Annotated in this window: 53 protein-coding genes, 2 tRNA genes and 1 pseudogene (1 of these 56 cut by a window edge); 24 read left to right on the top strand and 32 right to left on the bottom strand. The window is 65.4% G+C overall.

Translation table 11 applies throughout. The features are described from left to right. Positions 1 to 338, top strand: partial view of a DUF6264 family protein gene (locus tag ZAL01S_RS00280; protein ID WP_066078068.1) — the 3' portion only. Its footprint begins 157 nt before the window's first position; only the last 338 of its 495 coding nucleotides appear in the window; its start codon lies off the left edge, out of view; it ends in the stop codon at positions 336 to 338. A 145-nt stretch (positions 339 to 483) separates the two neighbouring features. Here the strand turns inward: ZAL01S_RS00280 and ZAL01S_RS00275 are convergent, their stop codons facing one another. Both ZAL01S_RS00275 and ZAL01S_RS00270 read right to left on the bottom strand, forming a co-directional pair. Then, on the bottom strand, positions 484 to 1791 hold the full coding sequence (locus ZAL01S_RS00275; protein ID WP_066078066.1) for a GNAT family N-acetyltransferase: 1308 nt from the start codon (positions 1789 to 1791) through the stop codon (positions 484 to 486). A gap of 122 nt (positions 1792 to 1913) precedes the next feature. Then, complete coding sequence (locus ZAL01S_RS00270; RefSeq protein ID WP_066079232.1) at positions 1914 to 2966, bottom strand: 4-hydroxy-3-methylbut-2-enyl diphosphate reductase; 1053 nt, start codon at positions 2964 to 2966, stop codon at positions 1914 to 1916. Between the two features lie 77 nt (positions 2967 to 3043). On the opposite strand from ZAL01S_RS00270, the gene xseA reads away from it, so the two are divergent. From xseA to ZAL01S_RS00250, 4 genes are all read left to right on the top strand, one after another. Continuing rightward, positions 3044 to 4315 (top strand): exodeoxyribonuclease VII large subunit, encoded by a 1272-nt coding sequence (gene xseA / locus ZAL01S_RS00265; protein WP_066078064.1) that lies wholly within the window; start codon positions 3044 to 3046, stop codon positions 4313 to 4315. Between the two features lie 54 nt (positions 4316 to 4369). Continuing rightward, positions 4370 to 4606, top strand: coding sequence for an exodeoxyribonuclease VII small subunit (locus tag ZAL01S_RS00260; RefSeq protein WP_370664261.1), 237 nt, complete (start codon positions 4370 to 4372; stop codon positions 4604 to 4606). Next, a complete protein-coding gene (locus ZAL01S_RS00255) occupies positions 4603 to 5274 on the top strand; it encodes a DUF4245 domain-containing protein (protein WP_066078061.1) in 672 nt (223 codons plus the stop codon). Before ZAL01S_RS00260 ends, ZAL01S_RS00255 begins: the two co-directional genes overlap by 4 nt. A 114-nt stretch (positions 5275 to 5388) precedes the next feature. Continuing rightward, positions 5389 to 6804 (top strand): class II fumarate hydratase, encoded by a 1416-nt coding sequence (locus ZAL01S_RS00250; RefSeq protein WP_066078059.1) that lies wholly within the window; start codon positions 5389 to 5391, stop codon positions 6802 to 6804. A 94-nt stretch (positions 6805 to 6898) separates the two neighbouring features. Here the strand turns inward: ZAL01S_RS00250 and ZAL01S_RS00245 are convergent, their stop codons facing one another. Further along, a complete protein-coding gene (locus ZAL01S_RS00245) occupies positions 6899 to 7441 on the bottom strand; it encodes a prepilin peptidase (RefSeq protein WP_066078056.1) in 543 nt (180 codons plus the stop codon). Positions 7442 to 7548: 107 nt separating this feature from the next. Between ZAL01S_RS00245 and ZAL01S_RS00240 the strand changes: the two genes are divergently transcribed. Then, a complete protein-coding gene (locus tag ZAL01S_RS00240; protein WP_066078052.1) occupies positions 7549 to 8301 on the top strand; it encodes a metallophosphoesterase family protein in 753 nt (250 codons plus the stop codon). A 111-nt stretch (positions 8302 to 8412) separates the two neighbouring features. On the opposite strand, the gene ZAL01S_RS00235 is transcribed toward ZAL01S_RS00240, so the two are convergent. Both ZAL01S_RS00235 and ZAL01S_RS00230 read right to left on the bottom strand, forming a co-directional pair. After that, positions 8413 to 9738, bottom strand: coding sequence for a PhoH family protein (locus ZAL01S_RS00235; protein ID WP_066079228.1), 1326 nt, complete (start codon positions 9736 to 9738; stop codon positions 8413 to 8415). A 491-nt stretch (positions 9739 to 10229) separates the two neighbouring features. After that, on the bottom strand, positions 10230 to 10979 hold the full coding sequence (locus ZAL01S_RS00230; protein WP_066079225.1) for an isoprenyl transferase: 750 nt from the start codon (positions 10977 to 10979) through the stop codon (positions 10230 to 10232). Between the two features lie 110 nt (positions 10980 to 11089). Between ZAL01S_RS00230 and trhA the strand changes: the two genes are divergently transcribed. Then, the gene (trhA, locus tag ZAL01S_RS00225; RefSeq protein ID WP_083522921.1) at positions 11090 to 11842 is read left to right on the top strand and encodes a PAQR family membrane homeostasis protein TrhA; all 753 of its coding nucleotides are present in this window, start codon (positions 11090 to 11092) and stop codon (positions 11840 to 11842) included. A 99-nt stretch (positions 11843 to 11941) separates the two neighbouring features. On the opposite strand, the gene ZAL01S_RS00220 is transcribed toward trhA, so the two are convergent. Continuing rightward, positions 11942 to 12283, bottom strand: coding sequence for a hypothetical protein (locus ZAL01S_RS00220; protein WP_066078049.1), 342 nt, complete (start codon positions 12281 to 12283; stop codon positions 11942 to 11944). Next, entirely contained in the window at positions 12280 to 13242 is a 963-nt protein-coding gene (gene mca, locus ZAL01S_RS00215) for a mycothiol conjugate amidase Mca (RefSeq protein ID WP_083522920.1), read from the bottom strand. Before mca ends, ZAL01S_RS00220 begins: the two co-directional genes overlap by 4 nt. Positions 13243 to 13371: 129 nt before the next feature. Here mca and ZAL01S_RS00210 point away from each other — a divergent pair, with 129 nt between their 5' ends. Then, a complete protein-coding gene (locus ZAL01S_RS00210; protein ID WP_066078047.1) occupies positions 13372 to 13803 on the top strand; it encodes a DUF4307 domain-containing protein in 432 nt (143 codons plus the stop codon). Between the two features lie 195 nt (positions 13804 to 13998). Further along, entirely contained in the window at positions 13999 to 14484 is a 486-nt protein-coding gene (gene greA, locus ZAL01S_RS00205; RefSeq protein WP_066078044.1) for a transcription elongation factor GreA, read from the top strand. 144 nt (positions 14485 to 14628) lie between these two features. Here the strand turns inward: greA and ilvA are convergent, their stop codons facing one another. The 10 genes from ilvA to hisS all read right to left on the bottom strand — a co-directional run bounded on the left by ilvA (position 14629) and on the right by hisS (position 24110). Beyond that, a complete protein-coding gene (ilvA, locus tag ZAL01S_RS00200) occupies positions 14629 to 15885 on the bottom strand; it encodes a threonine ammonia-lyase (RefSeq protein WP_066078042.1) in 1257 nt (418 codons plus the stop codon). Beyond that, positions 15882 to 17225 carry an AI-2E family transporter gene (locus ZAL01S_RS00195; protein ID WP_066078039.1) on the bottom strand — a complete coding sequence of 448 codons (1344 nt, stop codon included), beginning with the start codon at positions 17223 to 17225 and terminating at the stop codon, positions 15882 to 15884. The genes ilvA and ZAL01S_RS00195 overlap by 4 nt, the downstream gene beginning before the upstream one ends. Positions 17226 to 17327: 102 nt before the next feature. Continuing rightward, positions 17328 to 17897, bottom strand: coding sequence for a LemA family protein (locus ZAL01S_RS00190; RefSeq protein WP_066078037.1), 570 nt, complete (start codon positions 17895 to 17897; stop codon positions 17328 to 17330). 64 nt (positions 17898 to 17961) lie between these two features. After that, positions 17962 to 18035: transfer RNA gene (locus ZAL01S_RS00185), tRNA-Leu, on the bottom strand. A 106-nt stretch (positions 18036 to 18141) separates the two neighbouring features. Continuing rightward, positions 18142 to 19479 (bottom strand): NAD(P)/FAD-dependent oxidoreductase, encoded by a 1338-nt coding sequence (locus ZAL01S_RS00180; protein WP_066078032.1) that lies wholly within the window; start codon positions 19477 to 19479, stop codon positions 18142 to 18144. A gap of 65 nt (positions 19480 to 19544) precedes the next feature. Beyond that, entirely contained in the window at positions 19545 to 20072 is a 528-nt protein-coding gene (locus ZAL01S_RS00175; protein WP_244875277.1) for a DUF501 domain-containing protein, read from the bottom strand. A gap of 70 nt (positions 20073 to 20142) precedes the next feature. After that, a complete protein-coding gene (locus ZAL01S_RS00170; protein WP_159421518.1) occupies positions 20143 to 20667 on the bottom strand; it encodes an FtsB family cell division protein in 525 nt (174 codons plus the stop codon). Between the two features lie 101 nt (positions 20668 to 20768). After that, on the bottom strand, positions 20769 to 22052 hold the full coding sequence (gene eno / locus ZAL01S_RS00165) for a phosphopyruvate hydratase (protein WP_066078023.1): 1284 nt from the start codon (positions 22050 to 22052) through the stop codon (positions 20769 to 20771). 112 nt (positions 22053 to 22164) lie between these two features. Continuing rightward, positions 22165 to 22758 (bottom strand): sugar O-acetyltransferase, encoded by a 594-nt coding sequence (locus tag ZAL01S_RS00160; protein WP_066078015.1) that lies wholly within the window; start codon positions 22756 to 22758, stop codon positions 22165 to 22167. A gap of 11 nt (positions 22759 to 22769) precedes the next feature. Continuing rightward, complete coding sequence (gene hisS, locus ZAL01S_RS00155; RefSeq protein WP_066078010.1) at positions 22770 to 24110, bottom strand: histidine--tRNA ligase; 1341 nt, start codon at positions 24108 to 24110, stop codon at positions 22770 to 22772. 136 nt (positions 24111 to 24246) lie between these two features. On the opposite strand from hisS, the gene ZAL01S_RS00150 reads away from it, so the two are divergent. Next, complete coding sequence (locus tag ZAL01S_RS00150; protein ID WP_066078008.1) at positions 24247 to 25071, top strand: lysoplasmalogenase family protein; 825 nt, start codon at positions 24247 to 24249, stop codon at positions 25069 to 25071. Here ZAL01S_RS00150 and ZAL01S_RS00145 read toward each other — a convergent pair. After that, a complete protein-coding gene (locus tag ZAL01S_RS00145) occupies positions 25068 to 25736 on the bottom strand; it encodes a MazG nucleotide pyrophosphohydrolase domain-containing protein (RefSeq protein ID WP_066078004.1) in 669 nt (222 codons plus the stop codon). The two genes, ZAL01S_RS00150 and ZAL01S_RS00145, sit on opposite strands and share 4 nt — an antisense overlap. 277 nt (positions 25737 to 26013) lie before the next feature. Here ZAL01S_RS00145 and ZAL01S_RS00140 point away from each other — a divergent pair, with 277 nt between their 5' ends. Next, positions 26014 to 27090: a 2,3-butanediol dehydrogenase gene (locus ZAL01S_RS00140; RefSeq protein WP_066078001.1), complete on the top strand. Its 1077-nt coding sequence runs from the start codon at positions 26014 to 26016 to the stop codon at positions 27088 to 27090. 138 nt (positions 27091 to 27228) lie between these two features. Continuing rightward, positions 27229 to 27849, top strand: a complete 621-nt coding sequence (locus ZAL01S_RS00135; protein ID WP_066077998.1) for a hypothetical protein — start codon at positions 27229 to 27231, stop codon at positions 27847 to 27849. Between the two features lie 101 nt (positions 27850 to 27950). On the opposite strand, the gene mfd is transcribed toward ZAL01S_RS00135, so the two are convergent. From mfd to ZAL01S_RS00115, 4 genes are all read right to left on the bottom strand, one after another. Next, positions 27951 to 31520 (bottom strand): transcription-repair coupling factor, encoded by a 3570-nt coding sequence (gene mfd, locus ZAL01S_RS00130; RefSeq protein WP_066077993.1) that lies wholly within the window; start codon positions 31518 to 31520, stop codon positions 27951 to 27953. Positions 31521 to 31628: 108 nt separating this feature from the next. Continuing rightward, the gene (gene dtd, locus ZAL01S_RS00125) at positions 31629 to 32066 is read right to left on the bottom strand and encodes a D-aminoacyl-tRNA deacylase (RefSeq protein WP_066077990.1); all 438 of its coding nucleotides are present in this window, start codon (positions 32064 to 32066) and stop codon (positions 31629 to 31631) included. Positions 32067 to 32105: 39 nt separating this feature from the next. Continuing rightward, positions 32106 to 32696: an aminoacyl-tRNA hydrolase gene (gene pth, locus ZAL01S_RS00120; protein ID WP_370664260.1), complete on the bottom strand. Its 591-nt coding sequence runs from the start codon at positions 32694 to 32696 to the stop codon at positions 32106 to 32108. 112 nt (positions 32697 to 32808) lie between these two features. Next, positions 32809 to 33441 (bottom strand): 50S ribosomal protein L25/general stress protein Ctc, encoded by a 633-nt coding sequence (locus ZAL01S_RS00115; protein ID WP_066077985.1) that lies wholly within the window; start codon positions 33439 to 33441, stop codon positions 32809 to 32811. Between the two features lie 206 nt (positions 33442 to 33647). Here ZAL01S_RS00115 and ZAL01S_RS00110 point away from each other — a divergent pair, with 206 nt between their 5' ends. The 5 genes from ZAL01S_RS00110 (at position 33648) to ZAL01S_RS00090 (ending at position 39527) form a co-directional block, all read left to right on the top strand. Next, a complete protein-coding gene (locus ZAL01S_RS00110) occupies positions 33648 to 34241 on the top strand; it encodes a type II toxin-antitoxin system PemK/MazF family toxin (protein WP_083522919.1) in 594 nt (197 codons plus the stop codon). A gap of 169 nt (positions 34242 to 34410) precedes the next feature. Then, positions 34411 to 35832, top strand: coding sequence for an APC family permease (locus ZAL01S_RS00105; protein WP_280464601.1), 1422 nt, complete (start codon positions 34411 to 34413; stop codon positions 35830 to 35832). Positions 35833 to 35834: 2 nt separating this feature from the next. Beyond that, positions 35835 to 37157, top strand: a complete 1323-nt coding sequence (locus tag ZAL01S_RS00100) for a glutamine synthetase family protein (protein WP_066077979.1) — start codon at positions 35835 to 35837, stop codon at positions 37155 to 37157. Continuing rightward, positions 37147 to 38319, top strand: coding sequence for an amidohydrolase family protein (locus tag ZAL01S_RS00095; RefSeq protein ID WP_066077976.1), 1173 nt, complete (start codon positions 37147 to 37149; stop codon positions 38317 to 38319). Before ZAL01S_RS00100 ends, ZAL01S_RS00095 begins: the two co-directional genes overlap by 11 nt. A 5-nt stretch (positions 38320 to 38324) precedes the next feature. Further along, positions 38325 to 39527 carry a M20 metallopeptidase family protein gene (locus tag ZAL01S_RS00090; RefSeq protein ID WP_244875275.1) on the top strand — a complete coding sequence of 401 codons (1203 nt, stop codon included), beginning with the start codon at positions 38325 to 38327 and terminating at the stop codon, positions 39525 to 39527. A gap of 7 nt (positions 39528 to 39534) precedes the next feature. On the opposite strand, the gene ZAL01S_RS00085 is transcribed toward ZAL01S_RS00090, so the two are convergent. Then, positions 39535 to 40410 (bottom strand): MurR/RpiR family transcriptional regulator, encoded by an 876-nt coding sequence (locus ZAL01S_RS00085; protein WP_066077969.1) that lies wholly within the window; start codon positions 40408 to 40410, stop codon positions 39535 to 39537. A 164-nt stretch (positions 40411 to 40574) separates the two neighbouring features. On the opposite strand from ZAL01S_RS00085, the gene ZAL01S_RS00080 reads away from it, so the two are divergent. Then, positions 40575 to 42815: an Orn/Lys/Arg family decarboxylase gene (locus tag ZAL01S_RS00080; protein WP_066077966.1), complete on the top strand. Its 2241-nt coding sequence runs from the start codon at positions 40575 to 40577 to the stop codon at positions 42813 to 42815. Positions 42816 to 42938: 123 nt separating this feature from the next. Here the strand turns inward: ZAL01S_RS00080 and ZAL01S_RS00075 are convergent, their stop codons facing one another. Then, complete coding sequence (locus ZAL01S_RS00075) at positions 42939 to 43793, bottom strand: ABC-2 family transporter permease (RefSeq protein ID WP_066077963.1); 855 nt, start codon at positions 43791 to 43793, stop codon at positions 42939 to 42941. Between the two features lie 200 nt (positions 43794 to 43993). On the opposite strand from ZAL01S_RS00075, the gene gndA reads away from it, so the two are divergent. Continuing rightward, positions 43994 to 45541, top strand: a complete 1548-nt coding sequence (gene gndA, locus ZAL01S_RS00070; protein ID WP_083522918.1) for an NADP-dependent phosphogluconate dehydrogenase — start codon at positions 43994 to 43996, stop codon at positions 45539 to 45541. Positions 45542 to 45647: 106 nt separating this feature from the next. On the opposite strand, the gene ZAL01S_RS10170 is transcribed toward gndA, so the two are convergent. From ZAL01S_RS10170 to ZAL01S_RS00050, 4 genes are all read right to left on the bottom strand, one after another. Next, complete coding sequence (locus tag ZAL01S_RS10170; RefSeq protein WP_159421517.1) at positions 45648 to 46577, bottom strand: PDDEXK family nuclease; 930 nt, start codon at positions 46575 to 46577, stop codon at positions 45648 to 45650. Positions 46578 to 46722: 145 nt separating this feature from the next. Beyond that, entirely contained in the window at positions 46723 to 47700 is a 978-nt protein-coding gene (locus tag ZAL01S_RS00060; RefSeq protein ID WP_066077957.1) for a ribose-phosphate diphosphokinase, read from the bottom strand. Then, positions 47697 to 49154: a bifunctional UDP-N-acetylglucosamine diphosphorylase/glucosamine-1-phosphate N-acetyltransferase GlmU gene (glmU, locus tag ZAL01S_RS00055; RefSeq protein ID WP_066077954.1), complete on the bottom strand. Its 1458-nt coding sequence runs from the start codon at positions 49152 to 49154 to the stop codon at positions 47697 to 47699. The genes ZAL01S_RS00060 and glmU overlap by 4 nt, the downstream gene beginning before the upstream one ends. A 55-nt stretch (positions 49155 to 49209) precedes the next feature. Further along, positions 49210 to 49281 (bottom strand) — tRNA-Gln (locus ZAL01S_RS00050). Between the two features lie 69 nt (positions 49282 to 49350). On the opposite strand from ZAL01S_RS00050, the gene ZAL01S_RS00045 reads away from it, so the two are divergent. The 3 genes from ZAL01S_RS00045 to ZAL01S_RS00035 all read left to right on the top strand — a co-directional run bounded on the left by ZAL01S_RS00045 (position 49351) and on the right by ZAL01S_RS00035 (position 52141). Continuing rightward, a complete protein-coding gene (locus tag ZAL01S_RS00045) occupies positions 49351 to 49878 on the top strand; it encodes a MarR family winged helix-turn-helix transcriptional regulator (protein ID WP_066077951.1) in 528 nt (175 codons plus the stop codon). After that, positions 49875 to 50264: an RNA-binding S4 domain-containing protein gene (locus tag ZAL01S_RS00040; RefSeq protein ID WP_066077948.1), complete on the top strand. Its 390-nt coding sequence runs from the start codon at positions 49875 to 49877 to the stop codon at positions 50262 to 50264. Before ZAL01S_RS00045 ends, ZAL01S_RS00040 begins: the two co-directional genes overlap by 4 nt. Positions 50265 to 50335: 71 nt before the next feature. After that, complete coding sequence (locus tag ZAL01S_RS00035) at positions 50336 to 52141, top strand: ABC-F family ATP-binding cassette domain-containing protein (protein WP_066077945.1); 1806 nt, start codon at positions 50336 to 50338, stop codon at positions 52139 to 52141. Here the strand turns inward: ZAL01S_RS00035 and ZAL01S_RS10540 are convergent. Further along, positions 52138 to 52554, bottom strand: coding sequence for a thioredoxin family protein (locus ZAL01S_RS10540; protein ID WP_066077942.1), 417 nt, complete (start codon positions 52552 to 52554; stop codon positions 52138 to 52140). The genes ZAL01S_RS00035 and ZAL01S_RS10540 overlap by 4 nt on opposite strands. A 92-nt stretch (positions 52555 to 52646) precedes the next feature. Then, entirely contained in the window at positions 52647 to 53180 is a 534-nt protein-coding gene (locus ZAL01S_RS00025; protein ID WP_066077938.1) for an RNA polymerase sigma factor, read from the bottom strand. Positions 53181 to 53388: 208 nt separating this feature from the next. On the opposite strand from ZAL01S_RS00025, the gene ZAL01S_RS00020 reads away from it, so the two are divergent. Beyond that, positions 53389 to 53808, top strand: coding sequence for a hypothetical protein (locus ZAL01S_RS00020; protein WP_066077935.1), 420 nt, complete (start codon positions 53389 to 53391; stop codon positions 53806 to 53808). A gap of 230 nt (positions 53809 to 54038) precedes the next feature. Further along, the gene (locus ZAL01S_RS00015; protein WP_066077932.1) at positions 54039 to 54716 is read left to right on the top strand and encodes a hypothetical protein; all 678 of its coding nucleotides are present in this window, start codon (positions 54039 to 54041) and stop codon (positions 54714 to 54716) included. 103 nt (positions 54717 to 54819) lie between these two features. Here the strand turns inward: ZAL01S_RS00015 and ZAL01S_RS00010 are convergent, their stop codons facing one another. After that, on the bottom strand, positions 54820 to 56256 hold the full coding sequence (locus ZAL01S_RS00010; protein ID WP_066077929.1) for a dynamin family protein: 1437 nt from the start codon (positions 56254 to 56256) through the stop codon (positions 54820 to 54822). A gap of 32 nt (positions 56257 to 56288) precedes the next feature. After that, positions 56289 to 56659, bottom strand: a pseudogene (locus tag ZAL01S_RS00005) (hypothetical protein); the annotation flags it as partial.

Here is a 56659-nt window from a genome sequence, read left to right as displayed (position 1 = left end):
CCATCACGAGCATGACGAGTTTCACCGAGAACGCGCTTGCGATGCAGTACTCGCAGCTGTTCGCGCAATACGGCATCAGCCCCTACGTGCGCCCGGCTGCCCTCCCGGCCCTCTCGATGGTCGGCATCATCGCGCACCCCGCGCTCTACGCCATCACGCTCTACCTCGTGCTCCTGCGTTGGAAGCGCAAGAAGCGTGCCATGTGGCTCATCGTCATCGGCGCGATCCTCGGGATGGGTCTCACGTTCCTCCTCGTGACGATCGGCATCAGCCTCCACCCCGAACTCGTCGCCGCCGCGCAAAGCGGCATGCTCCCGGGCGCACCGGCCACGCCGTAACCGGCAGCGCACGCAGCATCCAAGCCGCTGGGCCGAACGCCAGAGGCGCTGCGCCGTTCAAAAATGCACGCTCAGCGAGCTATCCCCTCGCATACAGAGGGATACGCCGCTGAGCGTGCATTTTTGTCACGCAGCACGCCGCGTCCTAGAACCAGGTGCTCAAGAATGGCTCTCGCCCTGTCTGAAACAGACTCCCTGCACACCGGACCGAAGCGTCGTCACCTTCAAGCTGCGCAGCAGCGCCCAGCGACTCAGCGCTGAAGCAGCCAAACACGAGTGATGCGAGCGTCGACACGTCCAGCTTGATATGAGCCACCCCCGGCGTTGCCCCGTCACAGCGGGTCACGACGGGCTGCTGATCGCGCGTGTCAAGGAGATACATGCCCTCGGCGAAACCGAGGTCATCCTCAATTTCGAGCACCAGCCGGTCTGGCGCCGAGTACGCGCACGCCTCAAGTACGCGAACAACGTCCAGCACCCGAGTCCAATGGTGGTCAGTCCGACGCTCCTGCACACCGCGCCAATCGCCAATCCACCACCGGATTGGGTCATCCGGTGCAACGAGTTGCTCGGTCTTCACCGACCGCACGAGTGGCTGTGACAGCACGTACCTCCACAGCGCCGCACGCCCGTCAATATCCGGCGCCACCAACACATCGACAATAAGACGGTGCTTCGTGAAGTCATCATCATCAAAACCGTCGAGGCGATAGCCAACAATGCCCAGCTCATCACCTGCAGGGGACGTCGCAAGGACAAAGCGACGGCTGCGAACCGTCGCGTCGTTCGGTGTCTCCACGCCGGTAACCAGTCGCCAAAACGTGGCTTCGCGCACGACATCGCAGCGTGTGGCGCGTGCCTGCTTCGAGTGCAGTCGCTGGAGCACTTCGACGGCTTCAGCCACCGTGATGAAGTCGAGTTCGACGTCTGGCGTGGGTCCGCACCAGTTCACGCGAGTCGTATCGAAACGCAGGATCGAACTCTGGGCTGAGATCCCGAATCCGTACCTGCCATACAGCGTCGACTCACTCACAGTGAGACCGGCAATTGCGTATCCCTCCGCCGCAGCACTACGAAGCTCCCCTTCGAGCATCGCTCGGGCGATGCCCTTCCCGCTGTGGGTCGGTGCGACCGTCACCCCAGAAATCCCCCACATCGAGAGTGAACGTCCAGGGGCGATCGTCAGCTCCATCGGCCACGAGCACACCGTCGCGATGGGTTCCCCCTCTTGGCTGGCTTTCCACGCGCCGAGTACGCGTTGAGCTCGGGCCCGCTCGCGGCGAATCTCTCGGCGGCTGTCCTCGGCTTCGGGTGCGACATCGTGAAACCCGCGTGCACACGCAGCACACCAGGCATCAATGGCAGCGTCGTCATCAGTCACCAAGCGATAGTCAAGGCCGAGCGCCTCGAGGCGGGATCGGCTGACTTCGTCAACACGTCGTTGTGTGGTCATGGAGCTAGCGTAATGAGTACAGATTGCGCGCTGTGGGGAAGTGGATACCTCAGGAGCATCCATTTCCCCACAGCGCGCAATTCACGACACCAGCACCGGCACCGGCACCGGCACGCGCAGGCCTAGTCCTTGCCACGAACACCCGAACCGCGGCCGCCGCGGGCCGCACCGCCCGTGTCGCACTCGCCAAGGTCGCGGCGAAGCTCCTTCGGGAGCGAGAACATGAGGTCCTCAACCGCCGTCTCAACCTCTTCCACATCGCGGTAGCCGGCCGTCGCGAGCGCCTCCAGCACCTGCTGCACGAGCACCTCCGGCACCGAAGCACCCGAGGTGACACCAACCGTGCGAACACCGTCCAGCCACTCCTGCTGGATCTCGTCGGCGTAGTCGACGCGGTACGCAGCCTTTGCGCCGTGTTCGAGCGCCACCTCAACGAGACGCACCGAGTTCGACGAGTTTGCCGACCCAACAACGATCACGAGGTCTGAACCCTGCGCGACCTTCTTGATCGCGATCTGACGGTTCTGTGTTGCGTAGCAAATGTCGTCCGAGGGCGGGTCCTGCAGGTTCGGGAAGCGTTCGCGCAGGCGGTTCACGATCGACATCGTCTCGTCCACCGAGAGCGTGGTCTGCGAGAGCCAGACGACGTTATTCGGGTCTTTCACCTCAACGGTCTCGGCCTCGGCGGGGTTGTTCACGATCGTCACGCGACCGACCGCGTGGCCGGCCGTACCTTCGACCTCTTCGTGGCCGTCGTGGCCGATGAGGAGGATCTCCTTCTCCTGCTTCGCGAAGCGCGTCGCCTCACGGTGCACCTTCGTCACGAGCGGGCAGGTCGCGTCAATCGCGTGGAGGTTCCGCTCGGCGGCACCCTGCACGACCGCGGGCGAGACACCATGCGCCGAGAAGACGACGTGCGCACCCTCCGGCACCTCGTCGACCTCTTCCACGAAGATCGCGCCCTGTTCCTCGAGCACCGACACGACGTGGCGGTTGTGGACAATCTGCTTGCGCACGTACACGGGGGCGCCGTACGTCTCGAGCGCCTTTTCCACAGCCACGACGGCACGGTCAACGCCCGCACAGTATCCTCGAGGGGCAGCCAGAAGCACGCGCTTCTCGCCCTCGACCGGGCGGTCCTCAAACGTCGGAACCGGGCGCTGCGCGCGCGGCATCGGCAGGGAAATCACTGTCTCGGTCACGCCCACGAGTCTACGTTCGATACCCGGATCCGTCAGGAAGGGAAGCAACGATGAGCCCCACGATGACGCCCTCCGGTCCCGCCACCGCAGAGCAGCCGTGGCCGGTCGCGGCCGTGTCTGAGCAGCTGGCGGGCTGGATCGGCAAGCTCGGCTCCGTGTGGATCGAGGGCGAACTCACGAGCTGGAATGTTCGCGGAGGGCACGCCTACGCGAAGCTCAAAGACCTCGAAGCGGATGCGACGCTCTCGGTCACGGTGTGGCGCAGCGTCCTCTCGCGCCTCGGCGAAGACTTCAAGCAGGGCGACCGCGTCATCGTCTGCGCGAAGCCCGACTTTTGGGTGAAGGGCGGCACGCTCTCAATGCAGGCGAGCGACGTCCGGCACGTCGGCCTCGGTGCCCTGCTCGAGCAGCTCGAGCGTCTGAAGCGCCAGCTGGCAAGCGAAGGCCTCTTCGATTTCGACCGCAAGCAGCAGCTGCCGTTCCTCCCGAACTGCATCGGCCTCATCACCGGTAAGGACTCCGACGCCGAGAAGGACGTGCGCCGGAACGCTGAGCTTCGCTGGCCCTCGGTGCGTTTCCGCACGATTCACACGCGTGTGCAGGGTGTGGGCACGGTCGAGGAAGTGCGCGCCGCGATCGAGACGCTGGATGCTGACCCCGAGGTGGACGTCATCATCATCGCCCGCGGTGGTGGCGACTTCCAGCACCTCCTCCCCTTCTCCGACGAGACGCTTGTGCGCACGGCAGCCGCCGCCGCAACTCCGATCGTCTCGGCGATCGGTCACGAGAATGACCGCCCGATCCTCGACGAGGTGGCAGACCTTCGCGCATCCACCCCGACCGACGCGGCGAAACGAGTCGTCCCGGATGTTGCTGAAGAGCTCGCAGGCGTGCGGGATGCCCGGGCCCGCATCTTCCAGTGGCTCGCGACCCGCATCCGCCACGAGTCCCAGCAGATCGAGTCGCTCCGCAGCCGCCCCGTCCTCGCCCACCCCGAGGTCATCATCGACCGAGAAGCCGACGACCTCGGCCGCTACGCGATGCGCGGGCAAGAGCTTGTCGAGCGGATGCTCGACCGCGGGGCCGACCGCATCGTAGCCCTCTCCACGCAACTGCGCGCGCTTTCCCCGCAGCGCACCCTCGACCGCGGCTACGCGCTCGTGGAACGCGTCCCAAGCGATGCGGACCCGGCCTCCACGCCCGCATCCGAGCGCACGCTCGTGCGCACCGCCGACGATGCGCCTGCTGGCTCGACGCTCCGCATCCGACTCGCCAACGGCAAGATCGCTGCCACGAGCAACGGCGCCGTCGACGACGAGTAGCCGAGCAATACCCACCAACTCCGCCCCTGCACCACCGCCTGAGAGAATGGACCCATGATGAACGAGGCTGAACTCCCCGAGGTGTCAACGATGAGCTACGAGGCCGCTCGCGACGAGCTCATCGCCGTCGTGAACCGGCTCGAGCAGGGATCCCTGACCCTCGACGAATCCATCTCGGTGTGGGAGCGCGGCGAAGCCCTCGCAGCCCGCTGCGAGGAGTGGCTCGTGGGCGCACGCGAGCGCCTCGAGAAGGCGAAGCGTGGCGCGGATGCCGCTGAGGCTACAGAGTGAGCCCCGCTGCGGGGAAGCCTTCCGGTCGCATCGTCGCCGAACTTGGCCGCCCCGAAACCCCTGAAGAGACGGCCGCACGCGAGGCAGAGCGCAGTCGCACCTACCGTGCGGCGAAGACCTTCCCGAACCTGGTCTGGGCGCTCATCTTCTCGCTCATCGCGATGCTCGCGATCGTGCTCGTCGTCCCGCGCAGCAACCAGCCGATCGAGCGCAATGTGAACGTCGCCGAGCTTGCACAGCAGTCGCAGGTCATCACCGACGTGCCGCTCATCGCGCCGAGCGTCCCCGCCGAGTGGAAGGCGAACGCCGCCGAAGCCCGTCAGGGTGCGGACGGCGTGCTCGAGTGGTCCGCGGGCTACATCGTGCCCGGCCCGAACGGTGAGGCGGCAGAGTTCGTCGGCTTCAGCGAGGGCATCCAAGCCAACCCCACCTGGACGCTCGAACGCACCGGCCAGCGTCAGCCGACCGGCGAGATCGACCACGCGGGCCTGCACTGGCAGGAGTACGACTACACGGGCCTGCCCGAGAAGGAAGCTGGCAACAGCCGCTACGCCCTCTCCACAGAACGCGACGGGACGACCTTCGTCGTCTACGGCAGCCACTCCCCCGAACGTGTGAAGGAGCTTGCGAGCGCCGTCGCCGATGCTCTGAAAGCCCCCGCCAAGTAACCCCACAAGCCTTGATTTCCCCCTCGAGCAGTCCCACCGAGTGTTCGAGTTCCGCCGATACCCTGGAGTCACTCACCTGAGGTGACACCGCCCCACTGATCGAAAGGTTCCACCGTGGCCAACGAGACCGAGTACCGCATCGAGCACGACACGATGGGCGAGGTTCGCGTTCCGAAGAACGCCCTCTACGCTGCACAGACGCAGCGCGCCGTCGAGAACTTCCCCATCTCCGGTTCGACCCTTGAGCCGGGCCAGATCATCGCCCTCGCCCGCATCAAGCGCGCCGCCGCGATCGTCAACTCCAAGCTCGGCATCCTCGACGAGAAGCGCTCGCAGGCGATCGTTGCCGCTGCCGAGGAGATCATCGAGGGCCAGCACCTCGGTGAGTTCCCGATCGACGTCTACCAGACCGGTTCGGGCACGTCGTCGAACATGAACATGAACGAGGTCCTCTCGACCCTCGCATCGCGCAAGCTCGAGGCGGACGGCGCTGAGGAGCGCGTCCACCCGAACGACCACGTGAACGCTTCGCAGTCGTCGAACGACGTCTTCCCGACCTCGGTGCACGTTGCCGTCACCGACGCGCTCATCAACGACCTCGTCCCGGGTCTTGACCACCTCGCCAAGGCACTCGAGGCGAAGGCTGAGCTGTGGAAGTCGACCGTGAAGGCCGGCCGCACGCACCTCATGGACGCCACCCCGGTCACCCTCGGCCAGGAGTTCGCTGGCTACGCTCGCCAGATCCGCCTCGGCCAGGAGCGCGTCGAGACCTCGATCCCGCGCGTTGCTGAGGTTCCGCTCGGCGGCACCGCGACCGGTACCGGTATCAACACCCCGAAGGGCTTCTCGGAGCAGGTCATCGCCGAGCTCGCCTCGAACGCATCGCTCCCCCTCACCGAGGCGAAGGACCACTTCGAGGCGCAGGGTGCCCGCGACGGCCTCGTTGAGGCGTCGGGTGTGCTCAAGACGATCGCCGTCTCGCTCATCAAGATCAACAACGACCTCCGCCTCATGGGTTCGGGCCCGAACACGGGTCTTGGCGAGCTCCACATCCCCGACCTCCAGCCGGGCTCGTCGATCATGCCGGGCAAGGTGAACCCGGTCATCCCCGAGGCCGTGCTCATGGTGTGCTCGCGCATCATCGGTAACGACGCCGCCATCACGTCCGCTGGTGCTTCGGGCCTGTTCGAGCTCAACGTCCAGATCCCGGTCATGGGTACGGCGCTCCTCGAGTCGATCCGCCTCCTCGCGAACTCGGCACGCGTCCTCGCCGACAAGACGATCGAGGGCCTTCAGGCCAACGAAGAGCGTGCCCGCCAGCTCGCTGAGTCGTCGCCGTCGATCGTGACGCCGCTCAACCGCGTCATCGGCTACGAGGCTGCTGCGAAGATCGCGAAGCACGCGGTTGCCAACAAGGTTACGGTCCGTCAGGCCGTCATCGACCTCGGCTACGTCGAGCGCGGTGAAGTCACCGAGGCTCAGCTCGACGAAAAGCTCGACGTCCTCTCGATGACCTCGCCGAACCTCTAAATCGGTTCAGCACGCGCGGTGGCGGTGGATCCCTTGGGGGATTCGCCGCCACTGTCGTTTGTTGAGTTTGTTCCACCGAGCACGAACGCAATCCCTACCCAAGGACCCCTGCAACGATCCACAGGAGGACGCACAGCCAGTGGCCGAGCAGCATGGCGGGGCCGAAAGGAATGTTGCTCCCGTGAGTGTGCTTGCCGATACCGTCATCCTCACCTTGTGCAGGCGTCCGCGTCATGCGCCGGATGCTGCGAAGAACGATCCATCCGAGCGCCCATACCCCGCCGAGGAGGAACGCCAGCAGGAAGCTCGCGATGGCCGTACTCACTGAGACAAGCGCGGCGCCACCCGCCAGAACGGCCGAGAGCTTCACATCCCCCATCCCCATGCCGCCCGCGATCGACAGCACCAGGTAGAAGAGGCCCGCGCCCACAGCAGCAAGGAGCGCCGCCGTCGGGATGCGGCCTGTCAGAACCCACTCGGCGAGGAGCGCCGCGCCCAGTCCTGCTGCCGCAATGCCAACAAGCCTATTCGGGAGGCGGTGTTCGCGAAGGTCCGCGCGGATGAGCGCGGGCGTGACAACGGCGAGCGCTGCCGCGGCCACGAGGGCCGACAGGAGATCGAGTACGCGCGCATCCACGGGGCGAACGGTAGCGGATGCCAGCGTCCGACCCGTGCACTTATCCACAACAGGCTGGCCGCAATCAAATGGTCTCTCTCGACGTCGAACAGCAGTAACGTGAGTTCGTGAATATTGATCAGCTTGCCCCGCAGCGCCTCGCCATCGCTGGCGACTGGCACGGGCGTTTGGAGTTCGCCGCGGACGCGGTTCGTCACGCCAAGCAGGCTGGCGCGGACGCGATCATCCACCTCGGCGATTTCGGCTACCAGTTCGAGTTTTCGTATCTCTACACGCTCGGCCTCGTACTCGGCGACACCCCGCTGTTCTTCATCGACGGCAACCACGAGAATTTCGACGTGCTACTGCAGCATCCGCTCGCTGCGGACGGCACGCGCCCACTCACCTCGCACATCACGCACCTGCCGCGCGGCTTCAGCTGGCAGTGGCACGGCCACCGCTGGCTCGCGCTCGGTGGCGCGCACAGCGTCGACCGGGAACAGCGTCAGACGGGCGTGAGCTGGTGGCCCGAGGAGCGGATCACGCGCGAGGACATCGAGCGAGCGTCTTCGGTGGGCGCGGTGGAAGTCATGCTAAGCCACGACTCCCCCGCTGGGGTCGACACCCCGTCCAGCTACCCGCCCGGCACCTTCCCCGCCGAGGATGAGGCGATCGCGGCAGAGCACCGCACGCGCGTGCGCGAGGTGGTGGATGCCGTCAAGCCCAGCATCCTGTTCCACGGCCACTTCCACACCCGCTACGAAGCGCTCCTTAACGGGGCGCGGGTGATCGGGCTCGCGCATGACCGCTCGACGTTCACAGAGAACCTCATCCTGCTGGATGCCGTCACCCTCGAGACTGCGGAGCTGCCGGAGCACTGACTCCGCCCCGAACAGAGCTGTCGCGTTTCGGCAATATCTTGGCTCTCCACTCTCCAGAGCGGAATGCGCCGGATAGAACCGAAACGCGACAGGTGGCGGCGGCGGCGTCCCCTACTGGATCTCGTAGTCCTCGAGCAGCTCCGTGACGAGCGCCGCGATGTCCGAGCGCTCCGAACGCTGCAGCGTCATGTGTGCGAAGAGCTTGTGGCCCTTGAGTGTCTCGATGACCGAGGCGATACCGTCGTGGCGGCCTACGCGCAGGTTGTCGCGCTGAGCGACGTCATGGGTGAGCACCACGCGCGAGTTCTGGCCGATGCGCGAGAGCATCGTGAGAAGGACATTGCGCTCGAGCGACTGCGCTTCGTCCACGATCACGAAGGCGTCGTGGAGCGAGCGGCCACGGATGTGCGTGAGTGGGAGAATCTCGAGGAGGTCGCGCGCGATCACTTCCTCGATGACGTTGTCCGAGACGATCGCCGAGAGCGTGTCGTAGACCGCCTGACCCCAGGGGCCCATCTTCTCGTCCTGGTCGCCCGGCAGGTAGCCCAGCTCTTGGCCTCCAACGGCGTAGAGCGGGCGGAAGACCATGATCTTGCGCTGCAGGCCGCGTTCAAGGACGGCTTCGAGACCAGCCGCGAGCGCGAGGGCGCTCTTACCGGTACCGGCGCGGCCTCCGAGCGAGACGATGCCGACGCTCGGGTCAAGGAGCAGGTCGATCGCGAGGCGCTGCTCGGCGGAGCGTCCGTTCACACCGAACACGTCACGGTCGCCGCGGACAAGTCGCACTTCGTGCTTGCCGACGACGCGGCCGAGGGCCGATCCGCGCTCGGAGCTGATGACGAGGCTCGTGTTGATCGGCAGCTCACTCACAAGCTCCGTCTCGAGTCGCTCATCCTCGTAGAGGTCACACATTTCTTCGCCCGAGAGGCCGAGCTCAGCCATGCCGGTGTATCCGGTGTCGCGGGCGAGTTCGGCGCGGTATTCCTCGGCGCCGAGACCGATCGATGCGGCCTTCACGCGCATCGGGAGGTCCTTCGAGATGACGGTCACGTCAAGGTCGTCCCCGGCGAGGTTCTGAGCGACCGCGAGGATGCGGGAGTCATTGTCGCCGAGTTGCAGGCCGGACGGCAGCACCGCCATGTTGGAGTGGTTGAGCTCAACGCGGAGCGTGCCGCCTTCGTCGCCGATCGGGATCGGGAAGTCGAGGCGTTCGTGCTGCACGCGGAGGTTGTCGAGGTAGCGCAGCGCCTGGCGTGCGAAGTAACCGATTTCGGGGTCGTGGCGCTTCTTCTCGAGCTCGGAGATGACGATCACGGGGATGACAACCGCGTGTTCGGCAAAGCGGAACAGAGCTCGCGGGTCGCTGAGCAGCACGGACGTGTCGAGGACGTAGGTGCGCGTGCGCTGTGCGAACCGCCCCTCCCCTCCGTCGTGCATCTCGAAGTTTGTCGTGGTCGTCGGGGTGCTATTCGCGGTCGTCACGGATTCCGCTCCTCCGCCCGCCGGGGTTGGCCCAGCAGGCTCGTCACTGGACGCTGCGGCCACTTCGTTCGGCGCGTGCCGACGGGGTCGGAGGTGTCGAGTCGAACTTATGTGGCCGCCTCGATCAGGTGGTTGACCTGATGCCTCCACGGTAGGCCGCCAGGTGTCGCGCTCCCTGGATTGGGAGGCTGAAAATCCCCGGTGGAGACGCCGAACGGGCAATGGTTTACCGAGGGTTCATTTCTGGCTGTGGCGAGATGGGCGTGACGTGCACGCATGTGACGGATGTGACAAATGTGACACACCCTGTTTACCTGCTTCACAGGATCAGCGACACGCGGGGCGCGTCGCGAGCGTGTGATTTCGATACGCGCTGCGCGCTACTCGATCAGCTCAATGAGATACCGAAGGCGGTGCGGTTGAGGTGATCGACGACCGGCAAGCCCCTAGTGGCCGAAACGGCGCTGACGGCCCGCGAAGTCGCGGAGCGCGCGCAGAAAGTCGACCTCACGCAGGTCCGGCCCAAGCGCCTCCACGAAGTAGAACTCTGAGTGGGCTGACTGCCACAGCATGAAGTCCGAGAGGCGCTGCTCGCCCGAGGTGCGGATGACAAGGTCAGGGTCAGGCTGACCACCCGTGTACAGGTGCTCGCCGATGAGTTCCGGCGTGATGCGTGCCGCGAGCGCCTCGAGGCTCTCTCCGTCCTCTGCATGCTTGTTCACGATGCGGCGGATGGCGTCAACGATTTCGTTTCGTCCGCCATAGCCGACCGCGAGGTTGACGTGGAGTCCCTGCCCCGAGCCGCATTCACGGCCTGCGGTCGCCGCCTCAACCTCGGTCAAGGTCGCCGCAAGCTGCTCTGGCAGAGGTTCCTTCTGGCCGACTTGCTGCACGCGCCAGCGAGTGTTCGCGGCAATGCGTCGTGCGAGATCGGCGATGATCTCGACGAGGTCCGAGAGCTCCTCGCTCGAGCGGCCGGTGAGGTTGTCGATCGAGAGCAGGTAGAGGGTGACGCGTTCGACGCCTGCGCGATCGCACCAGCCAAGAAACTCCATCATCTTGTCGGCGCCAGCGCGATGCCCGAAGGCGGCTGACTCGAGGCCGAGCTGCTTTGCCCATCGACGGTTGCCGTCAATGATCATGGCCACGTGCTGAGGGGTGGGGCGTCCTTCCAGGCCCGCACGCAGTCGCCGCATGTACACGCGGTAGAGGGCGTTCTTCACCCTGGACTTTCCCTTGAGTCGCACGCACTCACCGTACCGGACACGATCCCGAGAACGCGCGACATTCGCTGCAGGGTCATGTCATGGCTTCAGGTCGTCCGACGCCCGCGAGCGATAACGTGTCACGCGTGAACATCACGACCGATGCGCATCTGCCAACGATTGAGGCCAACGACCCGGCCCACTCGCCGCACGAGCCCAAGCCGAGCTGGCGTGGGTGGATTCACGCGGGTGCGCTGCCGGTCGTGATCGTTGCGACGCTGCTGCTGCTTGTGTTCACCCCCGGCCTCATGCCGCGGCTCGTGTGTGCGCTCTACGGTTTGAGCTCGATCCTGCTGTTTGGCATTTCGGCGCTCTACCACCGCTTCAACTGGTCACCCAGGGTGCGTCTCGCGCTGAAACGATTTGACCACGCGAACATCTTCTTGCTCATCGCTAGCACCTACTCGCCGATTTCGCTGCTGGGCCTTCGCGAGCCGGAGTCACTCATCCTGTTTTTCTCGGTGTGGTCGGTCGCGATCCTCGGCATTTTCTTCCGCATTTTCTGGACGAGCGCACCCCGCTGGCTCTATGTCGCGCTCTACCTTGCGCTCGGTTGGTCGGCGGTCATGTTCCTGCCCGCGCTGCTGCAGGCGAACTGGGTCATGATGCTGCTCGTCGCCATCGGCGGCATCCTCTACACGATTGGTGCGGTCGCGTACGGCATGAAGAAGCCGAATCCGTGGCCTGGCCACTTCGGCTTCCACGAGCTGTTCCATGCGTGCACGGTGCTCGCCTACCTCTGCCATTGGACGGCAGTGCTCATCATTGCGCTGAATCCGGTCAGCCTCGGCTAAATCGAGTCAGCGCCGCTGAGCCCACCACGGTAGGCGTCAAGCGGCCGCGCTCCTCCCCCATGCAGGTGAGGAGCGCGAGAGTCGAATGACGGTGACGCGCTAGCGTTCCGGCGTTTCAGCGCCAGGCTCGCCGTCGCGAGGAGCATCATCCTGGCGGAAAATGCCTTCCGCGTCAGGGTCATTCGCGTCAAGGTCGCGACCTTCCGCACGTGCCTTCTCGAGGGCGAGCTCTGCCCGAACCTGGCTGCGGTGCGACATCCGCGAGACGCGCATGATGAGGTTCCAGACGAGGAGCGCGCAGATCACGAAGAAGATCGCGATGACGCTGAAGCCCAGCACGCCCGGGGTGACCTTGTTCGGGTCAAAGGTGGGCGTCGGCGACGGTGTCGGGTTGTTCGCGGTCCATGCGATCGCCGCGTCCATCATCCAGTGTTCGATCATGCGGATGCCTCTTCCAGACCAATGCTGAGCTCTGCCGTTCCGTCGAATGCCGCGTGGTCAACGTAGTCGCCAGCTGTGCGGAGCTCATCCTGCGTGGTTGCTTCATCAATACCAGCGAACAGGTCGGTTTCGGGAATCGACACCGGCACGCGGCTCGCGACGAGCTCATAGCCCTCGTAGGGGTAGCTCGTGCGCTCGAGCTCGCGCGGCACCGAGAAGAAAAACTCGTCATCGGGTGCGACCTGGCTCGCATGCGCACGGAGGGCGTCATCGCGGCGGGCGAAGTAGCTGCCGACCTCGAGGCGGGTCGTGACCGTGGACGGCTTCTCCTTCATCCAACCGAGCACCTTTTCGAGCGTCCCACGAAGGGTCGGTTCGGCGTCCGCCTCGGCGAGGCGGTCCACAATCGACTGGGCGCGCTCGGCGTTCATCGTGCGGTCGTAGTAGAGCTTCGAGATGAGCCACGGCTCACCAAGCTCCGGGTACGCGTTCGTTCCCGCGCTCTGCCACGCCTCCAGCGACATGAGGTGGGTCCGGATGTGGTCGGGATGCGGGTAACCACCGTTCTCGTCGTACGTGACGAGCACATGCGGGCGGAAGCTGCGGATGAGGCGGATGAGCGGACGAACCGAGATCTCCACCGGGATCGAGGCGAAGGTGCCCCAGTCGAGCGATCCGTCTTCGCGGGCCATGCCGGAGTCCACGTAGCCGAGCCAGCGGTGTTCGACACCGAGGATGTCCTGCGCTGCGCGCATCTCGAGGCGGCGAAGGCCCGGCAGGTCGCGCTCAGCGTGACGGCGCGATTCGAGGCCCTGGTTGAGGACGTCCCCCGCTTCGCCACCGGTACAGCTCACGACCATGACCTCCGCACCGCGTTCCACGTAGGACGCGTAGGTGGCGGCTCCCTTCGACGACTCGTCGTCGGGGTGTGCGTGCACGGCAAGCAGGCGCAGGGTCACGAATTGGCTCCTGGGGGATGTTTGGACGCGGCCACGTTCTCACGTGCGGGCGCGCTGGGCGATAGCCTTGAACGAGCCTAAACCCCTCGCGCGGGCCAACCGCCCGGCGCACACCCAGGAGATGCCAACGTGACGAATCTTGACGAACGTTACGGACGCACGCGGCCTTCCCTCGTCACGCGGGTATCGAAGTGGGTATCCGGGCTCAGTCAGACGCTCATCATCGGCATCGTGGCCGCGGTGCTTGCGGTGGGTGTATTCGGTTTCTGGCTGCTGTCGACGCTGAGTGGCAGCGCGGCAAGTGAATCGATCCGTGCGGACACGCTCCGCTTTGTGGTGGACGACGACCAGCAGGGCATCACGATCGACGCACAGATCAACGCACCCGCAGGCAAGCCGCTCGCCTGCGCGATCGAAGCCCGCAATGAACGCCACGCGATTGTGGGGTGGGATGTCGTTGAGCTGCCGCCGAACGAGCAGCATCTCCAGCACCTGAGCTACCACCTCAACACGGTCGGCGTCCCGACGACGGTGCTCGTTGCGGAGTGCTGGATTCCATAACCGGATGCTGCATCGATTCAGCAGCATGGGCCACACCGAATGAGTGGTTCTGACGCTGCTCAGGCGCGTCCTGTCTGCGTTCTCAGGCTGAAATCCCGTAGAATGGTCCGCGAGCCCTGACACTCGGTCGGGGCTTCGGTTGTATCCGGGCCCTTCCCTGGATACCGCCGCTGCCACAGCAAGGAGCCGTTCCACATGTCTGAAACCTCCGTCACCTGGCTCACCCAGGAGACCTTCGACCGCCTCAAGGCGGAACTCGATGAGCTCTCGACGACTGGTCGTGAAGAGATCGCTGCTCGCATCCAGGAGGCTCGCGAGGACGGCGACCTCAAGGAGAACGCTGGCTACCACGCGGCGAAGGACGAGCAGGGCAAGATTGAGGCTCGTATCCGTCAGCTCGAGATCATGCTTCAGAGCGCGCAGGTTGGCGATGCACCTGAGGCTTCGGGTGTCGTCGAGACCGGCACGGTCGTGACCGCGAAGATCGCTGGCCGCGAGTCGAAGTTCCTCCTTGGTTCGCGCGAGATGGCCGACCAGACCGAACTTCGCGTCTACTCGGGCGAGAGCGCCATGGGTGCTGCGATCCTCGGTCTCAAGGTTGGCGAGAAGGCCTCGTACGAGGCGCCGAACGGGAAGACCGTCGAGGTTGAGATCGTCAACGTCGAGACGTTCACCCCGTAATCCACTCCCTTCGCAATGCCCCGCCCGGCCCACGCCCGGCGGGGCGATGCGCGTTTCGGCCCCTCCCCGCTCAGGTCGCAGTTTCGACCTCAGGTTTCGCAACCTGAGGTCGAAACTGCGACCTGAGCACCGGGAGTCGACGCGTTACGAGGTTTCGTCGTTGAGGTCGACGCGGGGGTTGTAGCCGGCGGCGCGGAGCGCATCCACGACCCTGCGCATGTGCTCGGTGCCGCGCGTCTCGACCGACACCTCGAGCTCGACCTCGCTCACCTGCAGCCCCTTGTTGTGCCGGGTGTGGAGCACCTCAATGACGTTCGCCTGCTCTTCGAAGAGGATGCGCGAAATCGTCGCGAGCTGGCCAGGCGTATCCGAGATGCCGAAGGTCATCTTCACGTAGCGGTCGGATGCCGTGAGGCCTCGCGAAATCACCTTCTCGAGCATCATCGGGTCGATATTGCCGCCCGAGAGGATCGCGACCGTGTTCCCTTCAGCGCGGATCTTCCCGGCGAGGATCGCAGCGACCGCCGTCGCACCGGCAGGCTCAACCACGAGCTTCGCGCGTTCAACAAGCAGCAGGATGGCGCGCGAGATGTCATCCTCGCTTACCGTCACGACCTCATCGACGTAGCGCTGCACGATCGGGAAGGTGAGGTTGCCCGGCCGCGACACAGCGATCCCGTCTGCGATCGTCGGCGTGGCCTGAATCGTCACCGGCTCCCCCGCCTCGAGCGAGGCCGCAAACGCCGCCGAGTTCTGCGCCTGGACACCGATGATTCGCACTTTGCGGTGCTGCTGCTCCGCAAGCTGCACGAGGGCCGCCGTCACACCGGAGATGAGGCCACCACCACCAATCGGCACAATGACCGTCTCGACATCCGGCAGCTGGTCGACAATGTCCATGCCGAGCGTCGCCTGGCCGACGATCACATCGTGGTGGTCGTAGGGCGCAATGAACTCGGCGCCCGTCGCCTCGGCGCGCGCCTGTGCCGCAGCGAGCGTTTCCTGGAAGCTTTGGCCAACGAGCTCGATCTTCGCGCCGTAGCCGCGGGTGGCTGCAAGCTTCGGCAGCGGCACTCCGAGCGGCATGAAGATCGTCGCTTCGACCCCAAGCTCGCGCGCGGCAAAGGCGACCCCCTGGGCGTGGTTGCCAGCGGATGCAGCGATGACGCCGCGGCTGCGCTGCTCTTCGGTGAGGTGCGCGAGACGGTTCGTGGCGCCACGAATCTTGTACGACCCCGTGCGCTGCATGTTCTCGCACTTGATCCACACCGGGGTGTCCAGGATCTCGCTGAGGAAGCGGGCGGAGTCAAGCGGCGTGGGCGTCGCCACCTCGTTCACGACATCCCTCGCGGCGACGATTTCTTCGAGGCTGGGCAGGAGTTCGTGCGTCACAGGGTTCACGCTTCTTTCTTCTCGGAATCGACGTCGCCGCTGACGTCGGAGTGGGTCATGTGGGGATTCGCCTCGGTCGCCGGCTCAGCCGCGTCGGAAGCCGTCGCACCGTGGGGTTCGTCCGCCGAGGCGTTGTCATCCCCGAAGTGCGCGAAACGTTCCCGCACGGCGCGTGCCGCGCCGAGGACGGCGGGCTCTTCAGGCTCGTCGGGCTGCGCCTCCGGGTACCGCGTCGGGTCAGGCAGGCCCCGCCATTGCTCGCTGGCGATGTAGTTGATCGCGACGTTGAGCCCCGCCACGATCGGCACCGCAAACACAGCGCCTGCGATGCCGCCAAAGATCGATCCGGCACTCACCGAGACGAGCACCGCGAGCGGGTGCACCTTGACGGCGTTCCCCATGATGAGTGGCTGCAGCACGTGGGCCTCGATCTGCATGACGGCCACGACCACGACGAGCATGAGGAGCGCATTGATCGGGTCGTTATAGAGCAGCGCCACAAGGACGGCGAGCGAACCCGACACGATCGCACCAATGAACGGCACGAAGGCGGCGAGGAACACGATGATGCCGATCGGGATGGCGAAGGGCACGTGGAGTAGGAGTGCGCCGACGGCAATACCGAGTGCGTCGATGAGCGCGACCACAACCTGCACACGCACGTAGCTGCCGACACTCACCCAGCTGCGCTGTGCGGCACCGTCAATCGCGGCACGCGCAGGACGAGGGAAGAGCGAGACGATGAACAGCCAAATCCGGCGGCCATCGAGCAGGTAGAAGATGAGCGCAAAGAGCGTGACGAGGCATCCGGTGAGGAACGACACCGCGGTCGAGCCAGCCGAGAGCGCTTGCGAAAGGATCGACGAGACGTTTTGCTGCAGCCAGCTCGTGGCGTTCTCAAACACCTGGGTGAGCTGCTGCTCGGTCACGTGCAGCGGCGAGTTCCGCAGCCACTCCATCGCCCGCTGGTACTGCACCGTGAGACGTTCCATGTCGAGGTCGAGACCGCCAGCAAGCTGCGTCACCACGAGCGTCAAGAGTGCCCCGACTGCTGCGATGAGCACGAGGAGCGTCGTCAGGAGCGCGAGCGCCTTCGGCCACCGCCAGTTGAGCAGGCGCACATAGAGCGGGCGAAGCAGCGCCGCGAGGAGCGCACCAACGAGGAGCGGGATGACGACAATCGATGCCTGCGCGACCACCCATCCAATCGGGATAAGCGCGAGCACGATCGCGACAATGCGCCACGCCCAGGCTCCAGCGATCCGCATCGCCCGCGGCACGAAGGCAGCTTCTGGAACCGGAACGGCACGCTCATCGATGGGCTTGACGTCACTGGGTCCGCTGCTCATCCCTCAAGTCTATGAAAGGCGAGCTTGACGATTCTGGCGGAGAGCCTGACACAGCCTCCCCCGAGCGACAGAAATTCGCGCAGGATGTCTGAGAGGGGAGGCCTAGAACTGGATGCGCGGAGGCTCCGCGATCGCAGCACGATCTGCCGCGTCAAAGAATTCGCGCTCCTGCTCGCCCTTCGTCATGAGCGAGCTCGGGAAGGTCTTCGTCTTGGCGTTGAACTCACGAACCGAACCGTTGTAGAAGCGGCGGGAGGCCTGCACCTTGTTTTCGCTCTCGGACAGCTCCGAGCGAAGCTCCAAGAACTCGCGATCGGTCTGCAGCCCCGGGTACCCCTCGGCAACGTGGAATGCCTTGCGCAGTGCCGCCTGGAGGCGGTTCTCGGCCCTCGAGAGGGTACTCGGCTTCTCGGCGGCGAGGGCTTCACCACGGGCGGCTTCGAGTTCCATGAGCGCACCCGACTCGTGGCCGGCACGGCCACGGAGCACACCCTCAACCTGGGCGACCAGTTCGCCTCGACGCTGCACGTGCCCGCGGATCTCATCCCACGCCTCATCGACACGTGCACGAGCCTTCGTCACGCTGCGCTTCGCCGTCCACAGCATGATCGCGAAGATCACGACAAGCAGCACGGCGACCGCCACGAGCACAATCCAGAGCCACTCGAACATGGGTGGATGCTATCGCCCGAGTCCGGGCGTCAGCCGAGCACTCGCCACACGGCGCGCCAACTCGTACCCCGACCGGGGCTCGAACCCGGACTGTTGCGATTTTAAGTCGCCTGCCTCTGCCAATTGGGCTATCGGGGCGTGCCCGCGTGCGGGCTGAAACGAGCATGCCACAACTGCACCGAGACGCCGAAGCGGCCCCGCCCAATCGGACAAGGCCGCTTCGTGCGAAGGAGTGAACTCCTCGCTACTTCTTCGAGGCGTCAGCCTTCGGACGGGCTGCGTAGCGACGGAAAAAGGCGTGCGAGTCGCTGCGAGCAGTGAGCGAGATGAGGTCACGACCGAGGAGGTGACCACCGATCCAGTCCATGAGGACGCGGATCTTGCGCTCAACCGTCGGCATGGCGTAGCCGTGGTAGCCACGGTGGAGGAGCCAGGCGAGGAAGCCGGTGATCGCGTAGTCGCCGCTGCGGAAGGCACCGACGCCCGGGCCGAGGCCCGCAACCGCACCAAGATTCTCGTGGTAGTAGTCCTTCGGCTCGCCACCACGGATGGTGGCTGCGACGTTCTTCGCGAGGAGCTTGCCCTGGCGAACAGCGTGCTGTGCGTTCGGCACGCAGTAGCCGCCAACGCCGCCGCCCGAGAGGTCGGGCACAGCAGCAACGTCACCGGCGGCCCAGGCGTGCTCGAGGATGCCCTGCTCGCCTTCGACGCGGAAGTCGGCGCGGGCGAGGATGCGGCCACGCTCGTCGACCGGGAGGTCGGAGTTCGACTTTACGAACGGTGCAGCCATGACGCCGGCCGTCCAGACGATGACGTCGCTGGCGAACGTGTCGCCGTTCGAGGTCTCGACAACGCCGTCAACCGCCGAGACACACTGCGTGTTGAGGTGGACAGTGGCGCCGCGCTCGGCAAGGTTCTTGATAACCCAGTTGGCGGTCTCTTCCGAAACCTCCGGCATGATGCGCGGTGCGGCCTCGATGAGGTGGAACTGGACGTCGTCGAACTGGATCGCGGGGTGCTCTTCGAGAAGTGCGGTCGCAAGCGAGCGCATCTCGGCGAAGGTTTCGATACCTGCGAAGCCACCGCCGATGACAACGAAGGTGAGGAGGCGGTCGCGCTCCGGGCCGGGGGCCATGTTCGCGGCCTTCGAGAAGTTGTCGACGACCGTGTCACGCACCCAGATGGCCTCTTCGATGGCCTTCATGCCGATGGCGTTCTCGGCGATGCCGGGGATCGGGAAGGTGCGCGAAACAGCACCTGCAGTGACGATGACCTCGTCGTACTCGATGTCGAAGGCGTCGCCCACCGGCGGCTCAACCGTGGCCTTCTTGTCGGCGTGCGAGATCTTGGTGACCTCACCGGTGACGACCTTGGTGTGGCGCAGGTGCTTGCGGAGCGAGACGACGACATGGCGCGCCTCGATCGCACCAGCGGCGACCTCCGGCAGGAAGGGCTGGTACGTCATGTAGGGCAGCGGGTCAACCAGCGTGACCTGTGCCTCACCCGGTACGAGCTCACGCTCAAGGCCGAGTGCCGTGTAGAAGCCGGCGTATCCGCCACCGACGATAAGAATCCGAGTCATGCGAACAGCTCCTCAGGTTTGGGGCTCAGCAGCGACGCCGGGCAGTGCGTCGCGACTCCCCTAGCCTACTGCGCTTCGCTTACCGAGGTCCTGGGATCTGCACAGGCGCAGCGATCCGGCGACCAGCTGGAAACGTCAAGCGCCCAGTCACCGATCGGATTCACGCCGGGGCCCGCCGCGAGTGCGTGGCCAGCGAGTGCGTGAAGGCACTTCACGCGCGTCGGCATCCCGCCCGCCGTGATGTTCTCGAGCTCATCCACGTGCTCGATCGCTTCACGGTCGGCAAGGTAGGCCTCGTGGGCGCGCTGGTAGGCAGCCTGCAGTTCCGGGTCCTCAGCGAGCTTGTTCTGCATCTCGACCATGAGCTGCTGCGCCTCAAGCGTCGACATGGCCGCGGTGGCGGCCGGGTGCGTGAGGTAGTACATCGTCGGGAAGGGTGTGCCGTTCGGGAGGCGAGGTGCTGTTACGACGACCGTCGGGTTGCCGCACACGCAGCGCGCACCGATCCCGAGGACGCCGCGCGGGATGCGGCCAAGCTGCGCCTCGATCGTGGCGAGGTCTTCCTCGCTGGCGGGTTCGTAGGGGGTGGTCACGGGCATCTCCTCGGCGGGGGTTCAGGTGGGGTGTTGGGGATGGCATGGTTCGCTGCCATCCGAAGGCGTGTTACTGGGCGCCGCCAGCGGCCGGATCGGTTGAGGTTCCGGCGACCATGAAGCTGCCGATCGTGATTCCAAGCCAGTCCTGCTCGGTCTGGCGCTGCTCGATCGTGGCGACCTTGTTCGTTTCGGGGGTGGTTGCGGTGCCGCTGTTTTCGAAGCGGTACAACGTGTCACCGGGGCGGATGAAGAGCAGTCGCCCGCGTGCTTGCGCCTCAATGTAGGCGGGGTCCGACCAGCGCGCCTGTTCGAGCTTGAGCTGTTCAATGTGCTGCTCGGTGGCCTGGACTTCTTCGCCGAGCTGCGCAATGCGCTGACGCTGCTGAATGAACTGCTGCAGCGTCGGCGAGAGCATAACGATGCCGAGGACGAGTGCGAGGACGACCATCATCGAGCCGATGGAGGGTAGGCGGGCCGGGGTTCGCTGCGCGCGTGCCCCGTTCGGCTTCGACTTCGCTGCCCGGGCGCCATCGGCCCCGCTCTCCCGCTTGGGGAGTCGAGGCAGTGTGAAGCCGCGGGGTGAGGAAGCCATGTCGTCCATTGTCCCGGCTCGAGGCTGGTTTGTCCCGGAACGCCGTCGTGCCGTCGCGAATTTGCGACGGCACGACGTGCGGTGTGGAGTCGAATGACTCCTTACTTGGCGATGTAGCGCGGGAAGGCCTCAGCACCCATGTACTCGGCGGCCTCGCCAAGCTCTTCCTCGATGCGGAGGAGCTCGTTGTACTTCGCGACGCGGTCCGTACGAGCCGGGGCACCGGTCTTGATCTGGCCGCAGTTGGTGGCAACCGCGAGCTGCGCGATCGTGGTGTCCTCGGTCTCACCTGAGCGGTGCGAGAGGATGGCGGTGTAGCCGTTGCGCTGCGCGAGGGCGACAGCGTCGAGCGTCTCGGTAAGGGTACCGATCTGGTTGACCTTCACGAGGAGCGAGTTGGCGACGCCAAGCTCGATGCCCTTCTGGAGGCGCTCCGGGTTCGTGACGAAGAGGTCGTCGCCGACAAGCTGAACCTTGTCGCCGATGCGCTTGGTGAGCTCGATGTAGCCGTCCCAATCTTCCTCAGCGAGGGCGTCCTCGATCGTGACGATCGGGTAGTCCTGGATGAGCTGCTCGTAGAAGGCGATCATGTCCTCGGCCGAGTGCTCAGCACCCTCGAACTTGTACACGCCGTCCTGGTAGAACTCGGTCGAGGCAACGTCGAGGCCGAGGACAATGTCGCGGCCGATCTCGTACTTCGTGGCGCCGACGGCTTCGACGATGAGGTCGAGAGCTGCGCGGGTGTTCGGGAGGTCGGGAGCAAAGCCACCCTCGTCACCGAGGCCGGTGCCAAGGCCCTTGCCGTGGAGGGTCTTCTTAAGCTGGTGGTAGACCTCGGTACCCATGCGGAGTGCCTCGCTGAACGAGTCAGCGCCGATCGGGAGGATCATGAACTCCTGCACGTCAACGCCGTTGTCGGCGTGAGCGCCACCGTTGATGATGTTCATCATGGGGACGGGGAGGATGCGTGCGTTCGCGCCACCGACGTAGCGGTAGAGCGGGAGGTCCGAGGAGTCGGCCTGCGCGTGTGCAACGGCGAGGCTGACGCCGAGGATGGCGTTCGCGCCGAGGCGCTTCTTGTTGTCGGTGCCGTCGAGGCCCACGAGCTCAGCGTCAACAATGCGCTGGTCCATGGCGTCGAGGCCCTCAAGCTCGGGGTCGATCTCGTCGATGACCGCGGCGACAGCCTGCTGGACGCCCTTGCCGAGGTAACGCTCGGCGTCGCCGTCACGAAGTTCGTAGGCTTCGAATGCGCCGGTGGATGCGCCCGAGGGGACGGCAGCGCGTCCCATCGATCCGTCATCGAGGAGAACCTCGACCTCAACGGTGGGGTTGCCGCGCGAGTCGAGAATCTCGCGAGCGTGGATCGTGTCGATGTATGCCACGGGAGTGCTCCTCAGGGGTCGTCGTGCCCGATGTGCCGGGGTCGTTCCCAGCCACGTCCGATCCTAGCGAGACGTGTGAACAACAGCTGCACGCGGCATCCAAACCCGCTCGTTAGCGGAGTGCTCGGATGACCCGTGCTGGGTTCCCGACGGCGAGGGAGAACGGCGGGATGTCCCGCGTGACGACGGCACCCGCGCCGATGACGCTGCGCCGACCGATCGTGACGCCAGGGCACACGATGACACCGCCGCCGAGCCAGCATCCGTCTTCGATCGTGATGGGTTCGCCCGATTCCCAGCCGGCGATCCGACGCTCCGAGTCGAGGGGATGCCTGGGGGCAAGCAACTGGATGTTGGGCCCCATCTGCACGTCGTCCCCGATCGTAATGGGGACGACGTCCAGTGCGGTGAGACCGAAGTTGATGAACGTCCGCGAACCGATGGTGAGGTTCGTGCCGTAGTCGATCTGGATGGGTGCGCGCACGGTGGTGTTTTCGCCGATACCACCGAGCAGCTCCCGCAGAATCGATTCACCAGCCTCCGGGTCGCTTGCCCAGACACGGTTGAAGCGATCGGCAAGCTCCATCGCGCGGCGGTTTCGCCGCACGATTTCAGGGTGATCGGCGATGTACTCCTCACCTACGAGGAAGCGTTCAAGCATGTCGGGCGCGTTGTCATGCACCGGCTGTGCCTCCTCGTGGCTCATGGTGAATCGGTTTAGTTCCCCGAGAGCGGCACGAGCTCGAGCGTTTCAGGCTGCTCGAGCTGTTCCTCGCGCACGTGGGCGACGTGCGTGTAGCCCTGCTCGGCGAGCTGCGTGAGCAGTGTCTTCGGGTTCTTCGGACGCTTTTCGATGCGGACGCGGCGGCCGGGCTCGAGGAAGCGCGCCTTGAGTGCAGCGAGCTGTGCGGGGTCGCAGCGTTTGTCGGCGAGGAGGACGAGGTCGCGCCGCTCCCCCGAGCCGCCGTCGAGCGCATCCAGGTCGACGAGGTCCACGATGCGTTCAAAGCCGATCGAGAAGCCTGCGGCGGGGACGTCCTGACCGAGGAAGCGACCGATCATGCCGTCGTAGCGGCCGCCGCCGCCGACCGAGGAGCCGGATTCCGGGTGCGCAGCCTCAACGATCGTGCCCGTGTAGTAGCCCATCCCACGCACAAGCGTCGGGTCGAAGACAAGCGGCAGCTTCGCATCAGCAGCCTGGACCCCGTTCGCGATGTACAGGAGGCTGTCGACGGCTTCGAGGACACCCTCGTGCTCACCGAGGGCACCGGGCAGGAGCGCGAGCATTGCATCCCGTTCAAGGGCGACACCGGCAGCGACGGCGGGCGCCCACGCGGCAAGCGCGTCGGCGAGCTGGTCGATGGCCGGACCGTGGCCCGCGAGGCGCTCATCAGCACGAAGGCCCGAAATCACGCCATCCGCGCCAATCTTGTCGAGCTTGTCGACCTCGATAAGGATGGCGCCAAAGAACTCGGCCGGGAATCCGGCCGCTTCGAGCACACCGGTGAGAATGCGGCGGTCGTTGAGACGGAAGGTGCAGGCCTCAAGCCCGAGACGCACGAGTGCCGCTGCACCTGCCGTAAGGAGCTCGATCTCGGCGAGCGGCCCCGGCTCGCCGGAAATGTCAACGTCGCACTGCACGAACTGGCGGTAGCGGCCCTTCTGCGGACGCTCAGCACGCCACACGGGACCGATCTGCAGGGAGCGGAAGACGGTCGGCAGGCTCCCGCGGTTGCTCGCGATAAATCGTGCAAGCGGCACCGTGAGGTCAAAACGCAGGCCGAGGTCGCTCAGCTCGAGCGGGTCGCCGTGCTCCGCAGCCTGCGTGAGCGCATCCTGGTCGAGGCCGCGGCGCATGATCGCGTACGAGAGCTTCTCGTTGTCGCCGCCCATCCCGGAGTGCAGTCGCGCCTGTTCTTCCACGACCGGGGTCTCGATCTCGTCGAAACCATGTTCGGCGTACACCTCGCGAATCATGGCGAGGATGCGCTCGCGGCGTCGCTTGTCGGCGGGCAGGAAGTCGCGCATGCCGCGCGGAGAACTGATCTGAGTGGCCACGTCCCTATTGTTTCAGGTTGTGGCGAGCCGCGAGTAAGGGCTGCGCCGCGGGCCGGGCCTGTGCTCCACGCCGCGGCCCAACTGCTGCATCCCGTGATGGATTCATGGGTGCCAAGAAATCGGCTTGAATAGAGGTATGAGGATCGCCAAGCTCATCGAGGAACGGCTCGCACCGTTCGCGCTGGCTGGCGTTGTCCTCGTGTGCGTCCTGCACGTCGTGGCCCTCGTACTCGGTTGGCAACCCCTGCGCCAAACCTCACAGTCGCTGTTCATTCCCGTCCTGCTCGTGTGGGCGCTGGCACCGAGGCACCAGGGTGCGCGGAACAAGATTGCGCCGATGCAACGCCTGAGCATGACGGTCGCGCTCGCATTGTGTTGGGCGGCCGACGTCCTCCCCACCGGGATGGCCAGCGACGCGCAGTTTTTCACGCGCGCGGTGTGCTTCTTTGGCTCGAATGTCGCCTGGGTGCTCACGCTCTGGCCGCACCGCGATCGCAGTCGCTTTGTGACGAACCGCGTGCTCATGCTGCCTTATGTCGCTGCGGGGGCGATCGTGATGAGCGCGTGCCTGCCGGGTACGGAATCGCTCGCGGGCCTGCTGCCGCTGTACGTCGTCGTAGTCGTGTTCATGGCGATCCTGTCGACGGGGCTTGGCTGGCCTGGAACGCTGGGAGGCCTGAGCTCACTCGTCGCGAATGCGATGCTCGGGATGTCGATGTTTGTGCTTGCCTTCGACCCAGGCGACACCGTTCGGGCACTCATCGTGATGCCCACCTACATGCTCGGTCAGACGCTGCTCGTGTATGGCCTTCGCCGAGCGGGCGAGGTGGACGACACGGATGACCCGGCTCCGCACTGTTCGCCAAGCGCTGGTGAGGTGCCTGGTGCTGATGACGGCATCTCGCGCCGACTGCCTCCCCTGCCGGGGCCAGAGGTGCTCGGCCGTTCACAAATGCACTAAGAGGTGGCGCGACTCGCCTCGTCGGCACGAACTCGATCTTCGAGGCGCGCGGTGGCGGCGCGGAGGGCACGGTCGGGGCTCAGTCCCTTCGTGCGGGCATCGGCGACGAGAGCGAGCAGGAGTTCGCCGAGCGCTGCTTCGGTGTCGGGTGCGGGTTGCGCGGCGTCCGGCACGGTGATGTCGAGCTCAGCGGCGCGGCCGATCACCTTCGTAGCACGAGCGAGCGAATCCCAGTTCTTCGGGATCCCGTCGAGGACGCTGGTGCGGTGGGCCTTCTCGTGCGCCTTCGCTGCTTCCCAGAGCGCGATGATCTCGTCAATGTCGCGCGTAGGATTCGGCCCGAACACGTGCGGGTTGCGGCGCTCGAGCTTGTCGCGCTGCTCGCGGGCAACGTCCTCGAGGTCAAAGCGTTCACCCTCGCTCGCTGCGTGGTTCGCGACATCCGCGTGAAAGAGCACCTGGAAGAGCACATCGCCGAGTTCCTCGCGCCGATCCGCGGCGGTGCCTTCCTCGATCGCGTCGACGAGCTCCGCGCTTTCTTCGAGGAGGTACTTCACGAGCGAGCGGTGATCTTGCGCCTCGTACCAGGCGCAACCGCCTTCGCCCCGAAATCGGGCCACCGTCTCCACGAGACGAATCAGTTCCGGATACTCGCGCTCTCCCATGCCCCCATTCTCTCGTCCCGCGCCTCCACGCTCCCCTCGCTCGCGCGCTCGCACCTCCCGCTGGCCCCTCCGCTCAGGTCGCAGTTTCGACCTCAGGTATCGATACCTAGGGTCGTAACTGCGACCTGAGCAATCGGTACAGGGATGCTCGGGCACCTCGACGAGGTGCTTGCGCCGCGAAACGACGGGCGAAACGGGCACGATCCTCACAAGTTGGCGGCCTACGGTGGAGGTGGCCCGTCGAGATCGGTCTCGGCGGCCGGAAGGGATCGACGCAATGCGTGCGGCGCGGTATTACGGAAACGGCGATATTCGAATCGAAGAGATTGAGGAGCCGACAGTCGGCCCCGGTCAGGTGGGCGTGGATGTCGCGTGGTGCGGCATCTGTGGCACCGACCTCCACGAGTTCAAGGACGGCCCGATCTTCTGCCCGAAGCCCGGTCACCCGCACCCCATCTCCGGCGAGGACGCACCGATCACCCTCGGTCACGAGTTCTCGGGCGTGGTGAGCTCGCTCGGTGAGGGCGTGACCGACCTCGAGATCGGTCAGCACGTGGTCGTGGAGCCCTACATCATCCGCGAGGGCGTTAACACCGGCCCCGACAGCCGGGACTACCACCTCTCCCCCGACATGAACTTCATCGGCCTTGCCGGTCGAGGTGGCGGCCTTGGCGAGAAGATCGCCGTGGCGCGTCGCTGGGTGCACCCGATTTCCAACGACGTCCCGCTCGACCAGGCCGCGCTCATCGAGCCGCTCTCGGTCGGCTACCACGCCGTTGAACGCTCGGGCGCGAAGGCTGGCGACGTTGCGATCGTTGGTGGCGCAGGCCCGATCGGCCTCCTCACTGCTGCAGTCCTCAAGGCGCAGGGTGCAACCGTGGTCATCTCGGAGCTCTCGCCGCTTCGTCGTCAGAAGGCGCTCGACACGAAGGTTGCCGACCACGCTTTCGACCCGCGCGAAGTGGATGTCGTGGAAGAAGTGAAGAAGCTCACCGACGGCCGAGGCGCCGACGTCGCTTTCGAGTGCACGAGTGTGCAGCCCGCCATGGACACGCTCGTTGAGGCACTGCGTCCGCAGGGTGTCCTCGTCATCGTGTCGATCTGGGGCCAGCGCGGTTCCTTCGACATGCAGCAGATTGTCCTCAAGGAGCTCGACGTCCGCGGCACGATCGCCTACGTCAACTCGCACCCGGGCACGATCAAGCTCGTCGAGGAGGGCAAGATCAACCTCGCACCGTTCATCACGGGCAAGATCGGCCTTGACGGCCTCATCTCGGAGGGCTTCGACACGCTCATCAACCGCAACGAGACCGCGGTGAAGATCCTCGTCTCACCGTCGGGCAAGGGCCTGTAGAGCCTCCGCCCCGTTTCACTCCGCTCAGGTCGCAGTTTCGACCTCAGGTATCGATACCTAGGGTCGTAACTGCGACCTGAGCGCGTTGTTGGGGCGCGTTGGCACGGGGTTCGGGATGTGGGCACGTAGATTCGGGGCGTGCGTGAGACAAGCCGTGGACGGAAGCTGCCATCCAAGCAAAGGGGTGGCCGTCAAGCCTCTGCCGGGGCCGGGTCGCAGGAGTTCACGCACGATGCGAAGCGTCTGCGAGTCTTCATTGCCGCTGCCATCCTGAGCTCGATCATGCTCACCGTCTACGTCATCTGGGGCTGCATCCTCATCGACGCGCACGGCGCCGAAACTGCCCGAACAGGCCAGGGCACGAACGGGCCGATCGCCGGGATGCTCGTCGTCTTCGTCCTCCCGATCGTGCACGGCATCGTCCACGGACTCGTCGTCGCAGCACTCGCGATCATGCCCGGGATCTCGTGGCGTGCGCTCGGGAAGGGCCTCTCGATCGCGCTGCTCGGGCCAGCCCTTGTCACCGCCCTCGTCGCGATTGTGGGGTCCTGGTTCTCGGTGTACCTCGAGGCGCCCGGCGAGCTGAATGGTCAGCCCGTGTGGCCGGCCATGTGGTCGGTGCTGCTCGGCGAGTTCATCGGTGCGGTGCTCGTCGGTGTCCCCGGCATCCTCATCCGCCTCAACGCCAAGAACGGCACGAGTGTCCTCCCCGTCGAGGCCGACGAGACCGACCTCGACGAGCTCTTCAACTCCCGATAGCGCCACATCTCGTGCGTTCACTCCCGGTCCCTTCACTCAGGTCGCAGTTTCGACCTGAGGTATCGCCACCTAGGGTCGAAACTGCGACCTGAGCGCCGTGATCAAGACGCGGCGGGCTCGGGGGTGTCCTCGTCGGTGACGTCGAAGATGGCGCGGAAGATGCCGCGCACCCACTCGATGAGTTCGGCGTCCGTGACCGTCTCGCCGAGGCGCGAGCCGGGCAGCGGAAAGGTGAGCGAATTGCTCGCCTCCACCAGCTTCGCCTCCGGATACATACGGCGCAGGCGCATCTGCTTTGAATCCGGAAGCTCCACCGGCGACATCCGCAACGCCTTCCCCACCACGATCACCTCATGGAGGCCAGCGCGCGCCGCGAGGCGCCGAATCCGCGACACCGCAAACAGCTGCTCCACCTCAGCGGGCGGCGTACCGTAGCGGTCGCCAAGCTCCTCATGCACGAGCTCGATCTGGCCCGGCCGCGCCTGGGGCGAGGATGCGCTCGAGAGCTTCTGGTACGCCTCAAGACGCAAGCGCTCCGAGGCGATGTAGTCCTCGGGGATGCGGGCATCCAGCGGCAGTTCAAGGCGCAGCTCGCGTGGCCCGTCGTGCTCCTCGCCGCGGAAGGTGTTCACGGCCTCGCCGATCATGCGCAGGTAGAGATCGAAACCCACCCCGGCAATGTGGCCGGACTGTTCGCCGCCCAAGAGGTTGCCGGCGCCGCGAATCTCGAGGTCCTTTAACGCAACCTGCATGCCGGAACCAAGCTCATTGTTCGCCGCGATCGTCTCGAGACGGTCAGTCGCGGTCTCGGTGAGGGGGCGCGATCCGTCGTAGAGGAAGTACGCGTAGCCGCGCTCGCGGCCACGACCCACGCGCCCACGCAGCTGGTGCAGCTGCGAGAGTCCGTAGCGTTCCGCGTCGTCGATGATGAGCGTGTTCGCGTTCGGGATGTCAAGGCCTGTCTCCACGATCGTCGTCGACACGAGCACATCGAACTTCCGCTCCCAGAAGTCGACGATGACCTGCTCGAGGCGCGCCTCCGAAAGTTTGCCGTGCGCGACGGCAATGCGAGCTTCCGGCACGAGCTCCGCGATCTCGCCCGCAATGCGGTTGATCGAGGACACCCGGTTGTGGACGTAGAAGACCTGACCTTCGCGCAGCAGCTCGCGACGGATCGCGGCGGTGAGCTGCCGATCGGACTTCGGGCCTACATAGGTAAGGATCGGCTGGCGGTCCTCCGGTGGGGTCGCGAGGGTCGACATTTCGCGGATGCCGGTGACCGCCATCTCGAGCGTGCGCGGGATGGGCGTCGCGCTCATGGCGAGGATGTCGACGTTCGTCTTGAGCTTCTTCAGCGCATCCTTGTGCTCGACGCCGAATCGCTGCTCTTCGTCAATGATGACGAGGCCGACGTCCTTGAAGGTGATGCCGTCGGTGAGCAGCCGGTGCGTGCCGATGACGATGTCGACCGAACCGTCCGCGAGGCCGCGCTTGGTTTCCTCCGCTTCCTTCGCGGTCTGGAAGCGTGAGAGTCCGCGGATCGTGACCGGGAACCCGGCCATGCGCTCAGTGAACGTCTCGAGGTGCTGCCGCACGAGGAGCGTCGTCGGCACGAGCATGACGACCTGCTTCGCGTCCTGCACCGCCTTGAACGCGGCGCGAACAGCAACCTCGGTCTTTCCGAAGCCGACATCGCCGGAGAGGAGGCGGTCCATGGGGATGGGCCGCTCCATGTCGCGCTTGATTTCCTCGATCGTCTGCAGCTGGTCGGCCGTCTCAACGAAGGGGAACGCTTCTTCAAGTTCGCGCTGCCACGGCGTATCGGGGCTGAATGCGAAGCCCTTCGAAGCCATGCGCGCCGAGTAGAGCTTCACGAGTTCGACCGCAATGTCGCGGACGGCCTTGCGTGCCTTACCCTTCGCAGCCGCCCAGTCCTGGCCGCCCATCTTTGAGAGCGCGGGGGATTCGCCGCCGATGTATCGGGTGAGCTGGTCGAGCTGGTCCGTCGGGACGAAGAGTCTGTCGCCCGGGTGGCCGCGCTTCGAGGGCGCGTATTCGATGACGAGGTACTCACGGGTCGTGCGCTGCTTCGTGCGGGCGTTCGTGATGATCTGCCGCTGCGCGAGTTCGAGGAAGCGGCCGATGCCGTGGGTTTCGTGGACGACGTAGTCGCCAGCCTTGAGCTGGAGCGGGTCGACGACCGTGCCGGGACGCTTGCGGGCCAGCTTCTTTGGCTGCTGCTGGTCGAGGCTTGCGGCGCGGCCGTAGAAGTCGGATTCGGTGAGGACGGCGAGCTTCGTCTCCTCGAGCTCGAAGCCGTTGCCAAGGTCGGACTGCACGAGGTACGCGACGCCCGCCTCGAGTTCACCCGGCAGCATCGCGACGGGACGGGCCGCCTGGCTCTGCTCAGACAAGAGCTGTGCGGCACGCTCGACGAGGCCCTGCCCGCGGCTAGCGATGACGACGTTCCATCCGGCGCCGAGTCGGGCCGCGACGTGTGCGAGGGCACCCTCGGCGTTTCCGGAGAAGCTCGGCACGGCTTCTCCGGGCAGCTCGTGCGCAAGGTCTTCATCGTCCTGGTGAAGCGGGGACAGCGTCCACCACGAGCGCTCCCCCGCCCGGGCATGCAGCTCGTTCACGGTGAGAAAGTCGCCTGCTCCCAGGTCGATGGGTGCTTCCGCGCCGGCAGTTGCGGCGCTCCATGCTGCGGCGAGGAACTCCTTGTTCGTCTCGGCGAGTTGCGCCGCGCGCGTGGCGACGCGCTCGGGCGAGATGACGGCGATCGCGGCGTCCTCGGGCAGGTAGTGCGTGAGGTCGGTGAGTTCACCGACGAGGGCAGGCGCGAGCGACTCCATCCCTTCCACCGGGATGCCTTCAGCGACCTTTTCGAGGATCTGCGCGAGGTTCGGGAACTCGGGCGCCATCTCGCGGGCACGCTGGCGGACGCCCTCATCGAGGAGGAGCTCACGGCTCGGGGCGATGCGCACCGTCTCGAGTTCCTGGTCGAGCGAGCGCTGATTGGACACGGCGAAGGGGCGGATCTCGTCCACTTCGTCGCCGAAGAAGTCGACGCGGATGGCGTGGTCGCTCTCAGGTGGGAAGACGTCGAGGATGCCGCCGCGCACCGCGAATTCACCGCGGCGCGTGACCATGTCGGCGCGCGTGTAGGCGAGTTCGATGAGCTGGCGGGCAAGCGCCTCGAGGTCGTGGCCGCGAGATCCGCGCTCGAGCGTGATGGTGCGAGGCGAGTCAAGGCCGGGCAGCAGCGGCTGGAGTGCGGCGCGAACACTCGCGAGGAAGATGAAGGGATGCTTGCGCTCGCTGCGCTGCCACTCCGCAAGTTCACGCATCGCGACGATGCGGCGGCCCGTGGTTTCTGCTGAGGGGCTCAGGCGCTCGTGCGGGAGCGTCTCCCAGGCCGGGAACTCGACAATCGTGGCGTCAGGGAGGTAGGCGGCGAGGTCGTTGCGCAGCTGTTCGGCTTCTCGACTCGTCGCGGTGATGGCGGCGAGGCAGCGCGCCTCAGCTGGCCGTTCAGCGAGGAGTCCGGCGATGAGCGGCCCGCGCATGCCGTCGATGAGCGTCAAGTCGGCGCTTCGCTCGGCGCTCGAGAGCGCATCCGAGAAGCGTTCAGAGCCACGAAGAACGGAGACAAGCGCCTGAATACTCACCCCGAGAGTCTACGCAGACCACGCGTGTGACCAGATTTGGGAATATAGCGCCCATCCCGCCTGTGGGAGCGGATAGCAGCTATATTCCCAAATTTGGTCAGTCCGGAGCTAGGCGAGTTCGGAAGAATCCAGCAGCACCGTGAACGGCCCATCGTTCACGGAACGCACCCGCATCATCGCCCCGAACTGGCCGGTCTCAACATGCAGCCCCTCAGCGCGCAGCAACTCGACGAGCGTCTCGACGAGCGGTTCGGAGTGCTCGCGAGGGCTCGCCTTCGACCAGGACGGACGCCGTCCCTTCCGGGCATCCCCATAGAGCGTGAACTGGCTCACGACGAGGATGGGCGCACCAGCATCCGTCGCAGAAACTTCGCCGTCGAGGATCCGAAGCCCGGAAATCTTGCGTGCGATCTTCGCGGCTTCTTTCGCGTCGTCATCGTGGGTGACGCCAATGAGCGCCATGAGGCCGGGCTCGGGAAGGCGACCGACGACCTCGCCTTCAACAACGACTTCTGCTTCGGTGCAACGGGTCACTACTGCGCGCATGCCCCAAGGCTAGGCGAGCAGGGCCTGCAAGCGGGCCATCTACGCGCGGGCGTGCACCGTGTTCTGCGCTGCGGTGAGGCCGTCCCGGACGATGAGTTCGACCGCATCGGCAGCTTCTGAGATGAGCATCGGGAGGGTTTCCCGTTCCTGCTTCGAGAAGGTGCCGAGCACGAAGTCGGCCGGGTCCTGCCGTCCCGGGGGCCGCCCGATCCCGACGCGAACCCGCAGATAGTCGGGGGTACCGAGGGCCTTTGCTGTGTCACGCAGGCCGTTGTGGCCGCCGTGGCCGCCGCCCTGCTTGAGCTTGATCGTATCGAAGTCGATGTCGAGTTCGTCGTGGATGACGATGATGCGCTCGACCGGGAGGTCGTAGTAGGCGCGCAACTGCGCGATCGGCCCGCCGGAGGTGTTCATGTAGGTGTTCGGCTTGGCGAGGACGAGCTTCGGTGCGCCAGGTGCGATGCGCCCTTCGGCGGTGCGGGCGTTCGCCTTCGTGTGACGCTTGAATGAGGCACCGATGCGGCGGGCAAGTTCATCGGTCACCATTTGGCCGATGTTGTGGCGGGTGGCTTCATACCGCTCACCCGGGTTCCCGAGACCCGCTACAAGCCACGTGTCGTTCACTGTCATCCTCCCGCGTCTTCGCATGCCCACGCTACCGGCTGTGGGCCCTGCACACGACGAAGGCGCCCAAGCGGATGCCTGGACGCCTTCGTGAGGTGGTGTCGTGAGTGACGCGGGACTACTCGGCGGCCTCGGTCTTGGACTCAGCAGCCTCAACGGACTCCTCAGCCTGAGCTTCCTGGACCGACTCGTCACCGAGGTCCTGCTTCTGCGGGGCCTGGATGGTGACAACGATGATCTCAGTCTCCTCGTCGACGAGCTTGACGCCCTTGGGGAGCTTCACGTCGGTGGCGTGGATGACGGCGCCCTCTTCGAGGCCCTCGACCGAAACGGTGATGGCGTCCGGGATGTGCATGGCTTCAGCCGAGACGAGGATGGTGGTCGCGTCCTGCATGGCCTGCATGCCCGAGAAGGGCTCGCCCTCGAGCTGGACCGGAACTTCAACCTCAACGCGCTCGCCACGCTTGATGATGACGAGGTCGACGTGCTCGATGACCTGGCGCACCGGGTCGCGCTGGACGTCCTTCACGAGTGCGAGGGCGTTCTCGCCGCCTTCGACCTCGAGCTCAACGATGGCGTTCGACTGGCGAACGAGAAGCATGGTCTCGTGGCCCGGGAGGGTGAGGTGGCGGGGCTCCGTGCCGTGGCCGTAGAGGACGGCGGGGATCATGTGCTTGGCACGGATCTTGCGGGCTGCGCCCTTACCGAATTCGGTGCGTTCGGTGGCGGCAAGCTTCTGGGTGTCGGACATTGGTGTCTCCTTCTCAACTCGAACTGATCGCGTGGAGGAGAACGGAGATGGTTCGCCGAACCCTGTTTACCGCGTCGATCACGGGCACACGGTGTGCCCCTCGCCGAAGTTCAGCTGCCCACTCTACCTGCTTGTTGTCCGGAGCAACAGCGCGTGTCCTGTGCCAGCTCAAGCTGTTCACGGCGCGGATCGCTAGTGTCATCGCCATGTCGTTTTGGTCCCGCCTCGCCCGCGCCGTTGCTCCGTCCCTCATCAAGGAGGTCACGAAGCAGCTCAACAACCGCGCATCTGGCAGCCAGCGGAACGACTCCCCCGCACGCCCCCACCAGAGTTCGACACCGCGCAAGAACTCGGCACCCCGCGGACGGGACACAGCTCCGCAGCCATCGCCTGTCGCGGGCTATCCGGGCGATTTCCGCGGCATCCCAGACATGGTGTACCAGCCGAACCGCGACGGGCAGCCCGATCCCGGCGAAGTGGTGTGGACCTGGGTTCCTTTTGAAGAGGATTACTCGCAGGGCAAGGACCGCCCCGTGCTCCTAATTGGCCACGATGGCGAGTGGCTTCTGGGCCTTCCCCTCACGAGCAAGGACCACGACCGGGATGCTGCACAGGAGGCTCGCGCAGGTCGCCAGTGGCTCGACGTCGGTTCGGGGCCGTGGGATCGCCAGGGCCGCCCGAGCGAAGTGCGAGTGAACCGCATCTTGCGCGTGGACCCGAACGGCGTTCGCCGCGAGGGCGCGCAGTTCGATCGCGCCATGTTTGAGCGCGTGGCCGAGGCCGTGCGCCAGGCGAACTAGCAGGGTCGAACGCACCCTCAGGGGTGACACATTTGTTACAGATTGCACCTCATGTAACATTTGTTTCACTCGGGTCGATGGCCGCCCCGAGCGCTCCTGAGGAGGATCGATGGCAAAGGCGCCAACATCACTCGCTACAGCACCACAATCTTCGGCTGCCGCTGAGCAGCTGACACGCTCCCCCGCAGTCCGACCGCAACGATCCCTACACACCTGGGAAGTCGCAGCCGTATCGCTCGGTTTCATGGCTCCCGTGATGGCGATGTCACTCAATGGCATCGGCATTGCTGGCCTCGTCGGTTCTGCAGTTCCTTTCACCTTCGCGCTCTCGTTCTTCGGGACACTCCTCGTCGCGTACAGCTTCGTGAAGCTCACCCGACGCATCGACCACGCAGGCTCCGTCTATGCCCTCGCAGGTTCCACGCTCGGCCCGCGAGCGGGATTCTTCGGCGGTTTTGCACTGCTCGGCACGTACGTCTTTCTTGCCGCATGCATCGCCGGCGCATGTGCCATCTTCTTCGATGCCATGGCGGCTGAGCTCGGATGGCAGCTCGCCGAGTGGGCACCGATTGCCGTCATGACGGTCGTCTTGGCAGGCGCGCTTACCCTCACCATCCACGAATCGAAGATCACCGCGCGAGCACTGCTCATCGTCGGGTTCATCGGCATCGCCGCAATGCTCGTACTCGCGGTCGTCATCATCGCCCGAGTCGCGAGCGGCGATGCTCCGGTCAGCACCGGACTCGATGTCACGCCCCTCTTGCCCGGCGACAACAGCCCAGCACTACTCATGACAGCCTCAGTCTTCGGTTTCCTCTCCTGGGCAGGCTTCGAGTCGGGTACCTCCCTCAGCGAGGAGACGAACGAGCCCAAGCGCGTCGTCCCGCGCGCGCTCCTGCTCGCCGTTGTCATCGGCGGCCTCGTCTACACCTTCGTCATGTACGCGCAGACCATCGGCTACGGCACGGATGAGGCTGGCGTCGCTGCGTTCGCTGGAGCGTCCTCGACCCTCACCGAACTCGCGACGACGTACATCGGCGGCTGGTACTCCGTGCTCCTGTCGGTGATCGCCTTCGGTGTTGCCTTCGCAGCGCTTCTGAGCTCCATCACTGCCGCATCCCGTCTGCTCTTTGCACTCGCTCGCGATGGTTTTGGCCACCGCAAGCTCAGCGAGCAGCACCCGCACACTGGTGTCCCGATTCCGAGCGTGCTCACCTCGGTGGCCATCACGTTGGTGCTTGCCGTTGGACTCGCCCTCGCGGGCGCCTCGAGCGTGGATGTCTACTACTGGTACGCCACGATCGGCACGCTCTGCATGGTTGTTGCTTACGCCATGTCAGCAGTTGGCGTCATCAAGTACACGCGTTCACCGAAGTCCGGAATAGGTAAGCACGAATTGATTTTGCCAATTGGCGCGATCGCATATCTCGTCATTGTGTATGTCGTGCAGATTACGGATCAGGTTGAGCCGTACACCTATTTCCCGTGGATTTCGGGAGCCTGGTGCCTACTTGGTTTCCTCATCATCATGTTCCGCCCGAAGCTTGCCGAACAGGTCGGTAATCGCCTCACCGCAGAGGATTTGGACTAATCATGAATCAGCGTTCGACCAACATTTCTGACACCGAACTCGACGAACTCATCTTCGTCGCCACGAGCGATATCGCCGCTCGCACCAAGGGCCGTTCCCTCCGGCTTGCCGAGTTCACGAGCGACACCTCGCTCGGTTGGGTGCCCGCGAACCTCGGCATTGGTCCGCTCGGCCACATCGTGGACGACATCCCCTTCGGCTCGCACGGCGATCTGCGCCTTCTGCCCGACCTCGAGTCTCGAACCCGCATCGACGGCATCCCCGGTCAGCCGCCACTCACGCTCATCTTCGCAAATCTTGTGGAAACGGATGGCACGCCGTGGTCCTCATGCCCGCGTACGTTTCTTCGCGATGCGGTGAAGCGCCTCGAGGAGCACGGCATTCAAGCCAAGTGCGCCTTCGAGCATGAGTTCGTCGACCTCTCGGCTGGTGGCGAACACCACCCCTTCTCGCTGCACGAGTTCCGCAAGATGGAGCCGCTCGGCAGTCAGCTCATGACGGTGCTCTCACGTGCCGGCGTCGAGCCTGAGACGTGGCTGCCGGAATACGGTCGGCACCAGTTTGAAGTCACCTACCGCCCGAGCGATCCTGTCTCGGCTGCCGACCGCGCGGTGCTCGTGCGCGACATCGTCTATGCACTGTTCGCCGCCCACGACCGCAGCGTCTCCTTCGCGCCGATCGTCGCCCCGGGCGGCAGCGGCAACGGTGTGCACGTCCACGTCGGCCTCAGCGATCTCGACGGGAACCCGCTCTGCTACGACGCTGATCGCCCGGGCCGACTTTCTGAGTTCGGCGCGCAGTTCGCCGCTGGCATCGTGAAGTACGCGCCCGAGTTCACCGCCATGTTTGCGCCGCTCGTCACGAGCTACGAGCGCCTCCGTCCTCACAACTGGTCAACGGCGCGCGCCTTCCTCGGCGTGCAGAACCGTGAGGCGCTCATCCGTGTGTGCCCGACGAATGAAATCAACGGCAAGGACCCCGCGCCGCAGCTGCACTTCGAGTTCCGTGGCTCGGATATCGGCGCGAACCCGTGGCTTCTGCTTGGTCTCCTCCTTCGCGCAGGCCTACGCGGCATCGAAGAGAACCTCTCCCCCGCGATGCTCGTCGAGGGTGAACTCGATGTGGAGGGCAAGCACGCTGGGCTCCCGAAGCTGCCCGAAAGCCTCGAGGAGGCGCTTGAGCGTCTTTCCGAGAGCGAGACGGTGCGCGAGTGGCTTGACCCCGCATTCCTGGCAACCTTCGCCGCGGTGAAGCATGACGAGGCGGTCTTCTTGAAGGGACGTCCGTTGGCTGAACAGTGCGAGGTGTACACACATGTCTACTAAGCAGATCGATCTCAGCGAACTGCGCCTTTTCGATCACCACTGCCACAGCGTCACGGCAGCGGATCTTGATCGACGCGAGCTGGAGCTTCTCATCACGGAGGCGTCAACGATCCCGCCAGGAGTGGATCGCTTCCACACGCAAGTCGGCATGAGCGTGCGCCGCTGGTGCGCGCCCGTCTTGGGGCTTGAGCCGTTTGCGAGCGCCGATGCCTACGTGGCCAGACGCCAGGAGCTTGGTGGCCGGGAGGCGAGCAGACGACTGCTCGCGGCATCTGGCATTGCCGCCCTCGGGCTCGAAACGGGGATCGAACCTGAGGACGCCTTTTCGCCTGATGACATGGCCACGAGCTGCGAAGCAGACTGGCTCGAAATCATTCGACTGGAACGAGAAACGGAACGTCTTGCCCAGCGCTTCGTCGCTGACGGCGGTGGGCGGGACGGAGCTGCATTCCTCGCTGCACTCGATGAGCACCTCCGCAGCCGCCTTGCAGGTGCCATCGGCGTGAAGTCGATCGCGGCCTACCGGATCGGACTTGACTTCAACTCATCTCGGCCTAGCAGCGCCGAGGCCGTCACCGCGCTCGAACGGTGGCTCGGCACCATTCAGGGCGATGCGCTCCCCCGTCTCACCGATGCAACGATCATCCGGATGCTGCTGTGGTGGGCCATCGACCACCAGACGGCCATCCAGCTCCACATCGGGTACGGGGATGACGACGTCGATCTGCACCGCTGCAATCCGCTGCTGCTGAGCACGCTGCTGCGCGAGACGGCGTCGTCCGGGGCTCGGTTCATGCTGCTGCACTGCTACCCGTTCCACCGCGAAGCGGGTTATCTCGCGGATGTCTTCCCGCACGTCTACTGCGATGTCGGGCTTGCGATCAACTACACGGGCGCGAGGTCATCCGCCATCATCGCGGAATCGCTCGAGCTCACGCCGTTCTCGAAGGTGCTCTTCTCGACGGATGCGTTCGGGGCGGCCGAGCTGTATCTCCTTGGCACGACGCTGTTCCGGCGTGGCCTCGCGCGTACCTTGCAGGACTTCCATGAGCACGAAGACTGGCCGCTCGACGACTGTCACCGCATCGCGGAGGACATCGCGTGGCACAACGCCATCCGCGCCTACCAACTCACTGACGGCAGAGGACCCACACCACGATGAATGCCATGACACTCGCCTCGCTCGAGCACCTCGCAAAAACCTGGCACGCCGCGCTGGATGCTGAGCTGGAGGGAGCGCGAGCTTTCCGCAGGTTCATCCACGCGAATCCCGGGGTTTCCGGCGACGAACTCGCGACACGGGAGCACGTCGCCGAGCGACTCGAGTTGCCACTGACCCCCGTCGCTGACACCGGCGGGTTTGCCCGGATCGGCCCAGATTCGGGGCCGAGCATTGCGCTTCGGGCGGAACTCGATGCCTTGCCCGTGACCGAACGCACGGGTGTCGAGTGGGCAGCCGACAACGGCGCGATGCACGCCTGCGGTCACGATGTGCACATGGCCGCGCTCACGGCGGTGCTTCGTGCGGCGCGGACACTCGATCTTCCCTTTGGGCTGGTCGGCCTCTTCCAGCCGCGCGAAGAAACGTACCCCTCAGGTGCTCAGGACATGTGTGCGGCTGGCACCCTCGAACGGGACGATGTTCGGCACGTGATCGGTGCCCATGTGCACCCCTCGGTTGCTCGCGGCGCGGTCTCCACCGGCGCGGGTGCCGTCAACGCCGCGTCATCAGAGCTGCGCATCACGGTGCGCGGGCAGGGCGGCCACGGCGCGTACCCGCATCAGGGCAACGACGTCGCCCACGCCGTCGCTCAACTCGTGGTTGGGCTCGCGGAGGTGGTGCGGCGGACGACGAATCCCATGCAACCGGCCCTCATCAGCGTCGGCTCAATCTCGGTCGGCGAAGGTGCGGCGAACGTGCTGCCCGCGGAGGGCAGCCTTGCCGCGATGGTGCGGTCGATGGGCGATGGCGACGATGCCCGTCTCGAAGCGGCGGTTCGACGCTACGTCGAGCACACGGCGGAGTCTTTCGGCGTGACGGCGGAGGTGACGTGGAGTCACGGTGAACCGGTGCTCTCAAACGCCCCCGAACTCGTGGCCATGTTGGATGCACGCTTGCCCTCCGTCGGGCTCGAGATCGCTCACACCATGCGCTCGCTTGGGGCGGATGACTTCTCGTTCTTTGGCCAGCAGGTGCCGTCGGTCATGTGCTTCGTCGGCGTGGACTCCGTGTCGGAGCATCCTGCCCACTCATTGCACGACCCGCACTTCCTGCCCGACGAGGAGGCGGTCGACCGCGTCGCGCGGACGCTCGTCTGCGGCTACCTGGCCGCCGCCGAGCGGCTTGCCGGGATGACGGACGCGGAGTGAATCTGAGCTAGCGCGGGCCGATGCGCTGGCGGAGTGGATCGATGACCTCGAGGCGCTCGAGCGCTGGCGCACCGATCTGATGCTCGACGGCGTCCGAAAGGGCTTCGACGAGTGCCATCGCGGGGACGAGCGTGTCGGAGGCACCAGCTGTTTCGACACGGGCAACGAGAGTGCTCTCGCTGAACGCTTCGATCGGCGAACGCCAACGGTCCGTGATGAGGAGAATTTTGACGCCGCGAGCGCGGGCTGCCTCGGCGATGCGCAACGTCCGACCGTCATAGCGCCGAAAATCGAGTACGAGCCAGCAGTCATCCGCGCGCGCGTCCGCAAGCTCAGCAGCAATGCGCAACGCAGTTTCGGGAAGGGGCCGGACATTGGCCCGGAGCGGGCACAGTTCCGCGACCGCGTGATCGGCGGCCACACGCGAGTAGTCACCACCGAGCGCGATCACCGTGCGGGCGGCGGTGAGCAGGTCAACGGCCCGTTCGAAGGCCGCCCGGTTTCCGTCGCTCAGCGTGAGATGGACGCCCTCGGCGAGGTGCTCACGGTGACCGTCAAGTCGGTCGTGCGGACGCTTCGACACGGCGCGCGCCTGGCTGAGCGCCGACGCGTCTCGACCGCCGAGTTCATCGCGCAGTGCTTCCTGGAACTCGCGAAAGCTGTGAAATCCGAGCTGCGACACAAATCGAACGACGCTCGGTGAGCTCACACCAGCGTCTCGAGCAAGGCTCGCAACGGTGTCCAATCCCGCCGCCGGATAATTCTCTTGCAACGCCGCCGCAATCCTTCGGCCCGTCGGCGGCAATGAATCTTCAAGCTGCGCAACTTGAATGGCAATCGTCATGTTCGGATCGAGGGAAACCTTTTCGGCGTCTGCGCTCAATTCGAATCCATTCTTTACAACGTGGTCGAGGGGTGAGCATCGATGATCACCCGCAATCGCCCCTCACCCTATCGGCCTGTGTCTCCAAACAACATTCCCCACCGGTGCAAATTCGGCAATAATAGGAAGGTCGACGCAATGAAGCCTCGCTCAAAGGAGTTCACATGACCCTGACGTTCCCGGTCTCCATCATCGAAGATCGATCCCGCACTTCCGCAGCACTCTCTGCCGCGGTGCGTTCGCTCGTTGAGGCGCTGGAACGACATGGGACTCCCACGGAACATCTCGATACGCCGAGCGCGATTCAGGGCTCGAGCCGCCTGTTCATCCAGTCCTCCACAATCGTCTTCGTCATCCCGCAGCGCGACCTCGCACCCGGCACGGCGGCCGACGACCGCCTCGACGAGCTCGCTGAGCTTGTCCAGAGCGTCCGCGCGAAGAACCCGTATGTCCCGATCTACCTCTTTGGCGAGCTGCTCACCGCCCGCCGTCTGCCGGACGATGTGCTCGCCGAGATCGAGGGCGTCATCAACGCCTACGAGGACACCCCGGACTTCGTCGCCCGCACGATCGAGCGGCAGGCGCGCGAGCACCTCGAAACGCTCACGCCGCCGTTCTTCCGCGCGCTGATGAAGTACGCGAACGACGCCGCCTACTCCTGGCATTGCCCAGGCCACAACGGCGGTACCGCCTTCCTGAAGTCCCCGGTCGGCTCGATCTTCCACGACTTCTTCGGCGAGCCGATGCTGCGCGCCGACGTCTGCAGCTCGGTCGAAGACCTCGGCCAGCTGCTCGGCCACTCAGGCCCGGTCGCAGAGTCGGAGCGCCGCGCAGCCCGCACCTTCGGCGCCGACCGTCTCTTCTTCGTGACGAACGGCACCTCAACCTCGAACAAGATCATCTGGAACTCGATCGTGGCGGAAGGGGACGTCGTCCTCGTCGACCGCAACTGCCACAAGTCGATCCTCCACGCGATCATGATCACCGGCGCGATCCCGATCTATCTCAACCCGACGCGGAACCGGGCCGGAATCATCGGCCCCATCCCTCGCAGCGAGTTCAGCCGTGAATCGATTCAGACGAAGATCGACGCGAACCCGTTCATCACCGACAAGTCGGTGAAGCCGCGCCTCATGTGCATCACGCAGTCCACCTATGACGGCATCGTCTACAACGCCGCCGAGATCCGCGAGATGCTCGACGGGGAAGTTGGTGCCCTCCACTTCGACGAAGCGTGGCTGCCGCACGCCGCCTTCCACGAGTTCTACCGCGACATGCACGCGATCGAACAGGACTCGAAGCGCACGATGCGCTCACCCGTCTACGCGAGCCAGTCCACACACAAGCTGCTCGCTGGGCTCTCGCAAGCGAGCCAGATTCTCCTTCGGGATGCCGAAGACCCCACCTTCCGCGAGAGCATCTTCAACGAGGCATTCCTCATGCACACCTCGACGAGCCCGCAGTACGCGATCATCGCGAGCTGCGATGTCTCGGCCGAAATGATGGCCGGCCCAGGTGGTGAGGCGCTCGTCGGAGACGCCCTGCTCGAGGCCGTCGAATTCCGCCGCGCGATGGGTCGTATCCAGGCCGAGCTCACGCGCCAAGACCAGTGGTGGTTTGGCGTGTGGGGCCCCGAATCCGGGCCGCACGACGGCCTCCCCGACCGCGCCGAGTGGTCGCTCACACCGGGCGCAGCCTGGCACGGCTTCCACAATGTCGACGACGGCTTCACAATGCTCGACCCGCTCAAGGTCACCCTCACGACGCCCGGCCTCACCGTCAACGGCGAGTTTGAAGAATTCGGCATCCCTGGCCCGCTCCTCACCGCGTACCTCGCCGAGCACGGTGTCGTCGTCGAAAAGACCGGTCTCTACTCGCTTTTCCTCCTCTTCACGATCGGTGTCACGAAGGGACGCTGGAACTCACTCATCGCTGAGCTCCACCGCTTCAAGCACGCGATCGACGCGAACATCCCCCTCGAAGACTGCATGCCACGCTTTGCCGCGAGCCGACCACAGTACGCCCAGGAAGGGATCGCCGATCTCGCCGCGAAGCTGCACGCCGCCTACCGCGAACGCGACTACGCGAACCTCTCGACCGACATCTACCTGCGCGAGCCGGAGATGGCACTCCTCCCGGGCCAGGCGTGGAACACGATGACAACCGGCAAGGTTGAAAACGTCCCCGTGGATGAGCTTGCGGGCCGCATTACTTCGGTGCTCCTCACCCCCTACCCGCCGGGCATCCCGCTTGTCGTACCGGGTGAGCGCATTGGCGCGCACGTCGTGAACTACCTCAAGCAGGAAGAGGAGCTTGAGCGCCTCTTCCCCGGCTTCGGTGGGCACACCCACGGGCTCGTGGACGGCCCGAACGGCCGAACCGTGCCCTGCATCGTCGAGGACTAGGCCGATGGCACGTTGAGGGCGCTCATGCAGCTGTGCATGAGCGCCCTCGGCGCATGTCGGGAGGATGCCGGCTTGCAGCCGCCCGAACCCCCCTGTGGAGCCGGTGGATGCCGAGAACTGCGCCTAGTACCGACCGATGCCGCGGCGCCAGCCCGCCCCACGCGCACCGTGGACGGCGAGACCCGCGCCAAAGAACAGCGAGCCAAGGAGCAGCGCGACGCCACCGAGCACGGCGCTCACGGACTGCAGCACGGTGCGCATCGTGTCGTCAATGATGCCGCCAAGAAGCCCCCCTGTCGGGTCTTGCGGGGTGGCCACCTGCTGCTCGAGAAGATCCATCGCAGCGTTCGGGAACACGATCGTGAGCACGCCCGCGGTGAGCAGGGCGAGGCCTACGAGCCCCACGCCCATCCCGGACCAGCGTGCGGTGAGCATGGCGAGGAAGGTCGTGAGGACGGCGCCCGCAAAGGTCCACACGGTGATTGCCGGGTCGAAGGCTTGGCCCGAGACGACGCCCGCGGCGCTCGCGAGCGCGCCCGTCACGCCGAGGAAGAGCAGGACGCACGCGACGCCCATGAGGACGGCGCACACGAGGATCGAGCCGAGTCGTGCGAGGGCGTCCGGCCCCGCGTCGAGGCTCGGGGCACGGTAGGCGGCGGCAGCCGCAGCAGGGTGATACGGCGCTGCGACGGGGGCCGCTGGGGCGGGAACAACAGGCTGCGCTGCGGGTGCTGCTGCGACCCGCTGACGGGGCGCAGGCGCGGGAGCGGGCTCGAAGCGCTGCGTGGCCGCGAAGCGCTCTGTCCGCTCGAACCGCTGCGTCGGCTCCTCCGAATACGCGGGCAGAGCGCGAGTGCGCGCGAAGGGCTGGCGGGAAGACCGAGGGAGCTCGAGCTCGTCGGTTGCGAGGGCATCATTCGCGGTCGCGTCGTAGTCGTTGAAATCGTACGGGCGCGTGGCATTATCACTCGACGGCACGAGGTCTCCTTCCGCATTCTCACCGGCGCTCTCTGGCGCGTGCTCGAGCGGTCAGCGTATCCACCAATCCCTGGATGCCGGTGACAAGTCCACCGATCTCTCCCCCGCAGCGGATGCCAGCTCCATCCTGCGGGCGAGTGGACGTGCGCGATGCTGCCACCGGTCGGCTAGCGTGAGTGGTAGCGATCGAAAGGCAGCTCATGACCGACTCCGTCCAGGCCTCTTCCTCCGAACCCCGCGCCAACATTGGCGTCGTTGGTCTCGCCGTGATGGGGTCGAATCTCGCCCGGAATCTTGCCAGCCGCGAGGGCAACACTGTCGCGGTCTACAACCGCTCCCCCGAGCGCACCGAAGCGCTCGTGAACGAGCACCCTGAGGCAGGTTTCATTCCCGCCACGTCGATGCAGGAGTTTGCGGCATCCCTCCAGCGCCCCCGCACCGCGATCATCATGGTGCAGGCTGGCAAGGCAACGGATGCGGTCATCGACGGTCTCTGCGAGGTGTTTGAGCCGGGCGACATCATCGTCGACGGCGGCAACGCGCTCTTCACCGACACGATTCGCCGCGAGGCCACGGTTCGTGAGCGTGGCTTCCACTTCGTCGGCGCCGGCATCTCCGGTGGTGAGGAGGGCGCGCTCAAGGGCCCGAGCATCATGCCGGGCGGCTCGGCCGAGTCGTACGAGACGCTGGGCCCGATCCTCAAGACGATCGCCGCACGCGCCCCCGAGGATGGCGAGCCGTGCGTGACGCACGTGGGCACCGACGGCGCCGGTCACTTCGTGAAGATGATCCACAACGGCATCGAGTACGCCGACATGCAGCTCATTGGTGAGGCGTACGACCTGCTGCGCCGCGTGGGTGGCCTCGAGCCGGCCCAGATCGCTGAGGTGTTCAGCGAGTGGAACCAGGGGCCGCTCTCGTCGTACCTCATTGAGATCACGGCTGAGGTGCTGCGTCAGGTGGATGCCGAGACGGGCAAGCCGTTTGTGGATGTCGTCCTCGACCAGGCCGGGCAGAAGGGCACCGGCACGTGGACGGTGCAGTCGGCGCTCTCCCTCGGCGCTCCCGTCTCAGGGATCGCCGAGGCTGTCTTCGCGCGCGGTGTCTCCTCGCACCCGGAGCAGCGTGAGGCGGTCCGCCCGACGGTGGCCTCTCGTCCGGAACCGCAGCAGGTGGATGAGCGCTTCGTTGAGGATGTCCGCAAGGCGCTCTACGCGTCCAAGGTCGTTGCCTACGCGCAGGGTTTTGACGCGATTCTTGCTGGTGGCCGCGAGCACGGCTGGGAGCTCAACCCGGGCGAGATCGCAAAGATCTGGCGCGCAGGCTGCATCATCCGTGCCGTGTTCCTTGGCCGTATTGCGGAGGCGTACGGCCGGAACCCCGAGCTGAAATCGCTGCTTGCCGACCCGTTCTTCGCGGGTGAGGTTGCCGAGGGCGCGGATGCATGGCGTCGCGTCGTTGCCACGGCGGCGCTCTCCGGCGTCCCGGCACCCGCGTTCAGCGCTTCGCTCTCGTACTACGACTCGCTCGCCGCGGACCGCCTCCCGGCCGCCCTCATCCAGGGACAGCGCGACTTTTTCGGCGCGCACACCTACCGCCGCATCGACCGCGAGGGCGTGTTCCACACGGACTGGTCCGGCGACCGCGTCGAGCGCCGCGTGGACGTCGCACCGAAGCAGCCGGAGGTGGCAGCCCCTGCCCCGGCAACCCCGGCCCCGCAAACCGACCGCGACGCCGCCCACGCCTAGCCCTCAGGCGCGCACGTTCCGACACCTCCACCTCTCCCTGTTCAGGTCGCAGTTTCGACCCTAGGTCGCGAAACCTAGGGTCGAAACTGCGACCGGAACGAGCGGGTCAGCATTCGCGGGTTCGCAGGGTGCGCGCGACGAGGTTGATGAACGGTTGCGGGTTGGGGTCGAGGTCGTGGATCGTGAAGCGGACGAGCTTCCACCCGGCAGCCTCGTATCGCTCCCGACGCGAAATGTCTTTCCGCCACTGGCGCGGGTCGCTCCTGTGCACGTCCCCCTCGTATTCGAGAGCGACCAGAGCACGTTCGTAGACGAAATCGGAGATGCCGAGCTGCCGCCCGTAGAGGTCAACGACGGGGTGGTTGAGGTCAGGTTCCGGCAAACCGCCTCGCACCAGCTCAAGTCGGGCTCGAGACTCCATCGGCGACCCACTTCGGTCACGGATGTCATCAAGCGCCGCGCGAAGTCGAGGCCCACCAACTCGCCGCATCCGAAACACTGCGTCACGGAGCTGACCGAGATGACTCGGGACAAGTTCCGCGTGACGGCCTGGATACCACTCCATTGTGCTCACGACAGCATCCCCCAGCACGATGAGTTCATCGATATCGAGCCACCGGGCGAGCCCAAGCCACGTGTCTATCGGCGTGGTCACCGGGATACCGTCGAGCAGTACGGGAAGACAATCTGGCGGCATCCGATGCCCAAACACACCAACCGCGCGCGGCGGCGTTTGCCTGCGTCCCGCAACCGACACATCAATTTCACGCCTGTCCTCAAAGCGGCGCGGGGTCGGCAGGCCCCACAACGTGGCGGCGCTGAAGTGGCTCAGGAATTGACCTGGCCGCAGTCGAGGCGCGAAGGCCTCGACTCGTTCGCGCGAGGTAGTCGGGATGTTGACGGAGCGAACGCCACGATACGGCGATGCGAGATCTCGACCCCGAAGTCGGCCCCGCGAGTTACCAGCGGCTTCCCCCTCTCGTGCGGAAAAGTGCACGGGGAGCGTGGACGGGATGGCGGACCTCGGCTCAGTCATGCCCGCACCGTAACCAAACGACGCGACTTCTCCTCCGAGTTATCCACAACCTGGCCCCGCACATGCAGCTCAGGTCGCAGTTTCGACCTCAGGTCGCGAAACCTAAGGTCGAAACTGCGACCTGAGCGAAAAGGGAGGCGCGGGCTTAGGCGGCGCCGTCGAACATGCTCGTGACGGAGCCGTCCTCGAAGACCTCGTGGATGGCACGCGCGAGCAGCGGTGCGATCGGGAGCACCGTGAGCTTTTCGAAGCGTTTCTCCTCGGGGATGAGAAGCGTGTCGGTCACGACCACCTCGTCGATGAAGTCGCAGTTGAGACGCTCCGCAGCCGGGTGCGAGAACACTGCGTGGGTGGCACCCACGACGACCTTCTCGGCGCCGTGCTTCTTGAGGGCCTCGGCGGCCTTGACGATCGTGCCGCCAGTGTCGATGAGGTCGTCCACGATGAGGCAGGTGCGTCCCTCGACGGTACCAACGATGTCGTGCACCGTGACCTGGTTCGCCACCTTCGGGTCGCGACGCTTGTGAATGATCGCGAGCGGGGCGTTGAGCTGGTCGCTCCAGTGGTCGGCAACACGCACGCGGCCCATGTCGGGCGAGACGATCGTGAGGTTGTCGGCGTGGAGGTTCTCGCGGAAGTGCTTGAGAAGCACCGGCATCGCGAAGAGGTGGTCAACAGGGCCGTCAAAGAAGCCCTGGATCTGCGAGGCGTGCAGGTCGACCGACATGATGCGGTCGGCGCCGGCGGCCTTGAAGAGGTCGGCGACAAGACGTGCCGAGATCGGCTCACGGCCGCGGCCCTTCTTGTCCTGACGGGCGTACGGGTAGCAGGGAGCGACGACGGTGATGCGCTTCGCCGAGGCGCGCTTCAACGCATCCACCATGATGATCTGCTCCATGAGCCATTCGTTGATCGGGTCACCGTGCGACTGGATCACGAAGACATCGGCACCACGGACGGATTCGCCGTAGCGGGCGTAGATTTCACCGTTCGCGAAGGTGCGCAGCTCAGTGTCGACGAGCTCGGTGCCAAGTTCCTTGGCGATGGCCTTCGCAAGCTCAGGGTGCGCGCGGCCCGAGACAAGGACGAGGTGCTTCTCGCCGTGGGTAATGATGCCGCTCATGAAAGATTCCCCGTTCCGGCGTCGGTGTGGCCTTCCTCGGCTCGGGCCGCAGCCTCAGCCGCTGCCGTGCCGGGTCGGTTCTCCACGACCCACCCCTCGATGTTTCGCTGCTGTGCGACGGTGATCGCGAGCGCTCCGGCCGGAATGTCCTTGCGGACAGTCGTGCCAGCGCCCGTGTACGCGCCGTCTCCAATCGTAACCGGAGCAACAAACACGTTGTGCGAGCCGGTGCGGACGTGGTTGCCAACGGTCGTCTTATGCTTGTTGACGCCGTCGTAGTTTGCGGTAATCGTGCCGGCGCCCACGTTCGAGCCTTCGCCGACGGTCGTGTCGCCGATGTAGCTCAGGTGCGGAACCTTCGAGCCGTTGCCGATCGTGGAGTTCTTCGTCTCGACGAAGGTACCGATCTTGCCGTCCTCGCCAACGATCGAGTTCGGGCGCAGGTACGACCAGGGGCCAACCGTGGCGCGGGCTCCGATGACCGAGAGCGTCGCGTCGGTGCGCTTCACGACGGCATCCTCACCAACCTCGCAGTCGACGAGCGTCGTGTCGGGGCCGATGATGGCGCCCGCGGCGATGGTCGTGGCACCACGAAGCTGCGTGCCCGGGAGGAGCTCGACATCCTGGCCAATCGAGACACCGCGCTCGATGATCGTTGAGGCGGGGTCGTGCACCGTGACGCCCTGTCGCTGCCAAAAGCGGATGAGGCGGCGGTTGTATTCGAGGGCGGTTTCGCCGAGCTGGACGCGGTCGTTGATGCCCTGCACGAGCCAAGTATCGTCGATACCGATCGCCTCGATGCGGCCACCTTCGCCGCGGATGACGTGGGCAGCGTCGGTGAGGTACTTCTCGCCCTGGGCGTTGTCGGTGCCGAGCGAGGGAAGCACACGACGTGCGGCAGCCGCGTCGAAGACGTACACGCCCGAATTGATCTCGGTGATCTTGCGCTGCTCTTCGCTCGCGTCCTTCTGCTCGACGATCGAGTCGAACGCGCCCGCGTCGTCGCGAACCACGCGACCAAAACCGGTCGGATCGTCGTAGAAGGCCGAGAGGAGCGTGAGTTCGTTCTGGTTTCTGCGGTGAGCGTCCAGCAGCATCCCCACCGTGGCGGCGTCGAGCAGCGGAACGTCGCCCGAGAGCACGACGATCTGGCCTTCGAAGTCGTTCGGGAGCGCTTCGAGACCGGCTTCCATGGCGCGGCCGGTGCCGGGGATGTCATCCTGCTCGGCGATGATCGTTTCCGGCGCCATCTCCATGATCGCAGCCGAAACACGTTCACGCTCGTGACGAACAACGGTGACGGTGTGCTGGGCACCGAGTTCTTGCGCGGTGTGGAGCACGTGGCCCACGAGCGGCACGCCGCCAAGGCGGTGCAGCACCTTCGGGGTTCGGCTCTTCATGCGCGTTCCCTGGCCTGCGGCCAGAATCACGACGGCGAGTTGGGGATCGGTCACGGTTCCTCCGGGGGTTGCCGAACGGTGAGCAGCTCCGCGTGCAGTCATGCAAGCGTTCCTCCCCCAGGATTCGAACCTGGACCTCACGGCTCCAAAGGCCGTCGTGCTGCCGTTACACCAAGGAGGATCAACTCTGACAGTCTGCCAGATCGCCACTGAGCGGGCACCATGCGAGATAAGCTTAATAATGGTGGGTATGACTTTGAGCAGCGCATCGCCACAGGGCACGGGTGACATCGTCGACAGCATTGTCGCGGACTGGTCACGTGAGCGTGCCGATCTGGATGTCGTCTCGCTCGGTATCTTCTCGCGCCTCACCCGCATCGCGAAGCGCCTCGACACCGTCCGAAAGCGCGCCTTCTCGGAGTCGGGCCTCGAGCTCTGGGAGTTCGATGTCCTCGCGGCGCTTCGCCGTGCTGGCGCCCCGCACAGCCTCTCTCCCAAGCGTCTGCTCGAGTCGAACCTTGTCTCGAGCGGCACGATGACGAACCGCATCGCACGCCTCAGCGAGCGCGGCCTCGTCACTCGCAGCGAAGACCCGAGCGACGGCCGCGGCGTCATCGTCACGATGACGGATGCGGGCCGCGAGCGCGTGGATGCCGCCATGACGAAGCTCGTCGCCGCCGAGCGTGAGCTGCTCGAGGAGCTCAGCGATGACGAACGCGACACGCTCTCGACTGCGCTCCGAGACCTGCTCATCACGATGGAGCACGCGCAGGCGTGAGCGATGACGGCCAGAGCGCCGCGGTCCGTGTTGACGTGTGGCTGTGGTCGATCCGAGCGGTGAAGACCCGCTCGCTGGCGACGACTGCCTGCAAGGCGGGTCATGTTCGCGTTCGTGGTGATCGCGCGAAGGCCTCCGACCGGGTACGCATCGGCGACGAGGTTCGCATCCGTATCGAAGGCTTTGACCGTATCTATGTCGTGAGGGAGCTCCTCACGAAGCGCGTAGGTGCGCCGCGTGCTGCCCTCGCCTACGAAGACAAGTCGCCGCCGAAGCCGAGCCCGCTCGAGGCCCCGGCCGCGATCATCCGCGAGCGGGGCGCTGGGCGTCCGACAAAGCGGGAGCGGCGCGACCTTGAGCGGCTGCGCGGTTTCACGCGGGAGTAACCGTCTGTCAGCATCCCCTCTGGGCGGGCGCTGCTTCGCCGTGCGGGATGGCGAGGGGCTACCCTCGTCGGGTGGCTCATCTTCTTGGCGCCGAAGCGCTGCACCTCGAATTCCCGACCCGTGTCGTCTTTGAATCCGTCACGATCGGCATCAACGAGGGCGATCGCGTCGGCATCGTCGGCCGCAATGGTGACGGCAAGTCCACGCTGCTGAAGCTCCTCGCGGGTCGCCTCGAGCCGGATTCCGGCCAGGTGACGGTGCGCCGAGGCGTCACGATCGGGATGCTGGACCAGGGCGACTCGATTGACCCGGACCTCACCGTCGGGCAGACCATCGTCGGGGATCGCCTCGAGCACGAGTGGGCGGGCGACGCGAACGTGCGCGACATCATCCGCGGCCTTGCAGGCGACCTCGACTGGGATGCCCGCGTGGGCGATCTCTCGGGTGGCCAGCAGCGACGTGTTGCCCTCGCGAGGCTCTTGAGCGGCGAGTGGGATGTCATCTTCCTCGACGAGCCGACGAACCACCTCGACGTGGAGGGGATCGCGTGGCTTGCCGAGCACCTCAACCGCCGCTGGGCGAAGAACGCTGGTGGCCTTGTCGTCGTCACGCACGACCGCTGGTTCCTGGATGCCGTGTGCACTTCGACCTGGGAGGTGCACGACCGTATCCTCGAGCCCTTCGAAGGCGGCTACGCAGCGTACATTCTCCAGCGCGTTGAACGCGACCGGCAGGCGGCTGTTGCCGAAGCGAAGCGCCAGAACCTCATGCGCAAGGAGCTCGCGTGGCTGCGCCGCGGCGCGCCTGCTCGCACCTCGAAGCCGAAGTTCCGCATCGAGGCCGCGAATCAGCTCATCGAGGATGTCCCGCCGGTGCGCAACCCCATCGAACTCACGCAGATGGCGACGGCCCGACTCGGCAAGGATGTCGTGGACCTCCTCGATGCTGGTGTGAGCTTTGGCGACCGTGAGGTGCTCCGCGACATTGAGTGGCGCATTGCTCCGGGCGAGCGCACCGGCATCCTCGGCGTGAATGGCGCCGGCAAGTCGACGCTCTTGAAGCTCATTTCGGGCGCGCTGGAGCCCACCTCGGGCCGCGTGAAGCACGGCAAGACGGTGAAGATCGCGACGCTGTCGCAGCGGCTCGCAGAGCTTGACGAGCACGAAGATGAGCTCGTGCGCGACATCATTGCGCGGCAGAAGCGCAGCTATGTTGCGGGCGGGAAGGAGCTCACACCGTCGCAGCTTCTTGAGCGCCTCGGCTTCTCCTCGGCTCAGCTGTCGACGCCGGTGAAGGACCTTTCGGGCGGCCAGCGTCGACGTCTGCAGTTCTTACTCATCCTGCTCGACGAGCCGAATGTGCTCATCCTCGACGAGCCGACGAATGACCTCGACACCGACATGCTCGCGGCGATGGAGGATCTTCTCGACACGTGGCCGGGCACCCTTCTCGTCGTCTCGCACGACCGCTACTTGCTCGAGCGCGTCACCGATCAGCAGTACGCGGTGTGGAACGGCCAGCTCCGGCACCTGCCGGGCGGCGTGGATGAGTACCTCGCCCTCCGCAATCAGGCCACCGCAGGCGGCACGGCACGCTCGGACCGCTCACACCCGACCGAGTCGAATAGTGCCGCAGCTGCAGCTGAGCCGAAGCTGTCGGGTGCGGAGCGACGCCAGGCAGAAAAGGAGCTTGCCGCGATTGAGCGACGCCTCGAGAAGCTGCAGGGGCAGCTGGATGCGCTCGATGCACAGCTCGCCACGCACGACCAGTCCGATTATGAGGGCCTCACCGCGCTCGGCAACGAACGGGGCGCACTCATCGACGACCAGGCCGCGCTCGAGGAACGCTGGCTCGAGCTCGGCGAGCTCCTCAGCTAGCAGACTGGCCTAGCGGCCGAATAGGGGCGCCAAGCGGTCTTTCTTTGCGGCTTCCTCGTGGCCCTGGCAGCGATCCAGCTGGGGCACACCAGCGAGTGCCTACTCAATGTGGTTGCCGCATCCGGCCCAGGTGGCCTTGCCACAGGTCCGGCAGGTAACGCGTCGACACATGGTGACTCCTTGATGTGGTTCGGGGATTGACGGGGTTCGGCGAGCATGAGGAAGAGCTGCTGCTCGGCATCCGTGTCGACCTTGCCGAAGGCGATCTCAGGATGACGCTCGGATGCTGCTTCGAAGACGGGCCCGAACTGGCGGCACTGCCCGCACCACGGGGCCCAGAAGTCGATGAGGACGGTGTCGGCGCTGGTGATGAAGGACTCGAGCGAGTCGAGGGTGACGTTGGTGGTAGCCATGCAAACTGTGCCCCGGGTATCCTCGAACAAACTTCGAGACACGAAAAAGCCCCGGCGCAAACCGAGGCTGCAGTATGGGCCAGGGACAGATCTTAGCCTTCGAGCGAGCCAAGCTCGCGCTGCAGCATCGTGCGAGCACGGTTCAAGCGACTCTTCACCGTCTGCACGCCCACCTGCTGATAGTCGGCAATCTCTTGATACGAGTAGTCACCGTATTCACGCAGCACGAGCGCGACGCGGAAGTCTTCCGGCAGCACCTTGAGTGCACGCTGAACGCGGTCCTGATCGGCGACCTTGTTCGCGTGGTCACGCGAGGGGTTCACGTTCTCGAACACCGAGTCTTCTTCGGGAAGCACTTCGCGGCGACGACGCACGATTGCGAGCGAAGCGTTCGACGCGATACGGAACATCCAGGTGCCGACACCCGATTCGCCGCGGAACTTCGAGAGGTTCTGCCAGGCGGCGATGAGGCAGTCTTGCAGAGCGTCCTCAGCGTCAGCACGGTGGCGGGTCGTTCGAAGACACACAGCCCACAGGCGGTCGCGGTACGGTGTCACGAGCGCATTAAAGGCGGCACGATCGCCTTGCTTCGCAAGCGCGAGCAGCTCTGCTTCGGTCTTCTGCACACTAGCTCCTTGGGAGTTCTCCCGAACACTACTTCATCCAAGCAACACGCAGCATCAGCCTCAAGCTCGAGCACCACCATCCGGCAGGATGACGCGCCGAAGAAGAAAACTTGGACGAGTTGGGAACATTTCGGCACTCCCCTGCATCCAACCGTTGTCTGATTTCGCGGGGCCACCCCGCACCACTACCCATCTGAACGGAGTCGATATGACCGACTACGCTGCCTTCGCCGCCGAGTACGAGGGCGACGAGAGCACCGAACTCGACTCGACGTTCGGTGAGGAATCCAGCGAAACCTCGATCCTTGGCGAAGCCCCCACGCTTGACGACGCAAGCTGGGACGCCATGCTCAACAACGCCTACGACGCACCGGCTGGCGCAAACGGCGACCTCCTCGCTGAGTTCGCTTCGAGCATCACCGGCATGTTCGACAGCATCAGCGAAACGCTCGGCGACATCTTCGGTGACGACCTTGAGCTTGCCGAAGGCGACGACGCTGACATGGCGATCGACGACGCCTGGGATAACGACCCGTCGACCGACCTCGCAGACGACGGCCACGACCATGGCCACGACACGACGGACGACCTCACCGAAACGAACGACGACTTCTGCGGCACCTTTTAGGCCTCACACCGTCGACCCCGATGGGCCCGAGCCACCTTGGCTCGGGCCCATCGTCGTGTTGAGCCACATCCACTGGACGGGCTCCAACAGACCCCAAAGATCCTCGCGTTCGCCTCGATCTTCCCGCCCGTTTACGTCCCGCTGAAAAAATTTTCCACATCGCGGAACTTTCTTGCCGGACGCTGCATCCAATCAGTGACCGCGCAAGATGACCACAAGAAAGTGAGCGCATGATGAGCAACGGCAGCACCTTCGTGAGCGAAGCCTGGGACAACAACTTCGACGGCTACGACGAGACGATCGTCTACGACTTTGATGGCGACGGCTGGGTGGACGCCTGGGACGTTGACACCGACGGCGACGGCTACGTGGACGAGTACTTCTGGGACTACAACGAGGACGGCTACGACGACTACAGCGGCCAGTCGCTCTGGGACCCGTACGGTGAGTGGAGCGGCGACGACTACTACTACGACCACACCTCGTACACCAATGGCTACGACTCGATCAGCACGCTCAACCACTACTACTCAAACAACGACTCGCCGGTCGACGCAGGCACCACCTCGCCCTTCGCAGACACGATCAACGGTGACCTGAACGAGGGCGCAATCGACGACTGGAACACCTTCCAGGCTGACGGCGTGAGCTACTCGGAGACGCTCGTTGACGCCAACGCTGACGGCTACGCCGATTACGTCACGAGCGACGAGGACGGCGACGGCTACCAGGAGACGGTGAGCGAGGACCTCGACGGTGACGGCTACATCGACACGGTTTCGATGGACCGCGACGAGGACGGCTACGCAGAGACCGTCTACTCCGACACCGACGGTGACGGCTACGTTGACGAGATCGCGACCGACGCCGACGGCGACGGCATCGCCGACGCGGTGACGCTCGTCTAACCCGCAACTGCGCGGTCAGGTGAACCCCAGGCTTTCAGGCCTGGGGTTCATTGCGTTGGCGGAGGCTCGACCGAAAGCCGCAGCGTCCTGACAGGAGCGGCGGCTACTCTCCCGCCCGCTCCTGCTGCTGGTTGCGGCGAGCGATGATCGTGAAGGAACGCTCGAGTGTTCGGCAGGCGTGCTGCACGATCGGCGCGGAGGTCACAAGCATGGCGCGGCGGGCCTGTGCGACGCGCATGAGCGCCGCCTTTGACACAGCATCCGGTGATGCCCCCGGCACGCCGATCCGCTCGGCGTCATCGCGAGCAGACAGCTGCAGATCGAGGAGCTGAACGAGTTCGTGGTGCGGTGCGACTGCAGCAAGGCGCTCGAGTGCATCCAATTCACGAAGTGGATGGAATTCTTCCCGCAAGCGCGCCTCGGCCACAAGCTCCTTGAGCTTCGGCGGTGCTCCCCACGACCAAGCAAGACGCTCGAGCGTGTTGAGGCTTGAACGGGCTTTCACAAAGTGTGAGCGGGCAATGTACCGCTCACACAGCGATCGCTCGAGCGTCTCAATCCCCGATCGCTCACGCAGCCACTCGCTCACAGCGCGGCTTCCCTCGCTCGCAACGCTGCGACCATAGCGGAGGCCATATTCGCCAACGAGGCCGACGAGGTTCTGGACCTCGGTGCCGCTCACGCCGGCGAACTCAGCATCCGTGTCGTTCGGGTCACGCAGCTCGAGGTCAAAGTCGTCCACGTCGGCGAGCTTCGCCAGGGTTCGCGCGTCTCGCTCACGAATGAGACCCGTTGCCGCGGAGGCGGCCATGAGACCAGCAACCGGAATGACGGTACCCAGCTGCGCGCCGTGCAGCTTCGCAATGCCGGTCGCCTGTTTCTTCGCCAGCTCGATCGGGTCGTCGTCGCCCCAGGGCGAGCCGCCCACCTGGTCGGCGTGCGAGAGGATGCCGATCGCGCTCGCTGCGGACTCCCCTGGCTTGTCGGTCACCGTCGCCCACTCCTGCAGGAACGAGACGTCGTCGAGGTAGGGCACATTGTGGAAGACGTAGAGGAGCGCATCCGCTTGCCGGGCACCGTCGTGGCCGAGGAGTGCGCGACGAGTCGTCTCTTCGTTTTCGGTCGTCGTCGTCGCAAGACCAGGCGTGTCGATGAGGATGATGTCCTCGAGCGAGTCGACCTGCAGCCAAATGACGGCGTGGGCCACCTCGGTGACGTCCACCGGCAGATCCTCGGGCAGGGAGCCGCCATCGAGCGGGAGCTCGAGTCGCTTACCGTCTCGGAGCACGAGCTCGCCGCGCTCGGGGCTGCCGAAGCGGTAGTGGGTCGTGATCTTCGTGCACTCGCGCTCGCTCGTCGGCGCGACGCGTTTACCAATGAGAGCGTTCACGAGGGTCGACTTACCAGCCTTGACGCGGCCCACGACCGCGACGCGGATCTTCTCATCCAGCGTGCGGCGAACCTCTGCCGTGATCGGGCGCGCGGGCGGCCCGCCGAAGCGGTCTACAGCATCGCAGAGCGCATGCAGGCTCCACCGCATGCGCGCTTGCACATCATGACCACTGGCTCCGGTCACGCGACCCCTTGCACCGGCGAAGATGCTCCGCCAGACCACAGCTCGTGAAGGTGGCTCGAGGCGAGGTTCACCGCAACATCAAGCTGCGGGCCGAAGGCTGCGCTCTGCGACTTGAGCACCGACGACGCGATGATCTCAGCGACGATGAGGCCGACGATGATCAGGGCGACAATGACGATGGCGATGATGAGGCCCTTGCGGGACTTCTTCTTGGGCTTCGTCGGTGACGAGCCCACCGTGTTGGGCGTGCTCGGTGCTGCTGCGACGGGCTGCGGCGGCGCCATCGGTGTCTGCGAACGGGATGGCGCCTGCGGTGCTGCAGCGGGGCGCGATGGGGCAGGCGCGGGCGCCGGGCGCGACGGTGCGG

Origin of the sequence: [Zimmermannella] alba NBRC 15616, assembly GCF_001570905.1 — a bacterium.
In the GTDB taxonomy this organism is placed as follows: domain Bacteria; phylum Actinomycetota; class Actinomycetes; order Actinomycetales; family Microbacteriaceae; genus Pseudoclavibacter; species Pseudoclavibacter albus.
This window is presented reverse-complemented; position numbering and strand designations above follow the sequence as displayed.

Bases quoted from the DNA above. Each gene is read 5' to 3' on its own strand.
- ZAL01S_RS00090 (WP_244875275.1), top strand. From the start codon at position 38,325: ATGACACTCGCCTCGCTCGAGCACCTCGCAAAAACCTGGCACGCCGCG.
- ZAL01S_RS00220 (WP_066078049.1), bottom strand. From the start codon at position 12,283: ATGATCGAACACTGGATGATGGACGCGGCGATCGCATGGACCGCGAAC.
- dtd (WP_066077990.1), bottom strand. From the start codon at position 32,066: ATGCGCGCAGTAGTGACCCGTTGCACCGAAGCAGAAGTCGTTGTTGAA.
- ZAL01S_RS00230 (WP_066079225.1), bottom strand. From the start codon at position 10,979: ATGCGGCGACTGCGTGCGGGCCTGGAAGGACGCCCCACCCCTCAGCAC.
- greA (WP_066078044.1), top strand. From the start codon at position 13,999: ATGTCTGAAACCTCCGTCACCTGGCTCACCCAGGAGACCTTCGACCGC.
- ZAL01S_RS00015 (WP_066077932.1), top strand. From the start codon at position 54,039: ATGATGAGCAACGGCAGCACCTTCGTGAGCGAAGCCTGGGACAACAAC.
- ZAL01S_RS00010 (WP_066077929.1), bottom strand. From the start codon at position 56,256: ATGCGGTGGAGCCTGCATGCGCTCTGCGATGCTGTAGACCGCTTCGGC.
- ZAL01S_RS00060 (WP_066077957.1), bottom strand. From the start codon at position 47,700: ATGAGCGGCATCATTACCCACGGCGAGAAGCACCTCGTCCTTGTCTCG.
- ZAL01S_RS00190 (WP_066078037.1), bottom strand. From the start codon at position 17,897: ATGTTCGAGTGGCTCTGGATTGTGCTCGTGGCGGTCGCCGTGCTGCTT.
- ZAL01S_RS00100 (WP_066077979.1), top strand. From the start codon at position 35,835: ATGAATCAGCGTTCGACCAACATTTCTGACACCGAACTCGACGAACTC.
- ZAL01S_RS00160 (WP_066078015.1), bottom strand. From the start codon at position 22,758: ATGAGCCACGAGGAGGCACAGCCGGTGCATGACAACGCGCCCGACATG.
- ZAL01S_RS10170 (WP_159421517.1), bottom strand. From the start codon at position 46,577: ATGACTGAGCCGAGGTCCGCCATCCCGTCCACGCTCCCCGTGCACTTT.
- ZAL01S_RS00095 (WP_066077976.1), top strand. From the start codon at position 37,147: ATGTCTACTAAGCAGATCGATCTCAGCGAACTGCGCCTTTTCGATCAC.
- xseA (WP_066078064.1), top strand. From the start codon at position 3,044: ATGAGCCCCACGATGACGCCCTCCGGTCCCGCCACCGCAGAGCAGCCG.
- ZAL01S_RS00020 (WP_066077935.1), top strand. From the start codon at position 53,389: ATGACCGACTACGCTGCCTTCGCCGCCGAGTACGAGGGCGACGAGAGC.
- ZAL01S_RS00170 (WP_159421518.1), bottom strand. From the start codon at position 20,667: ATGGCTTCCTCACCCCGCGGCTTCACACTGCCTCGACTCCCCAAGCGG.
- ZAL01S_RS00110 (WP_083522919.1), top strand. From the start codon at position 33,648: ATGTCGTTTTGGTCCCGCCTCGCCCGCGCCGTTGCTCCGTCCCTCATC.
- ZAL01S_RS00150 (WP_066078008.1), top strand. From the start codon at position 24,247: ATGAGGATCGCCAAGCTCATCGAGGAACGGCTCGCACCGTTCGCGCTG.
- ZAL01S_RS00260 (WP_370664261.1), top strand. From the start codon at position 4,370: ATGATGAACGAGGCTGAACTCCCCGAGGTGTCAACGATGAGCTACGAG.
- gndA (WP_083522918.1), top strand. From the start codon at position 43,994: ATGACCGACTCCGTCCAGGCCTCTTCCTCCGAACCCCGCGCCAACATT.
- ZAL01S_RS00115 (WP_066077985.1), bottom strand. From the start codon at position 33,441: ATGTCCGACACCCAGAAGCTTGCCGCCACCGAACGCACCGAATTCGGT.
- ZAL01S_RS00145 (WP_066078004.1), bottom strand. From the start codon at position 25,736: ATGGGAGAGCGCGAGTATCCGGAACTGATTCGTCTCGTGGAGACGGTG.
- ZAL01S_RS00140 (WP_066078001.1), top strand. From the start codon at position 26,014: ATGCGTGCGGCGCGGTATTACGGAAACGGCGATATTCGAATCGAAGAG.
- ZAL01S_RS00270 (WP_066079232.1), bottom strand. From the start codon at position 2,966: ATGCCGCGCGCGCAGCGCCCGGTTCCGACGTTTGAGGACCGCCCGGTC.
- pth (WP_370664260.1), bottom strand. From the start codon at position 32,696: ATGACAGTGAACGACACGTGGCTTGTAGCGGGTCTCGGGAACCCGGGT.
- ZAL01S_RS00045 (WP_066077951.1), top strand. From the start codon at position 49,351: ATGACTTTGAGCAGCGCATCGCCACAGGGCACGGGTGACATCGTCGAC.
- trhA (WP_083522921.1), top strand. From the start codon at position 11,090: ATGGCTTCAGGTCGTCCGACGCCCGCGAGCGATAACGTGTCACGCGTG.
- ZAL01S_RS10540 (WP_066077942.1), bottom strand. From the start codon at position 52,554: ATGGCTACCACCAACGTCACCCTCGACTCGCTCGAGTCCTTCATCACC.
- ZAL01S_RS00080 (WP_066077966.1), top strand. From the start codon at position 40,575: ATGACCCTGACGTTCCCGGTCTCCATCATCGAAGATCGATCCCGCACT.
- ZAL01S_RS00235 (WP_066079228.1), bottom strand. From the start codon at position 9,738: ATGCACGACGGAGGGGAGGGGCGGTTCGCACAGCGCACGCGCACCTAC.
- ZAL01S_RS00275 (WP_066078066.1), bottom strand. From the start codon at position 1,791: ATGACCACACAACGACGTGTTGACGAAGTCAGCCGATCCCGCCTCGAG.
- ZAL01S_RS00195 (WP_066078039.1), bottom strand. From the start codon at position 17,225: ATGAGCAGCGGACCCAGTGACGTCAAGCCCATCGATGAGCGTGCCGTT.
- ZAL01S_RS00180 (WP_066078032.1), bottom strand. From the start codon at position 19,479: ATGACTCGGATTCTTATCGTCGGTGGCGGATACGCCGGCTTCTACACG.